The sequence below is a fragment of the Bradyrhizobium sp. LTSPM299 genome (assembly GCF_000938235.1).
Taxonomy (GTDB): domain Bacteria; phylum Pseudomonadota; class Alphaproteobacteria; order Rhizobiales; family Xanthobacteraceae; genus Bradyrhizobium.
In genome coordinates this window covers 505058-561076 of sequence record NZ_JYMU01000049.1, presented here as the reverse complement: position 1 = coordinate 561076, position 56019 = coordinate 505058, and the positions used below count along the sequence as shown (strand labels likewise).

At 63.9% G+C, this 56019-nt stretch carries 57 protein-coding genes, 1 tRNA gene and 1 riboswitch (2 of these 59 only partly in view); of the genes, 30 read left to right on the top strand and 28 right to left on the bottom strand.

All coding sequences use genetic code 11. The annotated features are described in order from the left end of the window. Window positions 1-1137: the 5' portion of an LVIVD repeat-containing protein gene (locus tag UP10_RS25900; RefSeq protein ID WP_044589995.1), read on the bottom strand. Its footprint begins 306 nt before the window's first position; 1137 of the gene's 1443 nt are visible here — the first part of the coding sequence; its start codon is at window positions 1135-1137; the stop codon falls past the left edge of the window. A gap of 120 nt (window positions 1138-1257) precedes the next feature. Here UP10_RS25900 and UP10_RS25895 point away from each other — a divergent pair, with 120 nt between their 5' ends. The 4 genes from UP10_RS25895 to UP10_RS25880 all read left to right on the top strand — a co-directional run bounded on the left by UP10_RS25895 (window position 1258) and on the right by UP10_RS25880 (window position 4264). Next, complete coding sequence (locus tag UP10_RS25895; protein WP_044589994.1) at window positions 1258-1572, top strand: ArsR/SmtB family transcription factor; 315 nt, start codon at window positions 1258-1260, stop codon at window positions 1570-1572. Further along, window positions 1565-2032, top strand: a complete 468-nt coding sequence (locus UP10_RS25890; RefSeq protein WP_044589993.1) for an SRPBCC family protein — start codon at window positions 1565-1567, stop codon at window positions 2030-2032. The genes UP10_RS25895 and UP10_RS25890 overlap by 8 nt, the downstream gene beginning before the upstream one ends. 48 nt (window positions 2033-2080) lie before the next feature. Continuing rightward, on the top strand, window positions 2081-2593 hold the full coding sequence (locus UP10_RS25885) for an SRPBCC family protein (protein WP_044590132.1): 513 nt from the start codon (window positions 2081-2083) through the stop codon (window positions 2591-2593). Between the two features lie 141 nt (window positions 2594-2734). After that, window positions 2735-4264: a hypothetical protein gene (locus UP10_RS25880; RefSeq protein WP_044589992.1), complete on the top strand. Its 1530-nt coding sequence runs from the start codon at window positions 2735-2737 to the stop codon at window positions 4262-4264. 25 nt (window positions 4265-4289) lie between these two features. Here UP10_RS25880 and UP10_RS25875 read toward each other — a convergent pair whose 3' ends face one another. Continuing rightward, window positions 4290-5900 (bottom strand): acyl-CoA synthetase, encoded by a 1611-nt coding sequence (locus UP10_RS25875; protein ID WP_044589991.1) that lies wholly within the window; start codon window positions 5898-5900, stop codon window positions 4290-4292. Between the two features lie 168 nt (window positions 5901-6068). Here UP10_RS25875 and UP10_RS25870 point away from each other — a divergent pair, with 168 nt between their 5' ends. Next, window positions 6069-7010 (top strand): MBL fold metallo-hydrolase, encoded by a 942-nt coding sequence (locus UP10_RS25870; RefSeq protein ID WP_156180244.1) that lies wholly within the window; start codon window positions 6069-6071, stop codon window positions 7008-7010. Window positions 7011-7039: 29 nt separating this feature from the next. On the opposite strand, the gene UP10_RS42185 is transcribed toward UP10_RS25870, so the two are convergent. From UP10_RS42185 to UP10_RS25855, 3 genes are read right to left on the bottom strand one after another with little or no spacing between them, the layout of a single operon-like run. Next, entirely contained in the window at window positions 7040-7507 is a 468-nt protein-coding gene (locus UP10_RS42185) for a DUF1801 domain-containing protein (protein ID WP_050043803.1), read from the bottom strand. Between the two features lie 16 nt (window positions 7508-7523). Further along, window positions 7524-7979, bottom strand: coding sequence for a GatB/YqeY domain-containing protein (locus UP10_RS25860; RefSeq protein WP_044589989.1), 456 nt, complete (start codon window positions 7977-7979; stop codon window positions 7524-7526). Between the two features lie 59 nt (window positions 7980-8038). Beyond that, the gene (locus UP10_RS25855; RefSeq protein ID WP_044589988.1) at window positions 8039-8740 is read right to left on the bottom strand and encodes an alpha/beta fold hydrolase; all 702 of its coding nucleotides are present in this window, start codon (window positions 8738-8740) and stop codon (window positions 8039-8041) included. A 161-nt stretch (window positions 8741-8901) separates the two neighbouring features. On the opposite strand from UP10_RS25855, the gene carA reads away from it, so the two are divergent. The 4 genes from carA (at window position 8902) to UP10_RS25835 (ending at window position 12650) form a co-directional block, all read left to right on the top strand. Further along, window positions 8902-10095: a glutamine-hydrolyzing carbamoyl-phosphate synthase small subunit gene (gene carA / locus UP10_RS25850; RefSeq protein ID WP_044589987.1), complete on the top strand. Its 1194-nt coding sequence runs from the start codon at window positions 8902-8904 to the stop codon at window positions 10093-10095. Between the two features lie 139 nt (window positions 10096-10234). Further along, window positions 10235-10732, top strand: a complete 498-nt coding sequence (locus UP10_RS25845; protein ID WP_044589986.1) for a PaaI family thioesterase — start codon at window positions 10235-10237, stop codon at window positions 10730-10732. 233 nt (window positions 10733-10965) lie between these two features. Next, a complete protein-coding gene (locus UP10_RS25840; RefSeq protein WP_050043802.1) occupies window positions 10966-12060 on the top strand; it encodes a mandelate racemase/muconate lactonizing enzyme family protein in 1095 nt (364 codons plus the stop codon). A 65-nt stretch (window positions 12061-12125) separates the two neighbouring features. Then, window positions 12126-12650, top strand: a complete 525-nt coding sequence (locus tag UP10_RS25835; protein ID WP_044589985.1) for a cupin domain-containing protein — start codon at window positions 12126-12128, stop codon at window positions 12648-12650. A 147-nt stretch (window positions 12651-12797) separates the two neighbouring features. Here the strand turns inward: UP10_RS25835 and UP10_RS25830 are convergent, their stop codons facing one another. Next, window positions 12798-13337 carry a Dps family protein gene (locus UP10_RS25830; RefSeq protein WP_044589984.1) on the bottom strand — a complete coding sequence of 180 codons (540 nt, stop codon included), beginning with the start codon at window positions 13335-13337 and terminating at the stop codon, window positions 12798-12800. 125 nt (window positions 13338-13462) lie between these two features. Here UP10_RS25830 and UP10_RS25825 point away from each other — a divergent pair, with 125 nt between their 5' ends. Both UP10_RS25825 and UP10_RS44545 read left to right on the top strand, forming a co-directional pair. Further along, window positions 13463-14152: a class I SAM-dependent methyltransferase gene (locus UP10_RS25825; protein WP_044589983.1), complete on the top strand. Its 690-nt coding sequence runs from the start codon at window positions 13463-13465 to the stop codon at window positions 14150-14152. Window positions 14153-14229: 77 nt separating this feature from the next. Further along, a tRNA-Ala gene (locus UP10_RS44545) sits at window positions 14230-14305 on the top strand. Between the two features lie 119 nt (window positions 14306-14424). On the opposite strand, the gene UP10_RS25820 is transcribed toward UP10_RS44545, so the two are convergent. Beyond that, the gene (locus tag UP10_RS25820) at window positions 14425-14796 is read right to left on the bottom strand and encodes an ArsR/SmtB family transcription factor (protein ID WP_044589982.1); all 372 of its coding nucleotides are present in this window, start codon (window positions 14794-14796) and stop codon (window positions 14425-14427) included. A gap of 114 nt (window positions 14797-14910) precedes the next feature. Here UP10_RS25820 and UP10_RS25815 point away from each other — a divergent pair, with 114 nt between their 5' ends. The 4 genes from UP10_RS25815 (at window position 14911) to UP10_RS25800 (ending at window position 21118) form a co-directional block, all read left to right on the top strand. Continuing rightward, window positions 14911-16083 (top strand): MFS transporter, encoded by a 1173-nt coding sequence (locus tag UP10_RS25815; protein ID WP_044589981.1) that lies wholly within the window; start codon window positions 14911-14913, stop codon window positions 16081-16083. 160 nt (window positions 16084-16243) lie between these two features. Next, entirely contained in the window at window positions 16244-19708 is a 3465-nt protein-coding gene (gene carB / locus UP10_RS25810) for a carbamoyl-phosphate synthase large subunit (RefSeq protein ID WP_044589980.1), read from the top strand. A gap of 203 nt (window positions 19709-19911) precedes the next feature. After that, complete coding sequence (greA, locus tag UP10_RS25805; RefSeq protein ID WP_156180253.1) at window positions 19912-20385, top strand: transcription elongation factor GreA; 474 nt, start codon at window positions 19912-19914, stop codon at window positions 20383-20385. Window positions 20386-20704: 319 nt separating this feature from the next. After that, window positions 20705-21118 (top strand): DoxX family protein, encoded by a 414-nt coding sequence (locus UP10_RS25800; RefSeq protein ID WP_044589978.1) that lies wholly within the window; start codon window positions 20705-20707, stop codon window positions 21116-21118. Window positions 21119-21226: 108 nt separating this feature from the next. Here UP10_RS25800 and UP10_RS25795 read toward each other — a convergent pair whose 3' ends face one another. Further along, window positions 21227-21706: an Lrp/AsnC family transcriptional regulator gene (locus UP10_RS25795; RefSeq protein ID WP_044589977.1), complete on the bottom strand. Its 480-nt coding sequence runs from the start codon at window positions 21704-21706 to the stop codon at window positions 21227-21229. Window positions 21707-21985: 279 nt separating this feature from the next. Here UP10_RS25795 and trxB point away from each other — a divergent pair, with 279 nt between their 5' ends. The 3 genes from trxB to dapA all read left to right on the top strand — a co-directional run bounded on the left by trxB (window position 21986) and on the right by dapA (window position 25347). Further along, window positions 21986-22951 (top strand): thioredoxin-disulfide reductase, encoded by a 966-nt coding sequence (trxB, locus tag UP10_RS25790; protein ID WP_044589976.1) that lies wholly within the window; start codon window positions 21986-21988, stop codon window positions 22949-22951. Window positions 22952-22953: 2 nt separating this feature from the next. After that, window positions 22954-23877 (top strand): LysR family transcriptional regulator, encoded by a 924-nt coding sequence (locus UP10_RS25785; protein ID WP_044538968.1) that lies wholly within the window; start codon window positions 22954-22956, stop codon window positions 23875-23877. Window positions 23878-24429: 552 nt separating this feature from the next. Further along, on the top strand, window positions 24430-25347 hold the full coding sequence (gene dapA / locus UP10_RS25775) for a 4-hydroxy-tetrahydrodipicolinate synthase (protein ID WP_044589974.1): 918 nt from the start codon (window positions 24430-24432) through the stop codon (window positions 25345-25347). Window positions 25348-25533: 186 nt separating this feature from the next. Here dapA and UP10_RS25770 read toward each other — a convergent pair whose 3' ends face one another. Further along, entirely contained in the window at window positions 25534-27924 is a 2391-nt protein-coding gene (locus UP10_RS25770; RefSeq protein ID WP_044589973.1) for a heavy metal translocating P-type ATPase, read from the bottom strand. A gap of 66 nt (window positions 27925-27990) precedes the next feature. Here UP10_RS25770 and UP10_RS25765 point away from each other — a divergent pair, with 66 nt between their 5' ends. Next, entirely contained in the window at window positions 27991-28266 is a 276-nt protein-coding gene (locus tag UP10_RS25765; RefSeq protein WP_044590129.1) for a metal-sensitive transcriptional regulator, read from the top strand. A gap of 145 nt (window positions 28267-28411) precedes the next feature. Here UP10_RS25765 and ychF read toward each other — a convergent pair whose 3' ends face one another. The 4 genes from ychF to UP10_RS25745 form a co-directional block, all read right to left on the bottom strand. Continuing rightward, entirely contained in the window at window positions 28412-29509 is a 1098-nt protein-coding gene (ychF, locus tag UP10_RS25760; protein ID WP_044589972.1) for a redox-regulated ATPase YchF, read from the bottom strand. Between the two features lie 36 nt (window positions 29510-29545). After that, window positions 29546-30151: an aminoacyl-tRNA hydrolase gene (pth, locus tag UP10_RS25755; protein ID WP_044589971.1), complete on the bottom strand. Its 606-nt coding sequence runs from the start codon at window positions 30149-30151 to the stop codon at window positions 29546-29548. 55 nt (window positions 30152-30206) lie between these two features. Continuing rightward, complete coding sequence (locus UP10_RS25750) at window positions 30207-30962, bottom strand: 50S ribosomal protein L25/general stress protein Ctc (protein ID WP_044589970.1); 756 nt, start codon at window positions 30960-30962, stop codon at window positions 30207-30209. Window positions 30963-31241: 279 nt separating this feature from the next. Continuing rightward, a complete protein-coding gene (locus tag UP10_RS25745; RefSeq protein WP_044589969.1) occupies window positions 31242-31502 on the bottom strand; it encodes an accessory factor UbiK family protein in 261 nt (86 codons plus the stop codon). A gap of 178 nt (window positions 31503-31680) precedes the next feature. On the opposite strand from UP10_RS25745, the gene UP10_RS25740 reads away from it, so the two are divergent. From UP10_RS25740 to UP10_RS25715, 6 genes are all read left to right on the top strand, one after another. Next, complete coding sequence (locus UP10_RS25740) at window positions 31681-32415, top strand: dienelactone hydrolase family protein (protein WP_044590128.1); 735 nt, start codon at window positions 31681-31683, stop codon at window positions 32413-32415. Between the two features lie 15 nt (window positions 32416-32430). Then, the gene (lgt, locus tag UP10_RS25735) at window positions 32431-33273 is read left to right on the top strand and encodes a prolipoprotein diacylglyceryl transferase (RefSeq protein WP_044589968.1); all 843 of its coding nucleotides are present in this window, start codon (window positions 32431-32433) and stop codon (window positions 33271-33273) included. Between the two features lie 70 nt (window positions 33274-33343). Continuing rightward, a complete protein-coding gene (locus UP10_RS25730) occupies window positions 33344-34405 on the top strand; it encodes a class I SAM-dependent methyltransferase (protein WP_044590127.1) in 1062 nt (353 codons plus the stop codon). Beyond that, the gene (gene pgeF, locus UP10_RS25725; protein WP_044589967.1) at window positions 34402-35172 is read left to right on the top strand and encodes a peptidoglycan editing factor PgeF; all 771 of its coding nucleotides are present in this window, start codon (window positions 34402-34404) and stop codon (window positions 35170-35172) included. The genes UP10_RS25730 and pgeF overlap by 4 nt, the downstream gene beginning before the upstream one ends. 140 nt (window positions 35173-35312) lie before the next feature. Continuing rightward, entirely contained in the window at window positions 35313-35918 is a 606-nt protein-coding gene (locus tag UP10_RS25720) for a hypothetical protein (RefSeq protein ID WP_044589966.1), read from the top strand. A gap of 168 nt (window positions 35919-36086) precedes the next feature. After that, on the top strand, window positions 36087-37040 hold the full coding sequence (locus UP10_RS25715; RefSeq protein ID WP_044539190.1) for a ribose-phosphate pyrophosphokinase: 954 nt from the start codon (window positions 36087-36089) through the stop codon (window positions 37038-37040). A 96-nt stretch (window positions 37041-37136) separates the two neighbouring features. Here UP10_RS25715 and UP10_RS25710 read toward each other — a convergent pair whose 3' ends face one another. The 10 genes from UP10_RS25710 to UP10_RS25665 all read right to left on the bottom strand — a co-directional run bounded on the left by UP10_RS25710 (window position 37137) and on the right by UP10_RS25665 (window position 47246). Then, on the bottom strand, window positions 37137-37943 hold the full coding sequence (locus UP10_RS25710) for an SDR family NAD(P)-dependent oxidoreductase (protein ID WP_044589965.1): 807 nt from the start codon (window positions 37941-37943) through the stop codon (window positions 37137-37139). A 77-nt stretch (window positions 37944-38020) separates the two neighbouring features. After that, window positions 38021-38482, bottom strand: a complete 462-nt coding sequence (locus UP10_RS25705) for an SRPBCC family protein (protein ID WP_044589964.1) — start codon at window positions 38480-38482, stop codon at window positions 38021-38023. A gap of 4 nt (window positions 38483-38486) precedes the next feature. Beyond that, complete coding sequence (locus UP10_RS25700) at window positions 38487-39326, bottom strand: XdhC family protein (protein WP_044589963.1); 840 nt, start codon at window positions 39324-39326, stop codon at window positions 38487-38489. Window position 39327: 1 nt separating this feature from the next. Continuing rightward, window positions 39328-40539, bottom strand: a complete 1212-nt coding sequence (locus tag UP10_RS25695; RefSeq protein WP_044589962.1) for a vWA domain-containing protein — start codon at window positions 40537-40539, stop codon at window positions 39328-39330. Beyond that, window positions 40536-41408 carry an AAA family ATPase gene (locus UP10_RS25690; protein ID WP_044589961.1) on the bottom strand — a complete coding sequence of 291 codons (873 nt, stop codon included), beginning with the start codon at window positions 41406-41408 and terminating at the stop codon, window positions 40536-40538. The genes UP10_RS25695 and UP10_RS25690 overlap by 4 nt, the downstream gene beginning before the upstream one ends. After that, entirely contained in the window at window positions 41405-43831 is a 2427-nt protein-coding gene (locus UP10_RS25685) for an aerobic carbon-monoxide dehydrogenase large subunit (RefSeq protein WP_044589960.1), read from the bottom strand. Before UP10_RS25685 ends, UP10_RS25690 begins: the two co-directional genes overlap by 4 nt. Next, complete coding sequence (locus UP10_RS25680; protein WP_044589959.1) at window positions 43828-44328, bottom strand: (2Fe-2S)-binding protein; 501 nt, start codon at window positions 44326-44328, stop codon at window positions 43828-43830. The genes UP10_RS25685 and UP10_RS25680 overlap by 4 nt, the downstream gene beginning before the upstream one ends. A gap of 12 nt (window positions 44329-44340) precedes the next feature. Continuing rightward, complete coding sequence (locus UP10_RS25675; RefSeq protein ID WP_044590126.1) at window positions 44341-45204, bottom strand: FAD binding domain-containing protein; 864 nt, start codon at window positions 45202-45204, stop codon at window positions 44341-44343. 180 nt (window positions 45205-45384) lie between these two features. Further along, window positions 45385-46581, bottom strand: a complete 1197-nt coding sequence (locus UP10_RS25670; protein ID WP_044589958.1) for an MHYT domain-containing protein — start codon at window positions 46579-46581, stop codon at window positions 45385-45387. 101 nt (window positions 46582-46682) lie between these two features. Beyond that, window positions 46683-47246, bottom strand: coding sequence for a 6,7-dimethyl-8-ribityllumazine synthase (locus tag UP10_RS25665; RefSeq protein WP_044589957.1), 564 nt, complete (start codon window positions 47244-47246; stop codon window positions 46683-46685). Window positions 47247-47321: 75 nt separating this feature from the next. Continuing rightward, window positions 47322-47472: riboswitch (FMN riboswitch) on the bottom strand. 429 nt (window positions 47473-47901) lie between these two features. Between UP10_RS25665 and UP10_RS25660 the strand changes: the two genes are divergently transcribed. Both UP10_RS25660 and proC read left to right on the top strand, forming a co-directional pair. Beyond that, window positions 47902-48402, top strand: a complete 501-nt coding sequence (locus UP10_RS25660; RefSeq protein ID WP_044589956.1) for a type III secretion system chaperone family protein — start codon at window positions 47902-47904, stop codon at window positions 48400-48402. Window positions 48403-48557: 155 nt separating this feature from the next. Next, window positions 48558-49388 (top strand): pyrroline-5-carboxylate reductase, encoded by an 831-nt coding sequence (gene proC / locus UP10_RS25655; RefSeq protein ID WP_044590125.1) that lies wholly within the window; start codon window positions 48558-48560, stop codon window positions 49386-49388. 24 nt (window positions 49389-49412) lie between these two features. On the opposite strand, the gene UP10_RS25650 is transcribed toward proC, so the two are convergent. The 4 genes from UP10_RS25650 to UP10_RS25635 all read right to left on the bottom strand — a co-directional run bounded on the left by UP10_RS25650 (window position 49413) and on the right by UP10_RS25635 (window position 52889). Next, entirely contained in the window at window positions 49413-49808 is a 396-nt protein-coding gene (locus UP10_RS25650; RefSeq protein WP_044589955.1) for a thioesterase family protein, read from the bottom strand. 112 nt (window positions 49809-49920) lie between these two features. Further along, window positions 49921-50124: a tautomerase family protein gene (locus tag UP10_RS25645; protein WP_044538952.1), complete on the bottom strand. Its 204-nt coding sequence runs from the start codon at window positions 50122-50124 to the stop codon at window positions 49921-49923. Window positions 50125-50285: 161 nt separating this feature from the next. Then, window positions 50286-51794, bottom strand: a complete 1509-nt coding sequence (gene hisS, locus UP10_RS25640; protein ID WP_044589954.1) for a histidine--tRNA ligase — start codon at window positions 51792-51794, stop codon at window positions 50286-50288. A gap of 204 nt (window positions 51795-51998) precedes the next feature. Beyond that, window positions 51999-52889, bottom strand: coding sequence for a branched-chain amino acid aminotransferase (locus tag UP10_RS25635; RefSeq protein ID WP_044589953.1), 891 nt, complete (start codon window positions 52887-52889; stop codon window positions 51999-52001). A 306-nt stretch (window positions 52890-53195) separates the two neighbouring features. On the opposite strand from UP10_RS25635, the gene UP10_RS25630 reads away from it, so the two are divergent. The 3 genes from UP10_RS25630 (at window position 53196) to UP10_RS25620 (ending at window position 55966) form a co-directional block, all read left to right on the top strand. Next, on the top strand, window positions 53196-53744 hold the full coding sequence (locus UP10_RS25630; RefSeq protein ID WP_156180241.1) for a MarR family winged helix-turn-helix transcriptional regulator: 549 nt from the start codon (window positions 53196-53198) through the stop codon (window positions 53742-53744). Between the two features lie 20 nt (window positions 53745-53764). After that, on the top strand, window positions 53765-54469 hold the full coding sequence (locus tag UP10_RS25625; protein WP_044590123.1) for a response regulator: 705 nt from the start codon (window positions 53765-53767) through the stop codon (window positions 54467-54469). A 111-nt stretch (window positions 54470-54580) separates the two neighbouring features. Next, a complete protein-coding gene (locus UP10_RS25620; RefSeq protein WP_044539188.1) occupies window positions 54581-55966 on the top strand; it encodes an ATP-binding protein in 1386 nt (461 codons plus the stop codon). Between the two features lie 20 nt (window positions 55967-55986). Here UP10_RS25620 and UP10_RS25615 read toward each other — a convergent pair whose 3' ends face one another. Further along, a protein-coding gene (locus tag UP10_RS25615; protein ID WP_044589952.1) for a DUF3617 domain-containing protein crosses the window boundary here: on the bottom strand, window positions 55987-56019 show its 3' portion. It continues 498 nt past the right edge of the window; only the last 33 of its 531 coding nucleotides appear in the window; the start codon falls outside the window, past its right edge — the gene reads right to left on this strand; its stop codon occupies window positions 55987-55989.

The following is a 56019-nucleotide window of genomic DNA, read 5'->3' as shown; positions in this document are numbered from 1 at the left end:
CTCGTTCGAGGAATGCGAACCGAACCGGCCGCCACGCTCGCAGAACGAGCCGGAAGCCTCCGGCACGGTGTAGCTCGAAATCATCATCGGCCGCGCCTCGCTGGTGACGTCGGCGAACCACACCATCTGTCGCGCCTCGCCGCATTCGTTCTGGATCGCCTCATCGACGATCATCACGATGTCACGCGTACGGCCGTCCTTGTCGTGCGCGAACTCCGCAATCGGCATGCCCGGCATCGGAAACGTCGTGTGCGCGCCGTTCATCGCCGACAGCGGCATCCGCGCGATCTCCGGCAGCTTCAGATTCTCCGGCGTCGGCTCCTTCGGCCCGTTCAAGAGCTTGTCGCGATCGACGATTTGCAAAAAGCCGCCCTTGTTGGTGCCGTAGCCGAAATAGACCCGGTTGCCCTTCACTCCGGTCGAGATCGGCCCGTGCAGTTCGGTCGGCACCGCGCCGGTCGCGCCCGGCTCCTGCCCGGGCAGGCCGAAATCTCGGATCTTCACCGGATGCGCTGGATCGGAGAGATCGTAGATCTGCGTCATGCGCCGGGTGCGCCAGTCCGGCGCGCCCGACACCAGGAAGGCGATGCCGGTTTCGCATTCCCAAAAGCTCTTGTGGGTATCCTTGAGGCCGCCAAGCCGGGTCACCAACACGGGATTGGCGGGATCGGCGACGTTCCAGATCTCATGCGCCTCGCTGCCGAAGGTGCGCAGCATGTAGACCGCGTTGCGATCGCCCTTCGGCAGATCCTTGCCGTCGCAGATCCGCACCATCTGCGCGCCGCCGGATTCATATTTGCCTTCCTGTCCGGGAATGTGCCGCAGATATTTCGGATGCACGGGATCGGTGACGTCGACGATCGAGGTGCCGTTTGGCTCGGCCTTGCCGGTCATCGGATTGACGGGATCGGCAATGTCGTCGGTGCCGCCGTGATGGCCGATATAGGCGATCCAACGATCACCCTGGTGGTGAATGGTCGGCTGATAGGCGCTGCGCGCCTGCAGGTCGTTAGTTCCGACCAGCTTCATGTTGGACGCTTCCGGCGGATCGCCAATCTTCTGCTGCTGGGCGCTTGCGGTGGACGCAAGCAGGACAAACACAATCGTGCAGCAAACCGCCGAAACGCGACCACCCATGAGCACCACCCCAAGTTCCTCGCCAATCTGCGTTGGCTGCGCGGGAGCTTAGCATGGCGACATCAGTGCCAAAACACACGCTCTTGACATGCAACCATTTGGTTGCCTATCATCCGAACCATGGATGCGGTCTTCAAAGCGCTGGCGGATGCCTCACGGCGGACGCTGCTCGACCGGCTTCACGACCACAACGGACAGACGCTCGGCGAACTCTGCAACGGCCTCGACATGACGCGTCAGGCTGTGACCAAGCACCTTGTCATTCTCGAAGAGGCCAACCTCGTCACCACGATCAGGCACGGCCGCGAGAAGCTGCACTACCTCAACCCGGTTCCGATCCATCAGATCGGCGAGCGGTGGATCAGGAAGTTCGAGCGCGGGAAACTCGCCGCGCTCAGCGAATTGAAACGGCAATTGGAGAAGCGTGATGAGTAAGCCGGAATTCGTCTATGTCACTTATATCGAGACCTCGCCTGAAAAGCTGTGGGATGCGCTGACCGACAGCGCGTTCACCAAGCAATACTGGTTCGATACCGAGGTCCGATCCGATTGGAAGGTCGGCTCGCCGTTCGCGCTTGTGATGGGCGGCAAGACCACCGACACCGGCAATATCCTCGAGGCGGACCGGCCGCGGCGGCTGTCCTACACGTTCAAGCACGAGCTGTTCGACGGGATGCGCGACGAGCCGGCGACGAAGGTCGTCTTCATCCTGCAGCCGTTCGGCAATCTCGTGAAGCTGACCGTGACGCATGAAGGCTTCGATGTGGGCAGCAAGCTGCTCGACGGCATCTCCAGGGGATGGCCCGCGATCCTGTCCGGGCTCAAGAGCCTGCTCGAAACCGGCAAGGTGTCGCCGATTCCTCCGGAGGCGCTGGGGATCCAAGGGTTCGAATGACAAAGGCTTCGAGTGACCATGAAGATCTATCGAAGGGTGCGTGCGAACATGAATATCGAGACGTTCAGGCCGGCGATCGTCTACACGATCTACATCGCCTCGACGCCTGAGAAGGTGTGGCAAGCGCTGACCGATGCCGAGTTCAGCCGGCAATACTTTTCCGGCCATGCGGTTGAGGTCGACCTGAAGGTCGGCGGCGCTTACATCGTGCGCCGGCCCGACGGCGGGCTGCACATCTCCGGCGAGGTGATCGAATGCGATCCCTTGAGGCGGCTCACCGTCACCTTCAACGTCAACTGGCCGGCGCTGGTCGAAAAGCTCGGGCCGACGCTCGTGACTTACGAGATCGAGCCGGCCGGCAATGGCGTGAAACTGACACTGTTGCAGTCGCATGACCGTCCGATCAGCGACGACATCCTGTCCGGCGGCCGCACCGGCTGGCCGGCGATCCTCTCCAGCCTGAAGAGCCTCTTGGAAACCGGCCAAGCCATGGTGATCCCGATGCAGCCCCCGGCGCGCATGCTGGCCGCGCTGAAGGAACTGGGGATCGCGACGCCGTAGCCGGGACGGAATGCCGGAGTTGCTTCAGTTAATCCGCCCTTAAACGATGAGATCGATACCGGCCAAAATCGATAAGGAGTTTACCACCTTCGGATGCTAGGAGAAAGGCGCTCGCGCGTAGCGCATTGGCAAGGTGGTTCGATGTTCAAATGGAAAGGCACGCTCAATCGAGCCGCCTATGCCTTGCGATCGATCATCGCGATCGCATTTCTGATCGGGACGATCCTTTTCTTCCCGTTTGTGACGAAAGCGATCGTAACGGCGTCGCATTGCGCGCTCGATACTTGCGGTGCGGTCGGGCTTATCGTTCCTACGGTCACCCGGCCCCTCCTCTTTATCGCCGCTATTGCAATGGTGCTGAGTGCCTGCGTCCGCAGGGCACGCGACGCTGGATTACATCCGTGGCTGGGGGCGTTTCCGCCGCTCATGCTCGCAGGCGATCAGGGTTTCCTTCAGTATGCTGGAGCGGGTTGGGCATATCCGTTCTCGACGGGTATCATGTCGCTCCATCCACCCGTCTATGCCTTGTTTGCCACATCCGTGATCGCGCTGCTCGGATTCCCCTCACGCGATTCGCTCCGCGACGGCGATAACCGCCTCCTCGACAAAGCGCTGCTGGTGCTGGCGACAATCTTGTCGATGGCTGCCCTGCTTCGCACGGGCGTGCTCCCGCTCGCTGCGCTCATCAAATTTCCCTTCCTCATGCTCCCAACGATCTGGTTCGAACAATACGCGCGCTTCGTCATGCCGCTGTTTCTGGTTATGGCAACGTACCGCATCTGGCGGTCGCATGGCGCCGCGCCGATGACCGCCGCAAGCACTGCGGTCCCTTCACCGGCGGCGCCCAGCCTCTGGCGGCCACGGCGTGCGGCACTGGTGGGAGCGGTGATCGCCCTCGCCGTCCTGCTGTGGTCGCTGCAAACCAGCGTCCAGATGAGCTTTTTGATGGTACTGATCAGCCTCGCGGCGTGGCTGTTGCCAGCCTTTGTTCCCACCTTCCTTCTTTACACGGCGCTCGTTACAACCGTCATGCGCCTTATCGCCCGGCGAGACGCGATCGCAGCCGCGGCCCTGGTGGCCGCACTTATTCCGTTCGGTCTTTGGGCAATGTCGCTCTCGACGGTTCTCCGAGCCAAGGCGGAGGAAAGAGCCGTCGTGGCCGCCATTCCCAAGGTCGCGTTGCCTGCAAATATCAGTGGTGTCGTCATCGAAGGCGAGGACTGGTCGTTGATGAATTGCGCACGGGGACGCGTGCTATCCGACGCCTTTGATTTTGGCGACGTCCTGACTCATGGGCAGAGCAAGAGCCCGTATCTGCGGTTCACGCGAGCTACCGCCAATTCACCGGTCGGGACGGGCAGACCCGCCGACAACGCCCCGAGCGAATATATTCTCATTCGCTTCCCGCGCCGGCCTACATTCTTTCAGGACAGAGTCGCCTTGGACATTACGTCACCTCCCGTGGAGATTTACGCGGTCGATCCCGACGGTACACGGCTTGTCGCGGCGACCTATACCGCGCTCAACCGGCCGCCGGCGTTTCCGCCGATGCTGACTGCCTACGGCTGGTATTCTGGTGACAACTCGACGACGAGTGAAATTATGTGCCGTAGCGTCGGCCAGTTCCTGCAGCGAGAGCTGCTCGACAAATTGCCGTCTGTCCGGAGTTGAGAAACGAACGAAGACGAAGGGTGCCTTACCCCAGCGCCCGCAGTTCCCGCCGCAGCACCTTGCCCGTCGCCGTCATCGGCAGGCTATCCGTGAACTGCACAAAGCGCGGATATTCATGGGCGGCGAGTTGCACCTTGACGAATTCCTGGATCTCGCGCGCCAGCGCGTCATCAGGTGCGTAGCCGGGGCGCAGCACGATCCAGGCTTTGATCGATTCGGTCCTGATAGGATCGGGAATGCCGACAACGGCTGACATCGCGACCGCCGGATGCTTCATCAGCGTGTGTTCGATCTCGGACGGGCCGACGCGATAGCCGGCCGTCGTGATGACGTCGTCCTCGCGGCTGACGTACCAGAAATAGCCGTCCGCATCCTGCACGCCGAGATCGCCGGTCAGCAGGAATTCGCCGGCGTATTTTTTTGCGGTCGCCTCCGGATTGCGCCAGTATTCAAGCATGGTGCAGGGACACGGCTGGCGCACGCCGATGATGCCGCGCTGTCCCCGCGGCAGTTCCTCGCCTTTGTCGTTGACGATACGAACGTCGAAGCCCGGCGTGGCGCGGCCCATCGAGCCGGGCCGGATCGGAAACAAGTTTGAATTGCTGCCGATCACGAGATTGCATTCGGTCTGGCCGAACACCTCATGGGCGTCGATGCCGAAGGTGTCACGCACCCACCCCAGCAACTCGCCGCCGAGCGACTCGCCGCCGGTGAAGATGCTGCGCAGCTTGACGCCCGGGTTGGTGACATCAGCCTGCCGCATCAGCTTCAGCGCGGTCGGCGGCAGGAACACGTTGCGGATGGAAAGGTCCGCCATCATCTGCATCGCCGCCTGCGGCTCGAATTTGCGCGCGCGGTGACCGACCAGCGGGATGCCGTGATACCAGAACGCGAACAGGCCGTTGATCAGGCCGCCGATCCAGGCCCAGTCCGCCGGCGTCCACATCAAATCGCCGGGACGCGGCAGGAAATTGTGGCACATCTCGACATTGGGCAGATGGCCGAGCACGACGCGGTGCGCATGCAGCGCGCCCTTGGGATTTCCTGTGGTGCCCGAAGTGTAGATGATCAGGCCGGGATCGTCGGCCGATGTGTCGACGGTGACGAAGTCCGGCGAGGCCGATTTGATCGCACCCCAGAACGACTTTGTACCCGCCGGCGTACGTTCGCCGACGATGTAGACGGCCTTCGGCGCAGGCAAGCGATCGCGGATTTTCGCGATCTTATCCCAGCCGGCCTCATCGGTGATGATGGCCTTGGCTTCCGAGTTCGACAGGCGGAATTCGAGCGCATCCTCGCCGAACAGCGCGAACAGCGGGATCGAGATCAGCGCCGAGCGGAACGCGGCGAGATGCGCGACCGGCAGTTCGAGCGACTGGGACAGAAACACCGCGACGCGGTCGCCGCGGACCAGCCCGTCGGCCTCAAGCACGTTGGCGAAGCGGCGCGAGGCGTCCGCGACCTCGTCGAACGTGGTGCGCGTGGCGCCGCCGTCCTCGTCGACATAAACCAGCGCCAAGCGGCCGGTGCCGTCGGCGTAACGGTCGCAGCAGGCGGTTGCGATATTGAAGTGCTCGGGGACATCCCAGCGGAAGTTGCGGGTGAGTTCGTCGTAGGTTGCAGCTTCAGTCAGCATGGTTGCCAGCGCGGTTGGACATCAGGAATTCGACCTTACCCGAACCAAAGATTTTTCGAGAGGCGCTTTGCGATCACCTCACGTTCAGCTATCCCAAGGCACGTCATACGACACAAGTCCCTGCACGATTGCAGGGAGACAAGACAAGCCATGATGGGGGATGATTTCATGCCGCAAATGACGCGCCGCAACATCCTTCGCGCCGGGGCAATGCTGGCTGTGGCCGCTCCGTTACCGGTGTGGGCCGCCGATGAGGCCGCAAAGCCGAAATCGCGCCTGATTTTGCTGGGCACCGCCGGCGGGCCGACGCCGAAGCCCCATCGCGCGGCGCCCGCGCAGGTCATCGTCGTCAACAACACGTCCTATGTGATCGACTGCGGTAACGGCGTCGCCCGCCAGATGATCCTGGCAAAGCTCAAGCTGGCGTCGATCCGCAGCGTGTTCCTGACCCATCACCATTCCGATCACAACGCCGACTACGGCAATCTGTTGCTGCTGGCTTGGGCGACCGATCTCGCCAAGCGCGTCGATAGCTACGGGCCGCCGCCACTGGCGGAGATGACCAAGCAATTTCTCGCCCTGAATGACTACGACATCCGCACCCGCATGGCCGATGAGGGGCGCCCGCCGCTGAAAGATTTGATCGTTCCGCATGAGATCAGCGCCGATGGCCTCGTCATGCAGGACGACAACGTCAAGGTCACGGCGGCGCCGGTCGAGCATCCACCGGTCGCGCCCGCGTTCGCCTATCGCTTTGATTGCCCCGACCGCTCGATCGTGATCTCGGGCGACACCAGGCCATCGCCAAACCTCGTCAAGCTGGCGCAGGGCGCCGACGTTCTGGTCCACGAAGTCATGCACCTGCCCTCACTCGAGCAATTGATCGCGACCGAGCCGAACGCCACAACGTTGCGCGAACATCTGCTGGCGAGCCACACCACGACCGAGCAGGTCGGCCGCATCGCCACCGAGGCAGGGGTCAAGACGCTGGTGCTGTCGCACTTCGTCCCCGGCGGCTATCCCTTCCTCAAGGACGAAGTCTGGTTCGACGCGGTGCGGCCGTTCTTTTCAGGAAATCTCGTCGTCGGCCACGATCTGCTGGAGCTGTAGATCAGCGCGTACTCCTTGGCGGATCGAGTTCAGTCACCCTGCATGTAGCGGACCGGATTTTCCTTGTCCGCCTTGAAGATGTCAGCAGCCTCGGTAAACAACGCCGTCACGGCCGGGGCTTTCAGGTCGTCGAACGCGACGAAACTGAAATTGTTGCCGCCCGATCGCAACTCACCGAGCTTGCCGGCATAGCACGAGACGAGCGGCTTGCCGCCTCGGGTGACAGCGACATAGACGCTGATGTAGTTCTTCTGCAGCGCCACCCCGATCACCGGCCACGGCGTCGACTTGCCGGACTTGATCGCGTAGCGAAACTGACCGTAGCCAATCATGGTCATGCGCATGCCGGCCTCGCCCGCCGGCGTCCCGGCATGGAAATGCCGCTTGAGGCCGGGGGCGGCCTTGCGCATCAGGGTGTGCAGCTGTTCGAGCTCCGCTGAGCGAGCGGGATCGAAGGCGAGATAGGCTTCCAGACTGTCCGCGGTGACACGAAACACCGAAAGGCCTCCGCCGCTATCCTGCGAGTGCCGCCTTGACCAGGCCGCTGGCCTTGCCGAAATCCATTTGCCCGGCGTATTTCGCGCGCAGCACGCCGATGACCTTGCCCATGTCCTTCATGCCGGCAGCGCCAGTTTCGGTGACGGCAGAAGCGATCGCGGCTTTCACCTCGTCGTCGGACATCTGCTTCGGTAGGTAGGCGGAGATCACGGCGATCTCTTCGCGCTCCTGCGCGGCGAGCTCAGCGCGGCCGCCCTTGTCGTACAGCTCGACCGATTCCTGGCGCTGCTTGATCATCTTCTGCAGCACGCCGAGCAAATCGGCATCGGAGAGTGGCGGCTTACCCTGCCCGCGCGCGTCGATATCGGCGTTCTTGATGGTCGAATTGACCATGCGCAGCGTGGAGAGCTTGCGCTCCTGCTTTGCCCTCATCGCATCCTTGACCGCATTGTTGATGTCGTCGCGCAGCATTGTGATGTCCTTAAACCGAGTAATCCCCTCATGTAGGATGTTCGCAATAGCAGAACAACCTAGTTTCGGAGCCAGTCGACCAGCGCATCCGCGCAGGCTTCGGGCTGCTCGGGCTGCGGCAAATGTCCGCAATTCGGCAGGATCACAAGCTTTGCGGCGGGGATGCCGCTGGCCATCTCCGACGACAGCGCGTTCGGAATGGTGTTGTCCTCATCGCCCGTCAGCACCAGCGTCGGACATCGGATCCAGGCCAGCGTCGGCCGCGAGTCCGGCCGGCTCATCACCGCCGTCTGCTGGCGGATAAAGGCCTCCGCGCCGACATCCGCGCCCATGTCGTAAACCAGCTGGCGCAAGCTTGCATCCGCCTGTCGCGAGGGATGCACGAAGCCGGGAAAGAGCTCGTCGAGCACACCGCGATAATCGCCACCCCTGGCGCGCTCGATCATGCCGCGGCGGCGCGTGCTGGCCTCCGGCGTATCCGGGCGCGCCTGGGTGTTGATCAGCGCCAGTTTTGCGACCCGCTCCGGCGACTGGCGCATGATCTCGAAGGCGATGTAGCCGCCCATCGAGTGCCCGGCGAGCGCGAAGCGGGGCGGCGCCTCGGCGAGGATCCGGCGGGCGATTGCGCCCATATTGTCGTCGCGGATGTGGTTGGCGACCGTAACCGGTCCGAACGGCCACAGCGCCGGGATCACGGGGGCAAAAATCCGGGGCGACGAGACGAGGCCCGGGACGAGCAGGATCGGCATCGAATTGTCCATGCGAAGGCTCCGAACCGGGTCATTTTCGGCAAGCAAACGGCCGCCGAGGGGAACTTTAGATTAAAAGGCCGTTCGGGCCTGTCAAATCGACCGGCAATGCGGTGTGAATCGACGCCCTTTCGCTTTGACGCCGCAGGGTGCGGCGACTATTTAAAGGGCTCATGACAACCCCCGTAAACGCTCCCGCCTGGCCGGACCACAAACCGACCGCGCTCCTTGTGCTCGCCGATGGCACCGTGCTGGAAGGCTTCGGCCTCGGCGCGGAGGGCCAAGCCGTTGGCGAGGTCTGCTTCAACACCGCAATGACCGGCTATGAGGAGATCCTCACCGATCCCTCCTATGCCGGGCAGATCATCACCTTCACCTTCCCGCATATCGGCAATGTCGGCACCAACGACGAAGATATCGAGACGGTGAACCTGGCCGCGACGCCGGGCGCGCGCGGCGTGATCCTGCGCACGGCAATCACGGACCCCTCGAATTACCGCGCCACGCGCCACCTGGACCAGTGGCTGAAGACGCGCGGCATCATCGGCCTCTCCGGCATCGACACCCGCGCGCTGACGGCGCTGATCCGCTCCAAGGGCATGCCGAACGCCGTGATCGCACACGCGAAGAACGGCGAGTTCGATTTGCACGGGCTGAAGGAAGAGGCGCGCGAATGGCCGGGCCTCGAGGGCATGGATCTGGTGCCGATGGTCACGTCCGCCCAGCGCTTCACCTGGGACGAGACGCCGTGGGTCTGGCAGCAGGGCTTTGGCCGCCAGAGCGCGCCTGAGTTCAACGTGGTCGCGGTCGATTATGGCATCAAGCGCAACATCCTGCGCCTGCTTGCCGGCGTCGGCTGCAAGGTGACCGTGGTGCCGGCGACGACCTCGGCCGAGGACATCCTGGCGATGAAGCCGGACGGCGTGTTCCTGTCGAACGGCCCCGGCGATCCGGCGGCGACCGGCAAATATGCCGTGCCCGTGATCCAGCAGGTGATCAACTCAGGCACGCCGACCTTCGGCATCTGCCTCGGTCACCAGATGCTGGGGCTGGCCGTCGGCGCCAAGACCATGAAGATGCATCAGGGCCACCACGGCGCCAACCATCCGGTCAAGGACGAGACCACCGGCAAGGTCGAGATCACCTCGATGAACCATGGCTTCGCCGTCGACCAGACCACGCTGCCGAAGGGCGCGACGCAGACCCATATCTCGCTGTTCGACGGCTCCAATTGCGGCATCGCGCTCGAGGGCAGACCGGTATTCTCGGTGCAATACCACCCCGAGGCCTCACCCGGCCCGCGCGACTCGCATTACCTGTTCCAGCGCTTCGCCGATTTGATGCGGCAGAAGAAGAGCGCCGCGTAGGCAGCAGCCGTCATTGCGAGGAGCGCATGCGACGAAGCAATCCACCTTACCCGCGGAGGAATGGATTGCTTCGCGGAGCCTGTCATCGGGCGGCGCTTCGCGCCGACCCGTTGGCTCGCAATGACGGAGATCTTTCCCAATGACCGAGAGCCCCACCCCGCACCTCGAATACGGCGTGACGTCGATCGAGGTGATGGCGTCGATGTCGGGGCTCGATTTCGTGCGCGGAATCTTCGCCCGCGCGCTGCCCGAGCCGCCGATCATGGAGAACGTCGAGCCGTTCGACTGCACGGCTGAGCCGGGCCTCGTGGTGATCCACAGCGTGCCCGGCTTGCGCCACTACAATCCGATCGGCTCGGTACATGGCGGCTACGCCGCGATCCTGTTGGATTCCGCGATGGGGCTCGCGGTGCAGACCATGCTGCCGGCGGGAAGCGGCTACACCACGCTGGAATTCAAGATCTCCTTCATCCGCGGCATGAGCAAGGACACCGGCACCATCCGCACCGAGGGCCGCGTGCTCAACGCCGGTCGCCGCGCCGCGACCGCGGAAGCCCGCATCACCGACGACAAGGGCAAGCTGATCGCGCATGCGACCACGACCTGCCTGGTGTTCGAGATTCCCAAAAACGCGTGAAGGCAAGCAGACAGATCGTAGGGTGGGCAAAGGAGCGCAGCGACGTGCCCACCATCTGCGGTGTGCTCGTGATGGTGGGCACGCTTACGCTTTGCCCACCCTACGCAACACAATCAAGTCTGCGCGCATTGGAGCCATGACGGCGCGCGCTGGATCAAGGCCCGTGTTATGTGATTGACTTTCCCGGTCCGAGATCAGGCCAACGCGGTCCGGCCAGCGAAGGGAAACGCCCGATGACCAGCCCCGACATGACCATCCGCGACATCCGCGTGACGATGCTGCGGCTGCCTTGGGCTGATGATCTCTGGCTGAAAGGCGCAGCCCTGGGGGCGACGCGCGACATTCTCATTTGCGAGGTCGAGACCGCGGGCGGCATCACCGGCATGGGCTATCTGTTCATATTCCGCCCGGGGATGAAGTCGATCGCAGCCTGTCTCGACGAGTGCGTCATCCCGCGCGTCAAGGGCAAGGACGCCACGGCGATCGAGGCGATTTGGCACGATCTGTGGACGGCGACGATGACCTATGGCCGCGGCGGCATCGCCGCGATGGCGATGTCGGCGCTCGACATCGCACTGTGGGATGCGGTCGGCAAGCGCGCCGGCCTGCCGCTGCACCGGCTGTGGGGACATTATCGCTCGCAAATCCCGATCTATGGCTCCGGCTGTTTCCGCGGCGCCGGCGGCGATGGGATGATCGAGAAGGCCCTGCATTTCGTGAAGCAGGGCTACAAGGCGATCAAGATGCAGGTCGCGCATGTCCGCACGCCCGCGCAAGACCTCGACAATGTGCGCCGCATGCGCGAGGCGCTCGGGCCCGACATCGACATCATGATCGACGTCAATATGGGCTGGAGCGCCGATGTCGCGATCGAGATGGGACGCAAGTTCGAGAAGTACGATATCTACTGGCTGGAGGAGCCGGTGCCGGCCGATGATTTCGCCGGCTATCAGCGCATCGCCGCCGCGCTGGACATGCGAATCGTCGGCGGCGAGACCCATTTCACGCGGTACGATCTGCGGCCGTTCTTCCTCAATCCCTGCCTGCCGATCCTGCAGCCCGACCCGATGCGCGGCGGCATGACGGATCTGCGCAAGATCGCGGCGCTTGCCGACACCTTCGGTATCACTATCGCGCCGCATCTGTTTCCCGAGCTGAACGTTCATCTGCTGGCTTCGATCCCGAACGGCATCTGGTGCGAGAACATGGCATTGATCGACGATCTCTGGGTCGATCCGCCCGAGATCAGTAACGGCATGATCACGGCGCCGGAGCGGCCGGGACACGGGCTCAGGTTCAAGGAAGAAGTGCTGAAGTTCCGGATTTAGCGGGACGGAACGCTGGTGGGTGCGGCTGGTTTGATCCACACTTCGTCTTTCATGAGGAGACTCTCATGTCCGTCGTCAGCGAAAAAATTGAGCCGGTGCCGATCGTCTTCGAAGATGACGGCCTCGTGCCGAACAACCCGATGCCGTTCCTGGTTTACAAGGGCGCGGTTGCGCTCGATCGTGGCCATCCCGAAGCGACGATTGAAGGATTGTTCGGCGCCAACGGTTGGGGCGCGATGTGGCGAAACGGCGTCTACGATTTCCTGCATTATCATACGAGCGTTCACGAAGTGCTCGGCATTGCGCGGGGACACGCCCGTGTGCGCTTCGGCGGCGATCGCGGCCGTGAGCTCGAGATTTCAGCCGGCGACGTCGCGATCCTACCCGCCGGCACGGGCCATCAATGCCTCTCGGCCAGCCCCGACTTCTCCGTGGTCGGCGCCTATCCGCCGGGACCGCCGATGGATCTGCAGCGGCCGACCCTGGAAAGTCATGCCAAGGCGCTGAAGACGATTCCGTTGGTGGCGATTCCTGCGACCGATCCGGTGATGGGCAAGGATGGGCCGCTGGTGCGGCTGTGGAGGCGGTAGCTCTTCCCTTCTCCCCTTTGTGGGAGAAGGTGGCGCGGATGCAATCCGCGACGGATGAGGGGTCTGTATCCGCGGAGAGAACCCCTCACCCGGCTTCGATGCTACCGCATCGAATCCACCCTCTCCCACAAGGGGAGAGGGTGACATCTAGGCCGCGTTGCTGCCTTCCTGGCGGCTTGCTTCGAACAGGAACCAGGTGCGGCGCTCGGTCTCGTCGATGAAGGTCTCGAGCAGGCCGGCAGTGCCGGAATCCTCGTGATCGTCGGCGAGCTTGTGCGCCTTGCGCATCGCGGCTGCCATCTGCTTGTTGTCTTCCATCAACTCGCGCAGCATCTCGCCGGGCGGCACATAGTCCTCGTTATTGTCCTGGATGGTCTGATGCTTGGCGATCTGGCCGATCGACTTCAGCGTCGCGCCGCCGAGCTTGCGCACCCGCTCGGCGAGCTGGTCGGTGGTGGCGAAGATCGCGTCCGACTGCTGGTCCAGCATCAGATGGTAGTCGTGGAAATGCCGGCCGCTGACGTGCCAGTGGAAATTCTTGGTCTTCAGGTAGAGCGCGAAGGCATCCGCCAGAAGCGTGTTGAGCGAGGCCGAGATCTTGTTCACCGCAGCCTGCGGCAGGTCGCTCGGCGTGTCGAGATCGGCAGAGATTTTATCAGTCTTGTCGTCAGTCTTGGCTTTGCTCACGATGGACCTTCCTGTTAGGAACCGGACATTCGGCGCATTGAACATTCGCCGCCGGACCGCTAACGCATCAGCCCCCTGCCTGTTCCTGTATCAGGAACCCTGCTTCTTGCCGGAATTGCCCCGAGATGGATGACTGGATCGACTATTACGATTCCACGCATACGATTTATGCGAGCAAGCTGCACCGCGACCTGCATTTTGAGGTCATCGCGCGCGACATCATCGGCTACATCGCCTCGCCCGACGCCGTGGTGCTGGACTATGCCTGCGGCGAGGCGCTCTCAGCAGTGAAGGTCGCGGAGGCCTGCGCAAAGCTCTATCTGGCCGAGCCCGCGCCCGGCGTGCGCGGCCGGCTGGTCGCGCGCTTTGCCCCCAACACAAAAATCCGCGTGCGCTCGCTCGACGATCTCAGGACAATGGCCGAGAACTCAGTCGATCTCGTCGTGATGAACTCGGTCGCGCAATACATGACATCGGCGGAACTGGACTCCGCCTTCGACGTGATCCACCGCCTGCTGAGGCCCACGGGCCGCTTCGTGCTCGGCGACATCCTGCGCCCCGAGGTCGGGATGATCAGCGACGTGCTGGCGCTGCTGCGCTTCGCCGCGACCCACGGCTTCCTGCGCGACGCGCTGATCGGGCTGGTCTCGACCGCGCTGTCCGACTACCGGCACTTGCGCAACAAGGTCGGCCTGCAGCGCTATGGCGAGGACGAGATGATCGCAAAGCTCGGCGCCGCCGGCTTTAGCGCCACGCGCGCCCCGCACAACATCGGGCACAATCCGTGGCGAATGACGTTCGTGGCGCAGCACTGATTAGGCGCGCAACGAAGCGTTAAGGTTAATAAGAGGTAAACGTAGCTGGCGCGGAAATAATCAGCAATGATCCACTCGGCCCGGTGGCGGAAGCGTCGACGCGGGAGCAGTGCATTGCTCTTTATCCTGGTTCAAATCCAGGCCGGGCCTCCAGCCTTCGCTGCTATCGCAGCTTCGGCTCGGCAAGCCGCATCGTAGCGAAGGCTGCCGCGGCGTAGCCCGAAGGGCGAAGCCGGGCTAAGGCAAGCCTCCCCGTTCAATCCCTCGCCGCGTCAATCCGCGTCCGCTATTTCGCATTCCGGCAGGAGCTGCAATCGTCCGGCATCGCGCGCGGCGGATTTGATCACCGCATCGATCAGACCGGGAAAGCGCGCGTCCATGTCTTCGCGGCGCAGCTTCATCAGCCGGTTGGTGCCGACGATGCGCGTTTGCATCAACCCGGAGTCGCGCAGCTTGGCGAAGTGATAAGCCAGATTCGACTTGCCGCCGAGCTCATTGAAATCGCCGCAGCACAACTCGGTCCCGTCACGTTCGTGTTGGGCCAAATGGTAGACGATCGCCAGCCGGATCGGATCGCTCAGGCAATCCAGCACGACCGGCAATTCCATCTGGTCGCGGGTCGGATGTCGCAGGGGTCTCGCCATGGTTCACCCTTACCGATTCGAGGTACTCGGCACAATGTTCAATATTTGTTGAACTAATTGACAAAGGTCGGAACAAAGTCAATTGTTCAACAAACATTGAACAAAGGGGTGATCATGAGCGTGCTCTGGCTGGCCGTGGCGGCATTTGCGATTGGAACAGAGGCCTTTGTCATTGCAGGGCTTTTGCCTGTCATCGCAGCCGATCTGCAGGTCTCCGCGGCGGCCGCCGGCCAATTGGTGACGGTCTACGCCCTCACCTATGCGGTCGGTTCGCCGATCCTCGCCGTCGCCTTCAACAATCTCGACCGTCGGACATTGCTGGCGCTTGCGCTCACCGTCTTCATCGCCGCCAATCTGCTGGCCGCGATGGCGACGACGTTCGTGCTGCTGCTGGCGTCGCGCATGCTGATGGCCGTTGGCGCCGGGCTGTGCATGCCCACTGCGCTGGCGGTGTCCGTCGCGGTCGCGACCCCCGAGCGACGTGGTCGCGCGATTGCGCTTGTGACCTCCGGACTGACGGTCGCAACCGTCCTCGGCGTCCCGTTCGGGACCCTCGTCGGCAATCATCTCGGCTGGCGCGCCACATTCGTCATGGTCGCCGGCCTCGGCGCGGTGGCGCTGCTCGGCCTGCTGTTCGGCCTGCCCCGTGGGCTGCCGCGCACGACCGCGACGATCCGCCAGCGGATCGCCGTCGCCCGGCGCGGTGCCGTGCTGCAGGCACTTGCCATCACAATTCTCTGGGCCGTTGGCGGGTTCACCATGTTCACCTATCTCTCGGTGCCCTTGCGCGAGCTTGGTTTCGGTCCCACCGAGATCAGCCTGGCATTGCTGGTTTTCGGTTCGGCGGCCGCGATCGGCAATTTGCTCGGCGGCTCGCTCGCCGATCGCATCGGACCGATTCCGACCGCGACCCTCGGGCTGATCGGAATGATCCTGGCCCTGACCCTGCAATCGGCCGCACTGAAGTTCGCGCCGCCGGAACTGGCTCGGCCGATCGTCCTCGCCCTGCTCTTCTGCCAGGGTCTTTCAGGCTGGGCCTTCTACACCGCACAGATCGCGAGCATCGTGCGGATCGAGCCTGATGTCGCGACGATCGCGCTGTCGTTAAATGCCTCTGCGATGTATCTCGGCTTCGCGATCGGCGGGATCACAGGCGCCGTGGTGCTGTCGTTCCTGGGCCCCAGCGACCTTGGCTGGGCGGGCGGCCTCAGCGTCGCCGCCGCGCTCGCGGTGCTCCTGGTTCGCGGACGGCAGACGCAGCTAAAACCACTCAAAATTGCCGGTTGATTGGGCCTTTTTGGGGGTTACGCGGGTGCGGAAACTGGTCTAAAGACCACCCGCGCGCGAGGGATCGCGCTTCCGGCGCTACAAGCTGTAGCGCAGGGCACGAGGGACGCGCGGGACGCGCGCCCTTTTTTTGTGCCCAAATTCCAGTCCGCGAGAGCTGATGCCCAAAAGAACCGACATCTCCACCATCCTGATCATCGGCGCCGGTCCCATCGTGATCGGCCAGGCCTGCGAGTTCGACTATTCGGGCACCCAGGCGGTGAAGACGCTGAGGGAAGAGGGCTATCGGATCGTCCTGGTCAATTCCAACCCGGCGACGATCATGACCGACCCGGAGCTGGCGGACGCGACCTATATCGAGCCGATTACGCCTGAAATCGTCGCCAAGATCATCGAGAAGGAACGCCACGTCATTCCGGGCGGCTTCGCGCTGCTGCCGACCATGGGCGGCCAGACCGCGCTGAACTGCGCGCTGAGCCTGCGCCGCCAGGGCACGCTCGAAAAGTTCGATGTCGAGATGATCGGCGCCACCGCCGACGCCATCGACAAGGCCGAAGATCGGCAGCTGTTCCGCGAGGCCATGACCAAGATCGGGCTGGAGACGCCAAAGTCGCGGCTCGCCAACGCGTCGGCCCTGAAGAAATCCTTTCGCGACAAGTACCACGCCGAGCGCGAGAAGGCGTCCGGCGCGGCGCTGGAGGAACTGGAGCGGCAGTGGACGCTGGGCGAGAGCGATCGCCGCAAGCGCTACCAGGAGTATGCACTGGGCCAGGCGTTGATGGCGCTGTCGGAGATCGGGCTGCCCGCGATCATCCGCCCCTCCTTCACGATGGGCGGCACCGGCGGCGGCATCGCCTACAACAAGGAAGAATTCCTCGACATCATCGAACGCGGCCTCGACGCGTCGCCGACCAACGAAGTGTTGATCGAAGAATCCGTGCTCGGCTGGAAAGAGTACGAGATGGAGGTGGTGCGCGACAAGAAGGACAATTGCATCATCGTCTGCTCGATCGAGAATCTCGATCCGATGGGCGTGCACACCGGCGATTCCATCACGGTGGCGCCGGCGCTGACGCTGACCGATAAAGAGTACCAGATCATGCGCGATGCCTCGCTGGCAGTGCTGCGCGAGATCGGTGTCGAAACCGGCGGCTCCAACGTGCAGTTCGGCGTCAATCCGGACGATGGTCGGATGGTCGTCATCGAGATGAATCCCCGCGTGTCGCGCTCCTCCGCGCTGGCCTCGAAGGCCACCGGCTTCCCGATCGCCAAGGTCGCCGCGAAGCTTGCGGTCGGCTACACGCTGGACGAGATCGCCAACGACATCACCGGCGGCGCCACACCGGCCTCGTTCGAGCCGACCATCGATTACGTCGTCACCAAGATACCCCGTTTTGCGTTCGAGAAATTCCCCGGCGCCTCCCACACGCTGACGACATCGATGAAGTCAGTCGGCGAGGTGATGGCGATCGGCCGCACCTTCCAGGAAAGCCTGCAGAAGGCGCTGCGCGGGCTGGAGACCGGCCTCACCGGCCTTGACGAGATCGAGATCGATGGCCTCGGCCGCGGCGACGACAAGAACGCGATCCGCGCCGCGCTCGGCACGCCGACGCCGAACCGCCTGCTGCAGGTCGCGCAGGCCATGCGGCTCGGCTGGTCGAACGAGGAGATCTTCAACTCCTGCAAGATCGATCCCTGGTTCCTCGCTGAGCTGCGCGTCATCGTCGAGATGGAGGACAAGGTCCGCAACAACGGCCTGCCGCCGAACGCGTTCGCGATGCGGACGCTGAAGGCGATGGGCTTTTCCGACGCGCGCCTCGCCGTGCTCGCACAGACCACCGAGGCCGACGTCACCGCGAAGCGGCACGCGCTGGATGTGCGTCCGGTGTTCAAGCGCATCGACACCTGCGCCGCGGAATTCGCCTCACCCACCGCCTACATGTACTCGACCTATGAGCGGCCGTTCGCAGGCGAACTCGCCGACGAGAGCCAGCCGTCGGACCGCAAGAAGGTGATCATCCTCGGCGGCGGACCGAACCGCATCGGCCAGGGCATCGAGTTCGACTATTGCTGCTGCCATGCTTGCTTCGCGCTGGCCGACGCCGGCTACGAGACCATCATGGTCAACTGCAATCCGGAGACGGTGTCGACCGATTACGACACCGCCGACCGCCTCTACTTCGAGCCGCTCACAGGTGAGGACGTGCTGGAGATCATCTCCACCGAGCGCAAGAACGGCACGCTGCATGGCGTGATCGTGCAGTTCGGCGGCCAGACCCCGCTGAAGCTGGCGCGCTTGCTGGAGGCCGCCGAAGTGCCGATCCTCGGTACCTCGCCCGACGCCATCGACCTCGCCGAAGACCGCGACCGCTTCAAGCGCGTCCTCGACAAGCTCCGCCTCAAGCAGCCGAAGAACGGCATCGCCTATTCGGTCGAGCAGGCGCGCCTGGTGGCGGCCGATCTCGATTTGCCGCTGGTGGTACGCCCGTCCTATGTGCTCGGCGGTCGCGCGATGCAGATCATCCGCGAGGAGAACCAGCTCAACGACTATCTGCTCGGGACGCTGCCCGAGCTGGTGCCCGCCGACGTCAGGGCGCGTTATCCCAACGACAAGACCGGGCAGATCAACACCGTGCTCGGCAAGAACCCGCTGCTGTTCGACCGCTATCTGTCCGACGCCACTGAAATCGACGTCGACTGCCTCTGCGACGGCAAGGACACCTTCATCGTCGGCATCATGGAGCACATCGAGGAAGCCGGCATCCATTCCGGCGACTCGGCCTGCTCGCTGCCGCCGCACTCGCTCGATGCCAAGATGATCGAGGAGCTGGAGCGGCAGACCCGCGAGCTCGCGCTCGGCCTCGACGTGGTCGGCCTGATGAACGTGCAATACGCCATCAAGGACGGCGAGATCTACGTGCTCGAAGTCAATCCGCGCGCGTCGCGCACGGTGCCGTTCGTCGCCAAGGTGGTCGGCACGCCGGTCGCCAAGATCGCGGCGCGGATCATGGCCGGCGAGAAGCTCGCCGATTTCAAGCTGAAGAAGAAAAAGCTCAACCATGTCGGCGTCAAGGAATCGGTATTCCCGTTCGCACGCTTCCCCGGCGTCGACACCGTGCTCGGACCGGAGATGCGTTCGACCGGCGAAGTGATGGGCATCGACCGCTCGTTCGAAGTCGCATTCGCGAAGAGCCAGCTCGGCGGCGGCACGCGCGTGCCGCGCCAGGGCACGGTGTTCGTCTCGGTGCGTGAGAGCGACAAGGACCGCATCGCCGATGCCGTGCGGCTGTTGCACGGGCTCGGCTTCAAGGTGATGGCAACGTCAGGGACCCAGCGTTTCCTGACCGATCACGGCGTGCCGACCGAGAAGGTGAACAAGGTCCTGGAGGGCCGTCCGCACATCGTCGACGCCATCACCAATGGCGACGTCCAACTGGTCTTCAATACCACCGAGGGCCCGCAGGCGCTGGCCGACAGCCGTTCGCTGCGGCGGGCTGCCCTCTTGCATAAAGTGCCATATTACACCACTCTTTCAGGCGCGGTGGCGGCCGCGCAGGGGATCCGCGCCTACCGGGACGGGGACCTTGAGGTCCGCACGCTTCAGAGTTACTTTTCCGAGAGCTGACCGCCGCCCGGGCCGAACGTCCGAAACGGTCAGCAATTAGCCTGACGGCTGGAACTCACCGCGCGATTGGATGTTGTCACGGCCCTTAGCGGGGCCGAAAATCACTGGGCTTCCGGGCTCCTTGTTCAGGCCCTGATCCTGCGTTTAGCTGAACTCGATATCTCGCGCGCCCTGGATTCGCGTGCGGGTGAAGGACGAAGATGATGGAAAAGGTTCCGATGACCGCGGGTGGATATTCCGCACTGACGGTCGAGCTGAAGAAGCGACAGTCGGAGGATCGTCCGCGCATCATCGAACATATCGCGGAGGCGCGCTCGCATGGCGACCTCTCGGAGAACGCCGAGTATCACGCCGCCAAGGAAGAGCAGTCGCACAATGAAGGCCGCATCGCCGAGCTGGAGGACAAGCTCGCGCGCGCAGACATCATCGACATCTCGAAGCTCTCAGGCGACACCATCAAGTTCGGTGCCACCGTAACGCTGGTCGACGAGGACACCGAAAAGAAGGCGGTGTGGCAACTCGTCGGCGAGGTCGAGGCCGACGCCAAGAAGGGCCGCATCTCCATCACCTCACCGCTGGCGCGGGCGCTGATCGGCAAGAAGCAGGGCGCCACGGTTGAAGTGATGGCGCCAGGCGGCGCCAAGGCCTACGAAATCACCAAGGTCGAGTGGCGATAGATTTATTCTACGATTAGCTGCGAAGAAGCCGCGTCTTGCACGCGGCTTTTTTGCTGCGCCAATTCTTGTTGCGCCGAGACAACACGGTATCGCCTCACGCGCTCGCTGACGGGATTGTGAATTGGCCGCGGAGCACCGCCTATCCTAGTGAGGCAGGGTGATATGATTATGCACCATAACTAAGTTACCCGAAGGAAACCGCATGCCGCGCCGCATCGAATGATCCATCGGGAGCGGTGTTGACATCATATGGCGGAGACACACACCGTGTATCCGTTCAATTCCACGTTCCAACATGTCAAACAGGGGGACAATGACAATGGACCAGACGCTTTCCAGGTTTCAGCCGATAGCGCTCAGCCTGCTTCGATTCTTCGCCGGGCTGCTGCTGTTTCAGTACGGCGTCGCCAAGATCTTCAAGTTTCCTGTCCTTCCGTACTTCGCAAACATCCCGCCATTGATCACGACCGCGGGCGCGATTGAGCTGATCCTCGGCGCACTCTTGATGATCGGCCTGTTCTCGCGGCTGGTCGCGTTCATCCTATCGGGTGAAATGGCGTTCGCCTACTTCATGGGTCACATGCTCAAGGCAACGATAGAAAAGGGGGACCCGCCCGTGTTCCTGCCGCTGAACAACGGCGGCACCGCGGCGATCCTGTTCTGCTTCACCTGCCTCTATCTCGCAACCTCGGGCCCGGGCCCGATCAGCGTCGACGAGATGCGGAAGAAGTAACCAACATCGTCATTGCGAGCGAAGCGAAGCAATACATTTCCCCACACGCGGAAGCATGGATTGCTTCGTCGCTTCGCTTCTCGCAATGACAGCGACGCGATTGTCGCCTCAGCCCGCCACCCTGAGATCCAGCGGCACGGCGGCCTCGTATTTCGAATTGTGCAGCACCAGCGATGTCCGGACGTTGCGGACATGGGGCGCGGCGGTCAGGTGGGTGACGAAATCCTGGAACGTCGCCATGTCGGGCGCAACGCATTTCAGGATGAAGTCGACCTCGCCCGACAGCATCCAGCATTCCCGCACCAAGGGCTCGGCGCGCACGAAATTCTCGAACGCGCGCAGATCGGCGTCGGCCTGGCTCGACAAATGGACGGCGGCGAACACCGTCACGTCGAAGCCGAGACGGCGTGGATCGAGCATGCCGCGGTATCCCTGGATGTAGCCTTCCTCCTCCAGCGTCCTGACCCGGCGCAGGCAGGGCGGCGGCGAGATCCCGACGCGTTTGGCCAGTTCCACGTTGGTGATTCGGCCGTCGGCCTGGATCTCGGCGAGAATTTTAAGGTCTATTTCGTCAAGGTTCTTCGACACGCGACTACGGTTCCCTGAAAGCTTGGACATTTGCCAGGTCTGCTCGCAACTGTCTTAGCGCAGGCTGCGCACTTTGCGCAATTTTATTGCGCGTGCAGCGCACGATTTCGCGAATTTGATTTCAGTTCCGGGGAAAAATCGCTGGTTTGGATTGCAATTCTTGCATAGCTACCCAGATATCATAGACTGGATTTGGCACTTTTAGCGCCGCTGCGACCCCTTTCCGGGCGCTTTCCGCTCAAGTCCTGACCAAAATCCCCAGCACAGAGGGATCTGCCAATGCCCGCGCCTATCCATGCCAAGGTCGTCATCATCGGGTCCGGTCCTGCCGGTTACACCGCGGCGATCTACGCAGCGCGCGCGATGCTCGAGCCGGTGCTGATCCAGGGCATCCAGCCGGGCGGGCAGCTCACCATCACCACCGACGTTGAAAACTATCCCGGCTTCGCCGATGTGATCCAGGGCCCCTGGCTGATGGAGCAGATGGAGAAGCAGGCGGCTCATGTCGGCACCAGGATCGTCAACGATCTCGTCAGCAAGCTCGAACTCGGCCAGCGGCCGTTTCGCCTGACCTGCGATAGCGGCGACGTCTACCTGGCCGAAACCGTCATCCTCGCGACCGGCGCGCAGGCGCGCTGGCTTGGAATACCGTCGGAAGAGAAATTCCAGGGGGGTGGCGTGTCCGCCTGCGCGACCTGCGACGGCTTCTTCTATCGCAACAAGGAAGTCGTGGTGGTCGGCGGCGGCAATACCGCGGTCGAGGAGGCCCTGTTCCTGACTAACCACGCCTCGCAAGTCACCATCGTCCATCGCCGCGATCATTTCCGCGCCGAGCGCATCCTGCAGGACCGCCTGTTCAAGCACCCCAAGATCAAGGTCATCTGGGACAGCGCGATCGACGAGATCTGCGGATCGGAGAACCCGAACAAGGTCACCCATGTGCGGCTGAAAAACGTCAAGACCGGCAGACTGACCGACGTGCGGACGGACGGCGTCTTCATCGCGATCGGGCATGCGCCGGCGACCGAGCTGGTCAAAGGCCAGATCAAACTCAAACCGTCAGGCTATGTCGAGGTGGCGCCGAATTCGACTGCGACCTCGATCCCCGGCCTGTTCGCTGCTGGCGACGTAGCCGACGAAACCTACCGGCAGGCGGTGACCGCCGCCGGCCTCGGCTGCATGTCGGCACTCGAGGCGGAACGCTTCCTGGCTCTTCGCGCGAGCGATCGCGCAGCGGCGGAATAATCATGGCACGCTCTCGCGACGGATTTACGGATATGGATTGGGACAAGCTGAAGGTGTTTCACGCGGCGGCTGAAGCGGGCAGCTTCACCCATGCCGGAGAGCAACTTGGGCTTTCGCAATCGGCGGTCTCCCGCCAGGTCAGTGCGCTGGAGCAGGAGCTCTCGGTCTCGCTGTTTCACCGCCACGCCCGCGGCTTGATCCTCACCGAGCAGGGCGACCTGCTGTTCCGCACCGCGCATGACGTGTTCATGCAGCTGCAGGCGGCGCGCGCAAAACTCACCGACAGCCGCGAGCGGCCGAGCGGCGACCTCAAGATCACGACGCCGCCCGCGCTCGGCATCAACTGGCTGATCCCGCGGCTCGACGAGTTCACCGCGCTCTATCCGGACATCCGTATCTCGCTGATCGTCACCGACGAGGATCTCGATCTGTCGATGCGCGAGGCCGACGTGGCGATCCGCACCCGCAAGCCGACCCAGCCCGATCTGATCCAGCGCAAGCTGTTCTCGATCGGCTTCCACGCCTATTGCTCGCCGGAATACATCAAGCGCTTCGGCACGCCGCGGACGCTGGACGATCTCGACTCGCACCGCATCATCATGCTCGGCGACGCGCAGGTGCCGCCGCATCTGCAGAACCGCAGCTGGCTGATCGATGCCGGCCGCAACGGTTCCGGTCCGCGCGAAGCCTACTTCAAGGTCAACAACATCCTGGGCCTGGTGCGCGCCTGCCAACAGGGGCTCGGCATCGCCGCGCTGCCGGACTATCTGGTCGAAGAGAACAACCGCCTCGTGCAGCTGTTCGGCGAGTCCGACTCGATCGCGCTCGACACCTACTTCGTCTATCCGGAGGAGTTGAAGACGGTGGCGCGGGTGCAGGTGTTCCGCGACTTCGTGGTCAGCAAGGCGCAGCGCTGGCCGTCCTGATTAAGCGGCCCTTATATGATTCAATTATAGGTGGTCGGCCCTGTCCAAAGACCCGACAAGAGGCCCCCCAAATCCCCGCATGTCAGACATGCGGCTCGGACGGTTGCCGCATGGCTCCGATGGGGATCATAGTGTTCACACGCTGAGCGGTCGCGTCGCGCATATGTCCCCCTCCTCCAGCGGCGCGGAAGTTCAGTAATCCCTCTTGGAAGGTGATTGTGTCGGCCTCACGTGGCCAATACCTCAAGCCGGGCTCTCTCGAGCCCGGCTTTTTTTTCATGCGCGCGTCACGTCGGTACATTGCGCGCCACGTCCGTGCGCTGGGCGTCACGATCAGTGCGCACATTGACAATGAGAACGCAGCGCAGCATCATCGCGACATGATCACGACTTCGTGCACCGTTCTGTCGTCGAAAAAAGCTCCCCTCCCGGGGACACGAGATCGCGCGCGATAAGATCATTTCGCATTTTAACCGATCCCGAAACCCCGCCGCCTGGACGGGGTTTTTTATTGGTCCCGTCTCCGGCTTTGCCTTCTTAAGGAGATGGAACATGACCGATCTACAACAGCAATTGCAGGGCCTGTGGCTGCCCTTGATCACGCCATTTCGCAACGGCGAACTCGACGTCGACTCGCTGCGCCGTCTCGTGGAGCATTATGCCAGCGGCCCGGTCGACGGCTTTATCCTTGGTGCAACCTCCGGTGAAGGCATGTCGCTCGGCTTCAGCGAACTGGAACGGCTGACGACCGTGGTGCGCGCCGAGTTGAGTGCCAGCTCCCGCCATCTGCCGATCTGCCTCGGGCTATCAGGCGCCAGCACCGCGCGGATGAAGGATGCGCTCGATGATACCGCCGATTGGCCGATCGACGGCTATCTGATCGCAACCCCTTACTACACCCGCCCCTCGCAGCGCGGGCTGCTGCAGCATTTCAACGCGCTCGCCGATCACGCTGCCTGGCCGATCGTGCTCTACAACATCCCCTACCGCACGGCGGTGAACCTGACCAACGAGACGCTGCTCGCCTTGGCCTGCCACCCGAACATCGTCGGCATCAAAGATTGCGGCGCCGACCGCGCGCAATCCATCGACTTCGTCAACCGGCGGCCGGCCGGCTTCCGCGTGCTGACCGGCGAGGACACACAAACCTTCGACGCCTTGTCCGATGGCGCCGACGGCGCAATCCTGCTGTCGGCGCATCTTCACACCGAAACCTTCGCCTCGATCCGGACGCTGCTGCGGCAGGGCAACCGCGATGCCGCGCTGGCCGCGTGGCACAGCGTCACCAACCTGACCAAGCTGTTGTTCGCCGAACCGAGCCCGGCGCCGGCCAAGCACTGGCTGTGGCGGCAGGGACTGATCGACAGTCCCGAGGTGCGGCTGCCGATGGTCGAGGTGAGCGAAGACCTCGCTGCATGTCTCGATGCCGAGATCGAACGTCGGACGCCGCGGGTGTTGCAGAGCGCATAGCGGTCTCTCTTCTCCCTCTCCCTCTCCCCGTTCTTCCGGGGCCACGACGAGCAAAAGCTCGCGCTGAGAGGGTTGGGGTGAGGGGCTGCTTCCGCAATGTCGGTGAGAAACGAACTCGCGGAGATTCCCCATCACCCGGCGCTGCGCGCCGACCTCTCCCCGCAAGCGGGGCGAGGTAAGAGGAGCTCAATCCAACTTCGTGCGTGCGAGGCGCAGCGCATTGCCGATCACGCTGACCGAGGACAGCGCCATCGCCGCGGCGCCGACCATCGGCGACAGCAGGATGCCGAACAGCGGATACAGCACGCCGGCCGCAACAGGCACACCGGCGGCGTTGTAGACGAAGGCGAAGGTCAGGTTCTGGCGGATATTACGCATGACAGCGACCGACAGCCGTCGTGCCCGAACCAGGCCCATCAGGTCCCCGGTCAGGAGCGTGATGCCGGCGCTCTCGATTGCAACGTCGGTGCCGCCGCCCATCGCGATGCCGACGTCGGCGGCGGCCAGCGCCGGCGCGTCATTGACGCCGTCGCCGGCCATCGCGACCGTGCGGCCCTCGCCGCGCAGCCGCTGCACGACCTCGCTCTTGCGCTCCGGCAGGACGCCGGCCTCGACCTCGTCGATCCCGAGCGTGCGCGCCACTGCGCGTGCCGTCGTCTCATTGTCGCCGGTCAGCATCACGATGCGCAGGCCCTCGGCACGCAGCGCCTGCAGCGCTTGCACCGCCGACGGCTTGACCGGATCGGCGATCGCGACCACGCCGGCGACACGGCCATCGACCGCGATATAGATCGCGGTGGCGCCGTCCTGGCGTGCGGACTCTGCGGCCTGATCCAGCGCTGAGGTCGCGATCTTGAGTTCGCTCATCAGCACGGCATTGCCGAGCGCGACCTGTTTGCCCTCGACCGCCCCGGTCGCGCCCTTGCCGGAGGGCGAGGCGAAGTTGCCGACCGTGGCGAGTGCCAGCTTGCGGTCCTTCGCGGCCGCGAGTATCGCCTGCGCCAGCGGATGCTCGCTGCCCTGTTCGACACTGGCAGCAAGACGCAGCAAGCCATTCTCATCGAACCCATCGGCCGGAATGATCCGCGTCACCTTCGGCTTGCCCTCGGTCAGCGTGCCGGTCTTGTCGATCACAAGCGTATCGATCGCCTCCATCCGCTCCAGCGCCTGCGCGTCGCGGATCAGGATGCCGGAATGCGCACCGCGGCCGACGCCAACCATGATCGACATCGGCGTTGCCAGGCCGAGTGCGCAGGGGCAGGCGATGATCAGCACCGTGACAGCGGCGACCAGCGCGAAGGTGAAGCGCGGTTCGGGACCGAAGCTTGCCCAGGCCACGAAAGCGAGCGCGGCAGCCGCTATCACCGCCGGCACGAACCAACCGGCAACGCGATCAGCAAGCCGCTGGATCGGCGCGCGCGAGCGCTGCGCTTTCGCGACCATGTCGACGATCCGCGCCAGCATGGTATCGCGGCCGATCTTCTCGGCGCGCATCACGAGACCACCGCTCCGGTTGACGGTGCCGCCGATCACCCGGTCGCCCTCTTCCTTCGACACCGGCATCGACTCGCCGGTGACCATTGATTCATCGACCACCGCGCGGCCCTCGACGACGAGGCCGTCGACCGGGATCTTCTCGCCGGGGCGCACGCGCAAGCGATCGTCGACCTTGATCGCGTCGATCGCGATGTCCTCATCGCCCTGATCGGTGATGCGTCGCGCGGTCTTGGGGGCCAGGCCCAGCAGCGCGCGGATCGCGCCCGAGGTCTGCGCCCGGGCGCGCAACTCGAGCACCTGGCCGAGCAGCACCAGCACGGTGATCACGGCCGCCGCCTCGAAATAGACCGCGACCGCGCCATGCATGTCGCGGAAGGCCGGTGGAAACAGCTGCGGCGCCAGCGTCCCGACGACGCTGTAAACGTAGGCGACGCCGGTGCCCATCGCGATCAGCGTGAACATGTTGAGATTACGGGTGAGGATTGATTGCCAGCCGCGCACGAAGAACGGCGCGCCAGCCCACAGCACCACCGGCGTCGTCAGCACGAACGAGATCCAGTTCGACCAATTCGGCGGCACCAGATGCATCAGGCCGAGATGGCTGCCCATCTCGAGCACAAACACCGGCAAGGTCAGCACCAGCGCGATCCAGAAACGTTTGGTCATGTCGATCATTTCAGGATCAGGCCCGTCATCGAGCGAGACCTGCTCGGGCTCAAGCGCCATGCCGCAGATCGGGCAACTGCCGGGACCGACCTGGCGCACCTCGGGATGCATCGGACAGGTGTAGATTGTATCAGCGGGCGCCGGCGGCTCAGGCTCGCGGGGCTTCAGGAATTTCTCCGGCTCGGCCTCGAACCGCCCGCGGCAGCGGCCGCTACAGAAGAAATAATCCTCTCCCTGATAGCTGAAGCGGTAATTGGCGGTCGCCGGATTGACCTTCATGCCGCAGACCGGATCGATCGCCAGCGCGACCTCGGCCGGCTTGTCGCCATGGTTGTGCTTGCCGCCGCAACAGGAATGCGCTGCCGCGCCATGATGGTGATGATCCGCGTGCGAATGGTCGTGATCGTGTGCCACGAAAACTCTTCCCGACCGGTATCCCGGCCTCTTGATTATCATACCCTAGGGGGGTATATGACGCTTATGCGCGAAGAGATCAAGACGTCCTGTTTAAAACGGCTCAAACGGATCGAGGGTCAGATCCGCGGCCTCGCCGGCATGGTCGAGGACGACCGCTACTGCATCGATGTGGTGACGCAGATCGCCGCAGCCCGCGCGGCGCTGCGCCGCGTTGAGGAGGAGGTCTTGCGCGACCATGTCGCGCATTGCGTGGAGCATGCGATCTCGTCCGGCGACAAGGCCGACCAGCGGCGCAAGATCACCGAGCTGATGGATGTGATCGGCCGCGCGGACCGGTGAGGTGGGCAGGCGCCGCCGCACATGTCGTCCCGGCGAAGGCCGGGACCAATAACCACGAATGTTGGTTGTAAGGAAATGCAGTGGCCCCAGCCGTCGCCAAACGCGCAGCTGGGGTAATGGGTCCCGGCCTTCGCCGGGACGACAATTACGTATTGAACCTGAAATGCATGACGTCGCCGTCGACGACGACGTACTCCTTGCCTTCGAGCCGCAGCTTGCCGGCATCGCGCGCGCCGGCTTCGCCATTGCCCGCGACATAATCGTCATAGGCGATGGTCTCGGCGCGGATAAAGCCCTTCTCGAAATCGGTATGGATCACGCCGGCCGCGGCCGGGGCTTTGGTGCCGCGATCGATGGTCCAGGCGCGCGCTTCTTTCGGGCCGACGGTGAAATAGGTGATGAGGTCGAGCAGCTGGTAGCCGGCGCGGATCAGGCGATCGAGTCCGGCTTCCTGCAGCTCCAGCGTTTCGAGGAAGTCGACACGCTCCTCGCGCGACAACGTCGCGATCTCGGATTCGATCTTGGCCGAGATCACGACCGCGACCGCGCCTTCTTCCCTGGCGCGTTCGAACACCGCCTTGGAGAAATTGTTGCCGTCCTTGGCGGAGCCTTCCTCGACGTTGCAGACGTAGAGCACCGGCTTCGACGTCAAAAGGCCGAGCATGCGGAATGCGCGCTCCTCCTCCGGCTTGCGCTCCAGCCCGCGGGCCGGCTTGCCCTCGCGCAGCAGCACCAACGCGCGGTTGACCAGCTCAAGCTGCTCCTTGGCGTCCTTGTCGTTGCCCTTGGCCTTCTTCGTGAGGTTGTCGACGCGCTTCTCCAGGCTGTCGAGATCCGACAGCATCAGCTCGGTCTCGATGGTCTCGATATCGGCGAGCGGCGCGATCTTGCCCTCGACATGGGTGATGTCGGAATCCTCGAAGCAGCGCACCACATGGGCGACCGCATCGACCTCGCGGATGGTGGCGAGGAACTGGTTGCCGAGGCCTTCGCCTTTGGAGGCACCGCGGACCAGGCCTGCGATGTCGACGAAGGTCAGCCGGGTCGGGATGATCTGCGCGGATTTCGCGATCGCCGACAGCTTGTCCAGCCGCGGATCAGGCACCGCGACCTCACCGACATTCGGTTCGATGGTGCAGAACGGATAGTTCGCCGCTTGAGCAGCCGCCGTCTCGGTCAGCGCATTGAACAGCGTCGACTTGCCGACGTTAGGCAGCCCGACGATCCCGCATTTGAATCCCATTGTCCGTCCCGAAATCTGTTGGAGAAGCCCCGCGGGTCACGCCGCGCCGTTCTCATCCTTGTCGAAAAATCCCTTGGCCTGCATCACCAGATGCACCTTGTTGGCGAACGACGCATCGTGGCCGGTCGCCAGCAGACCGGCATTGTCGGCGACAGCTGCACACAAGGCCTCCACCCACGCCCGATCGCTTTTGGCGAAGTCCGACAGCACGTGGCTGTGCACCAGCGCCTTGACGCCGGGATGACCGATCCCGAGCCGCACCCGGCGATACTCGTTGCCGATATGCGCCGAGATCGAGCGCAGCCCGTTATGGCCGGCGATGCCACCACCGACCTTCAGGCGCACCTTGGCCGGCGGCAATTCGAGCTCGTCCTGGAACACGGTGACGTCGGAGGCGGCGAGCTTGAAAAAGCTTGCCGCTTCCTGCACCGCGCGCCCGGACTCGTTCATGTAGGTGGCCGGCTTCAACAGCACGACCTTCTGATGGTCAAGCACGCCTTCCGCGGTCTCACCCTGAAAGCGACGGCGCCATGGTGCGAAACCATGACGCCGTGCAATCTCATCGACCGCCAGGAACCCGATATTGTGCCGGTTGCTGGCGTATTTCGCGCCGGGATTACCGAGACCGACGAAGAGGCGCATGACGCAGCATCCCGTATCGGCGCGCCATCAGTTGATGGCGCGCCGACCTGATCGGTTACTTCTTCTTGTCGCCACCGGCAGGTGCCTTGGCACCTGCGGCCGGAGCCTTCGCAGCCGGAGCCTTGGCACCGGCGGCCGGAGCCGCAGCACCCGCGGCCGGAGCGGCAGCAGGAGCAGCTGCACCCGCAGCAGGCGTCGCCGCGCCACCAGCAGCAGCCGCAGCCGCGGCCTTCAGCTCTTCGGCGTAACCGGACGGCGGCACGATGGTGACCAAGGTCGCGTCCTCGCGGGTCAGCGACTTCACGCCCGCAGGCAGCTTGATCTCGGAGAGATGCAGCGAGTGGCTGATCTCGAGCGTGCTGACATCGGCCTCGATGTATGGCGGGATGTTGTCGACCGAGCACTCCAGTTCGAGCGCGTGGGTGACGATGTTGACGGTGCCGCCGCGCTTGATGCCGGGCGCGGCTTCCGCGTTCACGACGTGCAGCGGTACGCTGACGCGGATGGTGGCGCCTTCGCCGAGCCGCATGAAGTCGACATGGATCGGGAAGTCCTTCACCGGATCGAGGTGGAAGTCGCGCGGAATCACCCGATGCTTCTTGCCCTCGAGATCGATGTCGTAAATCGTGGTCAGGAACCGGCCCGCTAGGATGCGCTGGCGCAATTCGCGGTCGTCGACCGAGATGGTGACGGGGGGCTGGTTGTTTCCGTAGATCACTCCGGGAACTCTCCCGGCGCGACGCTCTGCCCGGGCGGCCCCCTTGCCGCTCTGCGGACGCGCGGTCGCCTTCAATTCCTTGACGGTCGCCATAGCGTTAAGTCCTTGTATTTAAAAAGTTAAAGGCCGCAGCGCGGCCCATGCACAAGTCCACAGCAAGCCTCCAGGGGTGCGGGGGCCGCGGACGTGGCGGGCTTTTAGCCTCAAAGGGACGAAATGACAAGGAAATGAAGGGACTTTTCTTGCTCGCCGGCCCGAAAGACCACGGATAACGTAGCCCGGATGGAGCGAAGCGTAATCCGGGGCCGCTCTAACCGCGGATCAACCTCTCCCGGATTTCGCTTCGCTCCATCCGGGCTACGAGGCTCCAGTTCATACCGTCGCGCCGCCGAGCTTGGCTTCGAGGGCAGCAATGCGGGCCTTCAGCGCCTCGTTCTCCTCGCGGGCCAGGCGGGCCATGTCCTTGACCGCCTCGAATTCCTCGCGCTTGACCAAATCAAGGTCGCGCAGAATGCGTTCGGCCTGGTTGCGCATGACCGTGTCGACCTCACGCTTGACGCCCTGGGCGGCGCCCGCGGCATCGTTCATCAAACGGCCGATCTCGTCGAAAAACCGATTGCTGGTCTGGGTCATCTCGCAAACTCTCCGCGTTCACTTAACTCGCGCACAGACAATGGCGATCCCTGCGATGCGGTTCAAGCCCGCAATGAATGGCTGGCCCCCTGTAGCTTGCCTTGTCATGCTCCGGTTTCCTTGCAATCGTATTGAATCGACAACAGAAATCGCAAATCACAACGCGAACGGAAACGCCATGATCGAGCACACGGTCGATATCGAGACCAAGGACGGCAAGACCACCACCTTCATCACCCATCCCGAACGCGGCGGACCGTTTCCGGTCGTGATCTTCTACATGGACGCGCCGGCGATCCGCGAGGAGCTGCGCGACATGGCGCGCCGGCTCGGCACCTCGGGCTATTACGTGATGCTGCCCAACATGTATTACCGCGCTGGCGCGATGGAGCTCGGCCCGATCAACCCCGATCCGGAATCGCCGGAGCGCAAGCGCATGTTCGCGCTGATGCACTCGCTCAACATTCCGCTTGTCATGGAAGATACCAAGGCCCTGCTCGCCTATGCCGAGACGCAAAAGGCCGCAAACACTGACATCGTCGGCACCGTTGGCTATTGCATGAGCGGCCGCTATGCGGTGAACGCCGCGACGCATTTCCCCGACCGGGTCAAGGCTGCCGCCTCGATCTACGGCACGCATCTGGCGACCGACCAGCCCGACAGCCCGCATCTCGCCACACAGAAGACCAAGGCTGAACTCTATTTCGCCTGCGCCGAGACCGATATCTACGCGCCGCAGGAGATCATCGAGCAGGTGAAGGTCGGCATGAAGGGATCGAACAACGAGGTCGAGATCTATCCCGGCACGCATCACGGCTTTGCGTTCCCCAAGCGCCCGGTCTATGACCGCGACGCCGCCGAACGCCATTGGGAGCGGCTGCTTGCCCTCTATCGCCGCAACCTCGTGAGCTGAGCCTCAAGACGCACGATGCCGTTCCTGCTGATCGACTTTCCGGTGTTCAACCCCGTCGCGGTCGCGCTCGGGCCAATCGTGATCCGTTGGTATGCGTTGGCCTATATCGGCGGCATCGTGCTGGGGTGGATTTACGCCCGCTCGCTGATCAAGAAGCAACGGCTGTGGGGCGGGCCGGCGCCGATCACGCTGCCGCAGCTCGACGATTTCATCCTCTGGGTCACGCTCGGCATCATCGTCGGCGGCCGCACCGGCTATGTGCTGTTCTACAACCTGCCCTTCTTCATCGCGCACCCGGCGGAAATCCTCGAGCTGTGGAAGGGCGGCATGTCGTTCCACGGCGGCTTTATGGGCTGCGTCGTCGCGGTGATGTGGTTCGCGCGGAAGAACGACATCTCGATCCTGTCGCTGGGCGACATCACCACCGCGGTCGGGCCGATCGGGCTGTTCCTCGGGCGGCTCGCCAATTTCATCAACAGCGAATTATGGGGCCGCCACGCCGAGGCGAGCCTGCCCTGGGCCATGATCTTCCCCAATGGCGGGCCGCTGCCGCGCCATCCGAGCCAGCTTTACGAGGCTGGCCTGGAAGGCATTTTGCTATTTACGGTGCTGGCCGTGATGATCCGGATGGGCGCGCTGAAGCGGCCCGGCCTGATCCTCGGCAGTTTCATCACGATCTACGGTTTTGCCCGAATCGCCGGCGAGTTTTTCAGAGAGCCCGACCCGCAGCTCGGATTCCTGTGGGGTGGGCTAACCATGGGTATGTTGCTGTCAGTGCCAATGATTATTGTGGGCGCTATCATCATCGTGACCTCCATTCGCCGCAAGGCAAAGGGGCCGGTGCCCGATTCAATTTAAAGGGACGCCTGTGAGCGAACATTCCCCGCTGCTGGACGAGATCAGGAAGCTGATCAGATCGTCCGGACCGATGCCGGTCTGGCGCTACATGGAATTGTGCCTGATGCATCCGCAGCACGGCTATTACTTGTCGCGCGATCCGCTGGGGCGCGAGGGCGACTTCACCACGTCGCCGGAAGTCAGCCAGATGTTCGGCGAGCTGCTCGGCCTGTGGAGCGCATCGATCTGGAAGGCGATCGGCTCGCCGTCGACGCTACGGGTGGTCGAACTGGGCCCCGGCCGCGGCACCATGATGTCGGATGCGCTGCGCGCGCTCCGGGTGCTGCCGCCGCTCTATCAATCGCTCAGCATCCACCTCGTCGAGGTCAACCCGGTGCTGCGGGAGAAACAGCGCGCGACGCTCTCCGGCGTGCGCAACATCACGTGGCACGAGACCATCGACGACGTCCCCGAGGGACCTACCGTCATCCTCGCCAACGAATATTTCGACGTGCTGCCGATCCACCAGATGGTCCGGCGCGAAACCGGCTGGCACGAACGCACGGTCGGGATCGATGCCAATGGCAGCCTGTATTTCGCTGCGGCGCCGGAACCGATGCCGCGCTTCGAGGTGCTGCTGCCGCCATTGGTGCGCGCCGCCCCGCTCGGCGCGGTGTTCGAATGGCGGCCCGACACCGAGATCATGAAGCTCGCCACCCGGGTGCGCGACCAGGACGGCGCCGCGTTGATTATCGACTACGGCCATCTGCGCAGCGACGCCGGCGACACCTTCCAGGCGATCGCCCGCCACAGCTTCACCGATCCGCTGAAGAAGCCGGGAGAGGCCGACGTGACCGCCCATGTCGATTTCCAGGCGCTGACGCGGGCTGCCGAGGATGTCGGCGCGCGCGTCCATGGACCGGTGACGCAGGGCGACTTCCTCAAGCGCCTCGGTGTCGAGGCCCGCGCCGCCGGATTGATGGCGAAAGCCACGCCCGAGGTCTCCGCCGACATCGCCGGCGCCTTGCGGCGCCTGACCGACTCCGGCCGTGGCGGCATGGGGTCGATGTTCAAGGCGATGGCGGTCTCCGATCCACGCATCACCTCGATCGCCGGCCTCAGCGATCCGCCTGACGAGGCCGAAGAGTCATGACATTGGGATCATCGCTGCTGTCGGCCATCCCGGACCTGCGCCACGCTTTCTTCTCGCGCGAGGGCGGCGTTTCGGAGGGCATCTATGGCGCACTGAATGGCGGTCTCGGCTCACGTGATGACCCCGCAAGCGTCGTTGAAAACAGGCGGCGCATCGCCGAACGACTGGGCGTGTCGCCGGCGCATCTCGTCAGCGTTCACCAGATCCACTCGCCCGACGTCGTGGTCGCCACCGGCCCCTGGAACGGCGACGCGCGCCCGAAGGCGGACGCGCTCGTCACCAATGTCGAAGGTCTCGCGATCAGCGTCACCACTGCCGATTGCGGGCCGATCCTGTTCGTCGACCCCAATGCGCGCGTGATCGGCGCGGCGCATGCCGGCTGGAAGGGCGCGCTGACCGGCGTGCTGGAATCGACCATCGACGCGATGGAGACGCTCGGCGCCGACCGCACCGGCATCGTCGCCGCGATCGGCCCGCTGATCCGGCAGGACTCCTACGAAGTCGGCAGCGAGTTCGTCGAGCGCTTCATCGAGGCCGACGCCGGGAACGGGATGTTCTTCATCCCCGGCGAACGCGACGGACATGCGATGTTCGATCTCGCCGGCTTCATCCGGATGCGGCTGGAGAATGCCGGCGTGCTGATGATCGACGATCTCGGCATCGACACCTATTCCGACGAGCGTTTCTTCAGCTACCGCCGTTCCGTGCACCGCAAGGAAAGCGATTACGGCCGGCACGTACATGCCATCGCGCTGATGCGGGAGTAGCGATCCAGCAAAGCTGGTCATCGTCTGCTCGACCAGGCAAGGAATTCGGTCCTGCCCCGGCGCCTGCCGGCCGGATCCGTTAAGACCTGTGCCCTGCCTGCCCTAGACGTTAAGCCGTTTTAACGATATCGCAGGACGCAATGAGGGAAGCGTCAAAAAGCCAGTTTCAAACTGGGACAGTCGTGCGCGTCGCGATCGCTGCGACGTGGCTTTCGATCGCCTGCGCGCTTGGCGGCTGTGCCGGCGGCGGTGGCGCGGCCGATTCCTATGCCATGGCCGCACCGAGCAGCGGCGCGACGGTTGCGTTCGAATCGATCGACGGGCCGCCGCCTCAGGTGTTCGACCGCATGGTCGGCGTGCTCGACAGCGAATCCAAGCTGCGCAGCCTCTCGATCGTGTCGCGCGAAGGCTCTGCCGCCTATCGCGTGCGCAGCTATCTGTCGGCGCAAGTGGTGCGTGGCCGCACCGTGATTTCCTGGGTCTGGGACGTCTACGACAGCAATCAGCAGCGCGCGCTCCGGCTTTCCGGCGAGGAACCCGGCGGCAAGGCCGGCCGCGACGCCTGGGCCGCGGCCGACGACCTGGTCCTGCGCAAGATCGCCCAAGCGGGCCTCAGCGGCCTGTCCAGCATGATCAATGGCGGCCCGGCGGATGGCCCCGCGCGCACCCCGGCACCGGAGCTGCGCGGGCCGGCGGTGGCAAGCGCCCCAGCCGAGACCGTCGCGCTCGGATATTCCGCTAACTAAGCCCCGCGTTATCACGGGGATAGCCCATTTTTGACCGGGAAAACCGGCCCAATGGGTTGCCAGCCAAGCCGGCCGCCTGATATTCCCTCGCCCACCGAAAACCCGCCGGTTCTGTAGGGACTTGTGATGCTGAACGTCTTATCCAGCAAAGAGCGGGAGGAAGCTTCGATGTCGGCCAAGAACGGATCAATCAAGCTCGTCGCCGGCAACTCCAATCCTGTGCTGGCGCAGGATATCGCCAAAGCGCTCGGCATCGAGCTGACCAAGGCCGTGGTCCGGCGCTTCGCCGACATGGAGATCTTCGTCGAGATCCAGGAGAACGTCCGCGGCTCGGACATGTACATCCTGCAGTCGACGTCGTTTCCGGCGAACGACAATCTGATGGAACTGCTGATCATCACCGACGCGCTGCGCCGCTCCTCGGCGCGCCGCATCACGGCAGTGATCCCCTATTTCGGCTATGCCAGGCAGGACCGCCGCTCCGGCTCGCGCACGCCGATCTCGGCCAAGCTCGTCGCCAATCTGATCACCCACGCCGGCGTCGACCGCGTCATGACGCTCGACCTGCATGCCGGTCAGATCCAGGGCTTCTTCGACATCCCGACCGACAACCTCTACGCAGCACCGCTGATGGTGCGCGACATCAAGGACAGGTTCGACCTCTCCAAGACGATGGTCATCTCGCCGGACGTCGGCGGCGTGGCGCGCGCCCGCGGTCTCGCCAAGCGCATCAACACCCCGCTCGCCATCGTCGACAAGCGCCGCGAGCGGCCCGGTGAATCCGAAGTCATGAACGTGATCGGCGACGTCTCGGGCTACAACTGCATCCTGGTCGACGACATCGTCGACTCCGGTGGCACGCTGGTGAACGCGGCCGAGGCGCTGATCAAGCACGGCGCCAAGGAAGTGTCGGCCTACATCACCCACGGCGTGCTGTCCGGCGGCGCCGCCGCGCGCATCGCCTCATCGCGGCTGAAGGAGCTGGTCATCACCGACTCGATCCTGCCGACCGAGGCCGTCAACAAGGCGCCGAACATCCGCACCATCTCGGTCGCCGGCCTGATCGCCGAAGCGATCGGCCGCACTGCGGCGGAAGAGTCGGTCTCGAGTTTGTTCGATTAGTAGTTCACGCCGTCATTCCGGGATGGTCCGAAGGACCAGACCCGGAATCTCGAGATTCCGGGTTCGATGCTTTGCATCGCCCCGGAATGACGGGATTCAAAACCCCGGCCGCGGCACGTGGCTCATCAGCGTCCGCGCATAGCCGCCATCGACGATGAGCTCCTCGCCGTTGACGTAGGACGACCGGTCGCTCGCCAGGAACAGGATCGCATCCGCCATGTCCTGCGGCGCGCCGATCCGGCGCATCGGCACCACGGCAGTGCGACGCTCGGTAACCCCGGGGGTATCGTAGAACGCCTGGCTCATCGGCGTGACCACGAGGCCCGGACTGACGACATTGCTGCGGATGCCGTGCGGTCCCCATTCAGCGGCGAGCTGCTGCGACAGCATCACAACGCCGGCCTTGCTGACGCTGTAGGCGCCGCTTTGTCCCTGCGCATTGCTGGCAGCGATCGAGGCGATATGCACGAGACTGCCGCGGCCCGCGTTGCGCATCTGGCGGCCGAACGCCTGCGCGCAGATGAAATAGCCGGTGAGATTGACCGCGAGCACGGCGTTCCATTCGGCGAGCGAGAGCGTATCGAGCCCGCCTGGACGCAGTACTGCGGCGGTGTTGACGAGAATGCCGCACGGCCCGAGCGCGCTCTCGATCTTCGCCGCCGCTGCAGCGATACTCTCGGCATTGGTGGTGTCGCAGCTCGCGACGAGATGGCCGTCACCGAATTCGCGGAGCTTTTCGCGCGTGCCTTCAAGCCCACGCTCGTCGCGATCGATGGCGGCGACCTTGGCACCGGCCTGCGCGAAACTGAGGGCCGTGGCGCGGCCGATGCCGCCGCCTCCGCCAGTGACGACAGCGACGCAGCCAGATAGGCCGAGCCAGTCGGAGGAACCTTCCTTGGTCATGTGATCACTCTTATCCGGTGACTGATGCCGGATAGCTTAACCGAACGCGACCACAGACCAAGGACGATTTGCGACCGTCAGGCGCTCGCGACGGCGGTATTCCCGACCGCCTCGCCGAAGGAGGCAAAGAACTGCCCGGCCAGCTTGCGCGACGTGGAATCGATCAGCCGCCCACCGAGCTGCGCGAGCTTGCCGCCGATCTGCGCGTCGACCGCATAGGTGAGGATCGTGACATCGGCACTTTCGGCAGCGAGAGTCACCGTCGCGCCGCCCTTGGCAAAGCCGGCGACGCCGCCGGAGCCCTCACCGGAGATGCGATAGCTATTGGGCGGATCGAGATCGGACAGCGTCACCTTGCCGCCGAAGGTCGCCTTCACCGGGCCGACCTTGAACACCACGGTCGCGGTCATCTCGGTCGGCGACGACATCTCGAGCGACTGGCAGCCGGGAATGCATTGCTTCAGGATCTCGGGATCATTGAGCGCGGCCCAGACCTTTTCCTTCGACGCCGGGATGCGCTGACTGTCATTCATCTGCATACTGTCACTTGGCTCCTTCGGCTGAATTGGCGGCGCGCTGACCGCGGCGCCGTTCGATGGTGATTTCTGCCAGGATCGACATCGCGATCTCCTCCGGCGTGATGGCGCCGAGATCGAGCCCGGCCGGCGCCTTGACGCGATTGATCGCGGCAGGCTCGAGGCCCGCGGCAATCAGCTTGTCGTGCAGCGCTGCCATCTTGCGCTTGCTGCCAACGAAGGCGTGATAGGCCGCATCGATCGCGAGCGCCTGTTTCAGTGCGGCTTCATCGCCCTTGCCCTGGGTAGACACCACGACGAAGCGCCTGGTGTCGCTGAGAGCGCCGGGTTCGAAGCCGTCGACGACGACGTGCGCATCGGGTGCAGCGGTGAGGTCGGAGGCCGGCGCGGCGAGCGTGACGTGATAGCCGAGCTGGCGCGCCTGCGCAGCCAGCGACATGGCGACCGGACTCGCACCGAGGATCACCAGCGACGGATGCGGCAAGACCGGCTCCACGAAAATATCCATCGTGCCCTTGCTCGGGCACATGTTGGAGGCGAACCGTACGCCGTCCCTGCTCTCGCCGGGCTTGACGCCGAGCTCGGCCAGCAGGTCTTCCGGCTGCACCGACACCATGCGCGGCTCGCCGTCGGCGAGCGCCTCGCGCGCGGCCTTCAGCACGGCGCCCCTGGCGCAGCCGCCACCGATCCAGCCGGCAACGATGCTGCCATCGGGCCGGATGATCGCCTTCGCGCCGGCTTTCGCTGCCGTCACCGACACCGTGCGCACCACGGTCGCCAGCACGAAGGCCTGCTCGGCGGCCTTCATCTGCGCGACCAGATCCATCACCTCGACATGCACACCCATCTCAAAGCCTCGCAAGATAGGGTTCGAGCGCGGTCAGGCTCGCAAGCGTATTGGCTGGCGCATAGAGATCGATATGCGGCAGCGCCGCCTTGATCCCCCGCGCCTCCGGCGCATAGCCTTGCCATCCCATCATCGGGTTGAGCCAGACAATGCGGCGGCAGCGGCGGCCGAGCGCGGCCATCTCGCGGCCGAGCAGCGCTGCGTCGCCAGTCTCATAGCCATCTGACACGATCATCACGCAAGTGCGCGAGTGGATCACACGGGCGGCGTGCCAGCGATTGAAAGTCTGCAGGCTCTCGCCGATCCTGGTGCCGCCGCCGGCGCCCTGCGCCATGATCGAGAGCCGGTCGAGCGCGCGACCGGCATCCTTCTCCTTCATCGCATCGGACACGTGGGCCAGACGCGTGTGGAACAGGAACGCCTCGGCCTCACGGAACTCATCGAGCACGCCATGGATGAAGCGCAGGAACACGCCGGTGTACATGCTCATCGAGCCGGAGGCGTCGAGCAGTATCACCAGCCGCAACGGCTTCGGCTTGCGCTGCCGCACCACCAGGCTGATCGGTACACCGCCATGGCTGATATTGCTGTGAATGGTGCGGCGCAGGTCGAGCCGATAGCCGCGCCGCCGCGCCAGATCGCGCCGCGTCAGCCGCGTGCGCATCGCGCGCGCCAATTGCGCCGCAGCCAGATGCGCCTGCACGACCTGCTCGGGATCGGCGATGTTGCGGAAGTCGACCTCAGCGAGGTTTTCGGCGCGCGAGGCGCCTTCCATGCGCCCCTCGCCCGAACGGTCATTGTCGGCACCGTCGACCGACGGCATTTGATCGGTCGCTGCATCGCCACCCTCGCGCGGCTGAGCGGGCTGGCCCGGCAAGTTCTTCAATGACGGATTGTTCGCCGCCTTCGCGGCGCCGGTGGTGATTGAGCGCGACCGCAGCCGCTTGCCGAGCCAGAACGCGTCAAAAATGCCATCGAACTTGTCCCAGTCGGATTTGCGCGCCGAGAACAGATGCTTGAGCGCCGAGCGCAGCAGGCCCGGCCGCGCCGCATAGCCGGCAGCCATCAGCATGGCGGCATCCCGGCCCTCGGCGAGACCGACGGCAAAACCGCTGTCGCGCAACGTCCGCAGGAACGCCGCGAGCTTGCTTGCGACAAGGCGGGAGACCGCGTTGACATCTTCGAAATCGGGGGATGAGCCGCAGCAGCTCATGCGACCTTCCCCAGCAAGCGTCCGCTGACCTCGCGCGTCACGCGCGCCTTGTCTTCCTGCGTCTTGAGCAGGCACATCAGGGTCTCGTGCACGGTCTCGGGCGCATCGTGCAGGTCCTTTACGTCCAGCCCGACCAGTGCGGCCGCCCAATCCAGCGTCTCCGCGACGCCGGGCACCTTGCGCAGTTCCTCCTTGCGGATGCCCTCGACCATGCGCGCGATCTGCAGCGCCAGAGAGGCGCCGGTGCCGTCGATCCGCGTCATGATGATCCGCGCCTCGCGGTCGACATCGGGATAGTCGACATAGTGGTAGAGGCAACGCCGCCGCAGCGCGTCCGACAACTCACGTGTGCCGTTCGAGGTCAGCACGACATGCGGGATCGCGGTCGCCTTGATCGTGCCGAGCTCGGGGATCGACACCTGAAAGTCCGACAACAGTTCGAGCAGGAAAGCTTCGAACTCATCGTCGGCGCGGTCGATCTCGTCGATCAGCAGCACAGGCGGTTTTGCGCGCCGGATCGCGGCGAGCAGCGGCCGCTCCAGCAGGTATTTTTCCGAAAATATCTGATCCTCGGCGGCAGCAGGGTTATCGCCACGATGAGCCTGGATCGACAGCAATTGCCGCTGGTAGTTCCATTCATAGAGCGCCGCCGACTGGTCAAGCCCCTCATAGCATTGCAGACGGATCAGTTCGGTCGCATGCACGGCGGCAAGCGCCTTTGCCACTTCGGTCTTGCCCACGCCCGCCTCGCCTTCCAGCAGCAGCGGACGCCGAAGCAATTGCATCAGCGAGATCGCGGTCGCAAGCTCAGCGTCGGCAAAGTAGCCGGCGTTGCCGAGCGCTTGCGCGATCTCGTCACGGGTCCTCATGCGGCTTCGAACAAGCCGAGGTTCTTCGCCGCCGCCCAGTTCCGCCAGAAATCATGCGGCATCTGGATGTGGGTGGAGCCGAGGAAGGAGAACGCATCGTTGACCGCGTTGGAGAAGGCCGGCACGCCGCCGACATTCGGACTCTCGCCGACGCCCTTGGCGCCGATCGGATGATGCGGCGACGGGGTGACCGTGAAGTCGGTCTCCCAATGCGGGGTCTCGACCGCGGTCGGCATGAAGAAGTCCATGAACGAGCCGGTGACCACGTTGCCCTCGGCGTCGTAACGGATCTCCTGCCCCATCGCGATCGCAAACGCCTCGGTGAGGCCGCCATGCACCTGGCCCTCGATGATCATCGGGTTGATCCGGGTGCCGCAATCGTCGAGCGCATAGAAGCGCTTGACCTTGTAGACGCCGGTATCAACATCGATGGTCATGACGCAGATATAGGCGCCGAACGGATAGGTCATGTTGGGCGGATCGTAGTAGCTCACCGCCTCCAGCCCGGGCTCCATGCCCGGCGGCACCGAATTATACGCCGCCCAGCAGATATCCTTCATCGTCATGACCTTCTCCGGCAGGCCCTTGACGCGGAAGCCGTCGATGTCCCACTCGAGATCGTCCTCGTGGACCTCGAGCTTGTAGGCCGCGATCATCTGAGCCTTGGCCTTGATCTTTCGCGCGGCCATCGCAATCGCGGCGCCGGCCACCGGCGTCGAGCGCGAACCGTAGGTGCCGAGCCCGTAGGGCGCGGTATCGGTGTTGCCTTCCTCGACCATGATGTCGTCGGCGGGGATGCCGATCTCGGTGGCGATGATCTGCGCCCACGTGGTCTCGTGACCCTGGCCAGTGCTTTTCGTGCCGACGCGGGCGATGCCGGCACCGGTCGGATGCAGGCGGATTTCGCAGGAATCGAACATCGCGATTCCCAAAATGTCGCAATTCTTCGACGGGCCGGCGCCGACGATCTCTGTGAAAAACGAGACGCCAAGGCCCATGATCTCGCGGGTCTCGCCGCGTTTGAACGCCGCGCGCTGGGCCACCTGTTGCTTGCGCAGGCCGGCATAGTCGACTGACTCCATCATCTTGTGCATCGCGGTGTGGTAGTCGCCGGAATCGTATTCCCAGCCCAAGGCCGAGTGATACGGGAATTGCTCTTTCTTGATGAAATTCCTGAGCCGCAGTTCCGCCGGGTCGATCCCGAGTTTCTGCGCCAGAATGTCCATCCCACGCTCGATGCAATAGGCCGCTTCCGTCACCCGGAACGAGCAACGATAGGCGACACCGCCCGGCGCCTTGTTGGTGTAGATGCCGTCCACCGAAAGATGCGCGGTCGGGAAGTCGTAGGAGCCGGTGACGATGTTGAAGAAGCCGGCCGGCCATTTCGACGGATCGGCGCATGCGTCGAACGCGCCGTGATCGGCCAGCACATGCACGCGCAGGCCGGTGACCTTGCCATCCTTGGTCGCTGCTATCTCGGTGGTCATATGGTAATCGCGCGCAAACGAGGTCGCGGTCAGGTTCTCGATGCGGTCTTCGACCCATTTTACGGGCTTGCCAGTCACGATCGAGGCCACAGCAGCACAGATGTAGCCGGGATAGGCGCCGACCTTGTTGCCAAAACCGCCGCCGACGTCGGGCGAGATCACATGGATCTTGTGCTCCGGGATTTTTGCAATCAGCGCCACCACGGTGCGGATCACATGCGGGGCCTGGAAGGTGCCCCAGATCGACAGCTCGCCCTTGATCTTGTCGAACGAACAGACGCACTGGCAGGTCTCCAGCGGCGACGGATGGGTGCGGTGGTAGGAGATCATCTCCTTGATGGTCACATCCGCCTTCCTGAACGCGGCGTCGGTGAGGTCCTTGTCGCCGACGGTCCACTCGAAGATGTGGTTATGATGCTTGCGCGGGCCGTGGGCGCCGGTCATTTTGCCGGTGAGGTCCTCGCGCAGCACCGGCGCATCGGCGTCCATCGCCTTGAATGGATCGATCACGACCGGAAGCGCTTCGTATTCGACCACAACCTTGTTGATGCCGTCATCCGCGGCATAGCGGTCGGTGGCGACCACGAAGGCGACCTCCTGGTTCTGGAACAGCACCTTGCCGTCGGCCAGCACCATCTGCACGTCGCCCGCAAGCGTCGGCATCCAGGCAAGATTGACGGTTTTGAGCGTCTCGGCGGTGATCACAGCCAGCACGCCCGGCACCTTCAGCGCCTCTTCCGAATTGATGGATTTGACGCGCGCGTGGGCGTGCGGTGAGCGGACAAAATCGCCATGCAGCATCCCCGGCAGTTTCAAATCGTCGACATAATTACCCTTGCCTTGGGTGAAGCGGGCGTCCTCGACCCGCTTGCGCTTACAACCCATGCCTTCGAGTTTGGCTTCGCGTTGTTCCCGCGTGGGAGTCATGTCGTTCATTCCGCAGCCTCCTTGAATTCAACGCCATTGGTCTTGTCGGCAGCGTACTGGATAGCCTTGACGATGTTCTGGTAGCCGGTGCAGCGGCAGATATTGCCGGAGATGCCCATCCGGATTTCGTCTTCCGAAGGCCTCGGATTTTCGTGGAGCAGCCGCTGCGCGCGCAAAATCATGCCGGGGGTGCAGAAGCCGCATTGCAGGCCGTGCATCATGCGAAAGCCTTCCTGCAGCGCCGAGAGCGAGCCGTCGGCATTGGCGACGCCCTCGATAGTCATGATGTCGGACCCTTGCGCCTGCACTGCGAACATGGTGCAGGATTTTACCGACATGCCGTCGATATCGACGGTGCAGGCGCCACAATGCGTGGTCTCGCAGCCGATGTGGGTGCCGGTCAGCAGCAGATTTTCGCGAATGAAATGCACCAGCAATGTGCGCGGCTCAACGAGGCCTTCGACCTCGGCGCCATTCACCTTCATGGTGACGTGGGTCTTTGCCATTTTGATCCCCTCTCAGCTTGCGCGACTTGCGGCGCGCGTGAGCGCCCGCGTCACCATGATGCCGCCGACATGTTTTCGGTATTCAACGGGCCCCCGCGCGTCCGCGGCCGGCGCCATGATCGCTACTGCCGCCGCGGCGGCTTTCTTTAGCGAGGCATCATCGAGGCTGGTACCAATCACCAGTTTCGCGGCGGCATCGGCGAGCAACGGCGTTTCCGACAGATTGGTCAGGCCGATCGCGCAGGTCGCAACCTTGCCGCCCGCCATCGTTAGCAACACCGCGGCTGCGGCGGTGGCGTAATCGCCGACCTTCCGCTTCAATTTCTCATAGGCGTAGCCATGGCCGGCTGCGGGAGCCGGCACCGACATCGAGGTCAGGAGTTCGCCGGGCTCGAGTGCAGTGAAATAGGCACCCTGGTAAAAGTCGGCCGCCGCGATGACGCGCGCGCCCTTTGGGCCTTCGAGCCGATAGCTGGCGCCAAGCGTCATCATCAGCGCCGGCATGTCATTGCCGGGATCGCCATTGGCGACGTTACCGCCGATCGTGCCGCGATAGCGCACCTGGGGATCGGCGATCAGCAGCGCGGTTTCGTGCAGGATCGGGAGGGACCTCGCGATCTCGTCGGAGGTCAGCAGCTCGTGCTGGGTGGTCATGGCCCCGATCACGATCTTGTCGCCGTCGCGCCGGATGCCTTTCAGCTCGGCGACGCCGTGCAAATCGACCAGATGCTCGGGCGTCGCCAGCCGCAGCTTCATCATCGGAACCAGGCTGTGGCCACCGGCAAGCGGACGGGCCTCATCACCGAGCGTCGAAAGCAGTTTCACGGCGTCGGCCACCGTGGCCGGCCGGTGGTAGCTGAACGGGCCAGGGATCATCGTGTCCTCCATTTCGTCCTGTGAGGCCCTTACGGGGCACGCGGACGTTGGGCAGGACGCTCTCTCCGAAGCGGATTGGCCTGCAACGACAAGGGCACGGGAGCAAAAAATTCGCACCAAATGCGGCGCGAAGCGCACGAAATGCGTCAGTGCTTGCGTCCCAATGGGCAGGGAGCGGGTTCAGGCCGTGCGGCGCGCGAGCCCGAGTCGGGCCTTCACCTCGGCGATCTTGGCCCGACTGACGGGAACCCGGTGCGGCGACGGGCCATCCAACTCGACGACCGCGCCATCGCCCTCCTTGCGGACAAAGGTCACATGCGGAATCGCGACAATGTGGCTGCGATGTACCCGGACGAACAGGCTGGGATCGAGCTGCGCCTCGGCCTCCGAGATCGACCACGGACACATCCGTTCCCGAGTCCCGTCGTGGACCTTGGTGTAGTGGGCGTCGGCCCGGACGCTACGGACCTCGGCGGCGTCGATGAAATGGGTGCCGTCGGCGCCCTCAACCGGCAGCCGGGGAGCCGGCGCGGGGCGCGGCGGCTGACCGATGCCGCCGAGCGGGGTCGGCCGCAGCTTCGGGCTGGTCGAGACCGCGCCACCATCGGCAATCGGGATATCGATAGCCGCCGGCGCCACCTCCGCGGCGGTCACCGGGCCTTTCCGGCGCGGATCGGGCACCAGCGACAGCAAAAAGCCAGCCGCGATGACAAAGCAGAGCAACGCCACAACCAGTGACAACATCTGGGGCGACGCGACCAACCCGTCCATGTGGTGGTGGGCATCCGTCGAGGGCGGAACGACCTGCATCCCTGCCATCGCGGTGTAGTGCATGCCCGAGACCGCAACGCCGAACGCGACCGCGCTCAGCATCAGCGGCACGCCGCCCTGCCGCGCGAGGAACGCGCGCAGGCCACCATAAGCGGCGGCGATGGCGATCGCGACCGACAGCGCTACCATGCCAGGGGCATGGGTCATCGCGAATTCGCCGGACAGCCCGTGCATGCCGACATAATGCATGCTGGCGATGCCGAGTCCGAGCAATACGGCCGACGATGCAACGCGGGGCACCGACGGCTCGCCGATGCTGACAAAGAACAGCGAAATGCCGACCACCAGCGCGCAGATCAGGAATGAGACGATGGTCGGCAGCACCAGATAGACCGTGCCGGCCGGCAGCGGCGCTGCCAGCATGCCGACGAAATGCATGGTCCAGATACCGATGGCGAGAAAGAATGCTGCACCCGCGAGCAGCAGGCGATGTCCAGCGTCCGGCGTGCCGCGGATGCGCGCGGCAAGGCCGAAACCGGTATAACCTCCCAGAATCGCGATCACCACCGAGAGCGCGACGAGATAAGGATCGTGTCCTTCGAACATGATCGTCTCGGCCTCCCCGTCATCACGCAGAGGCCTCCTCCCACCGCCGATACTACAGGTGTGGCGGCAGGATTGACAATCAGACGATTGCCAGACGCGGCTTATACAATCCCCGCGGCGACCTGGCCGCGCAGGCGCTCCAGGCTGTGCAGCGTGTTGGCGCAGGCTTCCGCGACCTCGATGCCCTTGATCGTGAAGTGCCGGCGGAAGAAGTCGTGATGCACTTCGGTCTCGTGGAATTGCTGCGGCGTCAGCACCGCGGAGAACACCGGCACCTCGGTGCGCAACTGCACGTCCATCAGCGCCTTGATCACGGTGTCGGCGACGAATTCGTGGCGGTAGATGCCACCGTCGACAACGAGCCCCGCGGCCACGATCGCAGTGTAGCGGCGCGTCTTCGCCAGGATCTGCGCGTGCAGCGGGATCTCGAACGAGCCCGGCACCTCGAACACGTCGACATTGGTGATATGCCGCGCTTCGATCTCCTTGAGGAACGCGATGCGGCACTCCTCGACCACCTCGCGGTGCCAGGACGCCTGCACGAAGGCGACACGCTGCGGCTTCGCGAAGCGCGGATGTTCGACCGCCGGTGGAGACACCGGCGTATCGGCAACGATTTCTGCTTGGGAGGTCTGGACGTCTTGGTCTTGCAACATCTGATTCATGGCTTTCCTCTTTCAGGACCAGAATCAGGGCATACGGACAACAACAACCCCACGCGAAACCGCGCGGGCTGCCGCAACCGTTCTCTTTCATCCGGACTTTAACCGTCGGCCTCGGAATTGCACCGAATCTGCTGACCCTTCCTCGACTTCACGAAGAAGGCGCTCGCGGGCTTGGGCTTGCACCCTTACCGCCGGTGGGGACTTTCACCCCGCCCTGAGAACATCGGCCCGCCCGGGATGGACGTGCCTGACGGCAAATATGGCCAAAGCGCGACAGGCGGGCAAGGACCTTTGGCATGGGAAATTGTCATGTCCCCATGAGCGATTTGCGAGTCTTGCCGGCCTGAGAGCTGATTCACGGATGCGGCGAAGCCGCGGCAAATAGTTAACAATTCGTTACCGCGCCCGCTCAGATTCCGATTTGTTCTCAAATTAATAAATGTGGCGTGATCAGCTGTGGACGGTGCGCGCTTTGGCTGTGGACGGACTCGGCGTGCGGTTGCGCGGATTCCGCAAATCACATCACTTCAACCGCGTCAGGTCCAGGGCATCCGGAAGCCCGCTTTGGGAACTGCACTCGGCCACGACGCAGTTGTCGCACGTGCCGGCTTCCGTGTGCGTATCAACAGAACATAAGAACAAGGGTCGAGACGGCATGTCCCTGCTCGAAGGCATTATTGATTCCCGGAACAACCCGCTTGCAGTGGTCGAGGATATCGCCGCTCACAACAACTGGGCGTTCGAGCGATCCGGCGAAGATGAAGTGACGATCGTCTCCAAGGGCGACTGGACCGACTATCAGCTCTCCTTCACCTGGATGGGCGAGATCGAGGCGTTGCATCTCGCCTGCGCCTTCGACATGAAGATTCCGCAAGCGCGGCGCGCCGAGGTGCAGCGGCTTGTCGCCGCGATCAACGAGCAATTGTGGGTCGGCCATTTCGACCTGTGGACCCACAGCGGCATGGTCATGCACCGCCAGGCGCTGGTGCTGCCCGGCGGCCTCACCGCCTCCGCCGCGCAATGCGAAAGCATGCTGGTCAGCGCGATCCACGCCTGCGAGCGCTACTATCCCGCATTCCAGTTCGTGGTGTGGGCCGGCAAGTCGGCGGCGGAAGCGATGTCGGCTGCGATGTTCGACACCGAGGGCGAGGCGTAAGCGCTTTCCTTTCCGTCGTCCCGGCGAAGGCCGGGACCCATACTCCGCGGCTGCGGTTGTTAAGCAAACTGCTTGTGGCCCTTCCTGTGCTTCACTAAAACCGCCTGTGGTTATGGGTCCCGGCCTCCGCCGGGACGACGATGGCGGTGGCACCTGTGAACACATCCAGCAGCGCATTAGAGAACACCACCGGCACCATCGCGCTTGCAGGCGCGGGCAAGATGGGCGGCGCGATGCTGACCGGCTGGCTGGCGCAGGGGCTTGTGCCGGAGCGCGTGGTGGTGATCGATCCGCATCTTGCGCCGGAGATTTCCGCACTTGCCGCCAAGGGCGTCCGCCTCAATCCGTCAGCGAAGGAGATCGGCACGGTCGATACGCTTGTCGTCGCGGTGAAGCCGCAGTCGTTTCGCGAGGCCGGCACTGCGCTGAAGGCATTCGTCGGTCCCTCGACGCTGGTGGTCTCGATCATGGCCGGCACGACGATATCAGTGCTGGAAGAAATCTGCGGCGGCAGGGTGGTGCGCGCCATGCCGAACACGCCGGCGGCGATCGGCCGCGGCATCACGGTCGCAGTGCCGGCGACAAGCGTCACATCAGCGCAGCGCGCCACCACAAATGCGCTCTTGCAGGCGACCGGTCAGGTCGAATGGGTCGACGATGAAAGCTTGATGGACGCAGTGACCGCGGTGTCCGGCTCCGGCCCCGCCTATGTGTTCCTGCTCGCCGAAGAGCTCGCCCGTGCCGGCGTCGCGGCCGGCCTGCCCGAAACGCTCGCAACCACACTGGCCCGCGCGACGGTCGCGGGCTCCGGCGAACTGCTGCATCGCTCGGATTTGCCGTCGGCGACCTTGCGCCAGAACGTCACCTCGCCGGGCGGCACCACAGCCGCGGCACTCGAGGTGCTGATGGCAAAGGACGGCATGCAGCCGCTGCTGACCCGCGCGATCGCCGCGGCGACCAAGCGCTCGAAGGAATTGGCGAAGTAGTCAGGATGACGTCGGAGGGTTTGGCTAAGTCGCCCCAAGCCGCTTGTTGAAGCTCTCGACATTGACCAGGCCGCGGGCGTGGCGGCCTTCGCCGAGCTTGCGCGGTCCTTCGAAGGCTTCGACCTCGAAACGGATCACGCGGCGCTCCACCGCGATCACCCTCGCTGTAGTCCGCACCGTGGCGCCGACGAGGGCTGCCGCGAGATGGCGGATGTCGACCTCGGTGCCGACCGTGATCCAGCCCGGCTGCAGCGAACTCCTGATGGCATCGCCCGACGCCATCTCCATGTCCAGGATCATCATCGGCGTCGCGTAGACCATCGGCATGCCCGGCACGAAATGCCCGACCGTGCGCTCCGGCGGCACCACGAGCATGCGCTCGGCGCTCATGCCTGGTGTGATGAAGTCGCGTGCGTCCATGGGATATTTTCAATCATTGCCGTCATTCCGGGATGGTGCGTTAGCACCAGACCCGGAATCTCGAGATTCCGGGTTCAGCCCTGGCGGGCTGCCCCGGAATGACGCTATCGCGTCACTTCTTCGCCGCGGCGGCGCGCTCGACGAAGGTCTTGCCGCCCTTCATCTTGTGATGCAGCGGCGCTTCGTTGATCTGGATCACGACCGCGTCGGCATCGACGCCCAGGTTCTTGACCAGCGCCTGGGTGATGTCGCGCATCATGCCGGCCTTCTGCTCGTCGGTGCGGCCGGCGGCCATGCTCACGGTGATCTCAGGCATCGTTGCTCTCCTCGTTTCCCGTTTCTTTCGTCATGGCCGGCATAGCCGTCCGAAGGACGGCGTCGCTTCCGCTCGCCTATGCCCGGCCATCCACGATCTCTGGCATCCAACAATACGTGGATATCAGGCACAAGGCCGAACATGACGTCACAAGCGAATGGCTATCCCCACTTCACGTCATGCCGCGCCAGCACCTCGCGGACTTTGGCGACGATATCGGCTTCCGCGCAGGAAAACTGTGCAGGGCGCGTCTCACGCCATTCCTGATTGGAGGCGATCGCAGCCGCGGCCTTGGCGCCCTCGATCAGGTCCTTGATCTGCACCTCGCCGCGCGCCTTTTCGTCACTGCCCTGGATGATCACGCAAGGCGAATTACGACGGTCGGCATATTTGAGCTGGTTGCCCATGTTCTTGGGGTTGCCGAGATAGAGCTCGGCCCGGATCTTCGCGTTGCGTAGCTGCGCGACCATCTTCTGGTAGTCGGCGATGCGGTCGCGATCGAACACGGTGACAACGACGGGCCCAAAATCGGGGCGCGTGTCGAGCTTGCCGAGCATTGTGAGCGCGGCCTGCAGGCGCGACACGCCGATCGAAAATCCGGTCGCCGGCACCGGCTCGCCACGGAAGCGCGAGACGAGACCATCATAACGGCCGCCACCGCCAACCGAACCGAACCGAACGAGACGGCCCTTCTCGTCCTTGGTCTCGAGCAGGAGTTCGACCTCGTAGACCGGGCCGGTGTAGTATTCGAGGCCGCGGACAACGGAGGGATCGATACGAATTTGATCCGCGGCGTAGCCGGACGCAGCCACAAGCTGCGCGATATTGGCTAATTCGCTAATGCCCTCCTGGCCAATACCAGAGTCCGACACAAGCATCAGCTTTGCGATGATTTCTTCGTTAGTGCCTGTCTCAGGGCATGTAGAGGCGAGCACACGCGTGATTGAACTTTCTTCCAGTCCGGCTCCTTTGGTGAAGTCGCCGCTTTCATCCTTGCGGCCTCCCCCAAGCAACGCGCGCACGCCATCTTCGCCCAACCGATCGAACTTATCGATGGCTCGCAGAACAGTTAGCCTGCGCCCCGCATTGTCCTCGCCGCCAAGACCAATTGCCTCCAACACACCGTCGAGCACCTTGCGGTTGTTCACCTTCACGACGTATTGGCCGCGCGCAATGCCGAGCGCTTCCATCGTATCCGCCGCCATCATGCAAATCTCGGCATCGGCCGCAGGCGAGCCGGAGCCGACCGTATCCGCATCGAACTGCATGAACTGCCGGAAGCGGCCGGGGCCCGGCTTCTCGTTGCGATAGACATAGCCGTGGCGGTAGCTGCGATACGGGAGCACCAAGCTCTCCGTTCCGTAGTTCTCACCGACATAACGCGCCAGCGGCGCGGTGAGATCGTAGCGCAGCGAAATCCACTGCTCGTCATCGTCCTGGAACGAGAACACGCCCTCGTTGGGACGGTCCTGATCGGGCAGGAACTTGCCGAGCGCGTCGGTGTATTCCATCGCCGGCGTCTCCACCGGCTCGAAGCCGTAGAGCTCGTAGACGGCGCGGATCTTGTCCACCATCTGGCGCGTGGCCGCGATCGCGGCAGGACCGCGATCCTCCAGCCCACGCGGCAGGCGCGCCTTCAATTTCTGCGGTTTTTTCGGTTTGTCGGCCATGGGGCGGGTTGGTACCAGCCGAGGCGCGGTGGGGCAACCTTCCTTCTCCCCTTGTGGGAGAAGGTGGCGCCTCGCGGAGCGAGGCGACGGATGAGGGGTTTGTCTACGCAGGAGAGGTCTGTGTTCGTGGAGAGATACCCCTCACCCGCCCTGCGGGCACCCTCTCCCACAAGGGGAGAGGGGAAGAAATGCGCGTCTGTGCACTCAGGCCGCCGCTTGCTTGCCCTTTGGCTGCACTTCGGCACTGTAATCCGTCATCAGTTGCTCCGAAATCCTGCCGGGCGTGAACTTCCACTTGGCGATTTCGGACACCGGGGTTACTTCGGCGGCGGTGCCGGTGATGAAGCACTCCGAGAAGCCGTCGAGTTCGTCCGGCATGATGCGGCGTTCGATCACCTCGAGGCCGCGGCGTTTGGCCAGGTCCATCACAGTGGCGCGGGTGATGCCGGCGAGGAAGCAGTCCGCGATCGGGGTGTGGAGCTTGCCGTCCTTGACGAAGAAGATGTTGGCGCCGGTGCATTCGGCCACCCGGCCCTGCCAGTCCAGCATCATCGCGTCGGCATAGCCCTCGCGCTCCGCTTTGTGCTTGGCGATCGTGCAGATCATGTAGAGGCCCGCGGCCTTCGCCAGCGCCGGGATGGTGGCCGGGTCCGGCCGCCGATATTCGGCAAGGCTGATGCGGATGCCCTTCAGCTTCTCGGCGGGATCGAAATAGCTCGGCCAGGTCCAGGCGGCGATTGCCAGATGGATGGTGTTGGTTTGCGCCGCCACCCCCATCATCTCCGAGCCGCGCCAGGCCACCGGGCGGACATAGGCGTCCGGCAGGTTGTTCCTGTCGATGACGAGCTGCTTGGCCGCGTCGATCTCGGCGACCGAATAGGGGATCTCGAAGTCGAGGATGTTGGCCGAGCGCTTCAGCCGTTCGGAATGGTCCGTGCTCCTGAAGACCGTGCCGCCGTATGCCCGTTCGCCCTCGAACACGCTGCTTGCGTAGTGCAGGCCATGGGTCAACACATGGACGTTGGCATCCTTCCACGGCACGAGCTTGCCGTCATACCAGATGACGCCGTCGATCTTGTCGAATGAAACTCCCATGGGCTCTCTCCCGGATGGACGCAATGATCTGCGCCCGCGCCTACGCGCTGTTCAGATGAAGGGCCCCAGCTCCGCCCCTGGGGGCGGCCCTACCGCGGCTACCTGTCGCTTCGACGAGCTTTTGCGGAGTGCTGAAGTCCAGTATGTTTGCCGAAATGCCGCTCGACATCGCACGGTGGTCCAATTTGCGGCCCAAACCGCCATCACTGGCTCTTTCAGGCCGTCTCAAACGTTGCCAGCGACGAGACGACTTAATATTTCGTCGTGACTGGCAGTTTTGTAACATTGAACCCAAGATACGTCAATATGACTGACATAAATTTCTCAGGCATGGCTGCCAAGCCCGATTCGCAGGGGAGCGACCATCCGTCCTCTACGGCCGGCCCAAGCGACCAGCGCTGGGATATCATCGAACTGCTGTTCTTCGCCTACCGGGACTTTGTCGGCGACGCCGATCAGGAGCTGGAAACCTTCGGCTTCGGCCGCGCCCACCACCGGGTCATCCACTTCGTCACCCGCTACCCCGGGCTGAAGGTCGCCGACCTGCTCGACGTGCTACGCATCACCAAGCAATCGCTCGGGCGCGTGCTCAAACAGCTGCTCGACGAGGGCTATATCGTCCAGAAGACCGGCAACAATGACCGCCGCCAGCGCCTGCTCTACGCGACACCCAAGGGCGAGGCGCTGGTCGCCAAGCTCGCGGGGTTGCAGACCGACCGCATCAACCGCGCGGTCGCCGGCATCGATGCTGAAGGCGTCGAGACGGTTCGCCAGTTCCTGCGCGCGATGATCGACCGCGACGATCCCGACAAGGTGTTGGAGGCGATCTTCGGCGCAAGAAAGACAAAGGAGTGATCGTGGCCCAGGTTGCAACCATGATGCGCACGCCGGCCCAGCCGGCGGACGACGCACCGCATCTTCTGCTGGTCGACGACGACCGGCGCATCCGCGACCTGCTGTCGCGCTTTCTCTCCGGCGAGGGCTATCGCGTCACGACTGCGATGAGCGCGAGCGACGCCCGAGCCAAGCTCTTGGGGTTGCATTTCGACCTCCTGATCCTCGACGTCATGATGCCCGGCGAGACCGGCTTCGACCTCGCCCGCTTCATCCGCACCTCGTCGTCGGTACCGATCATTATGCTGACCGCGCGGCACGAGGCCGAGGCCCGCATCGAGGGCCTGCAGATCGGCGCCGACGATTACGTCGCCAAGCCGTTCGAACCGCGCGAGCTCGTGCTGCGCATCGGCAATATCCTCAAGCGCACCGCGACGCCACAGGTCGCCGCCGTCGAGCAGATCGCGTTCGGTCCCTACATCTTCCATATTGAGCGCAGCGAGCTGCGCCAGGGCGAGGAGACCGTCCATCTTACCGACCGCGAGCGCGAGATGCTGCGCATCCTCGCGAGCAGCCCCGGCGAGACCGTGCCGCGCACCGCGCTGACCAGCGGCGGCACCGTGAACGAGCGCGCCGTCGACGTCCAGATCAACCGCCTCCGCCGCAAGATCGAGCGCGATCCCGCCAATCCGCTGTTCCTGCAGGCGGTGCGCGGCATCGGCTATCGCCTGGTGGCCTCGCCGTAAAGCATGATCCGGAAAAGTGGAAACCGGTTTTCCGAGAAGATCATGCTCAAACTAAGGAGATGAGATCATGATGCGATTGCTTGCAATCGCGTCATGATCTCAAACACAGCCATGAGCACGCTCGATACCGGCCTGACCCTGATCCGCAACGCGTCGCAGCGCGTGTCGAAGGCCAATGGCTGGATGGGCAACGCGTTCAAGAGCTGGATGCCGACCGGCCTCTATGCCCGCGCGCTGCTGATCATGATTGTGCCAATGGTGATCCTGCAGACCGTGGTCGCGTTCGTCTTCATGGAGCGGCACTGGAACACGGTGACGCGACGTCTCTCGGCCTCGGTGGTCCAGGAGATCGCGGGCCTGATCGACGTCTACAAGGGCTTTCCGCAGGACAAGGATCATGCGCAGCTTCGCCGCATCGCACAGCGGCTGCAGCTCGTGGTCGACTTCCTCCCGGCCGGCGACATGCCGCCGCCGGGGCCGAAGCCGTTTTTCTCGCTGCTCGACCAGACGCTCTCGGTGCAGCTCGGTCGGCAGATCAACCGCCCGTTCTGGATCGACACCGTCGGCAACTCCAACCTGGTCGAGATCCGCGTGCAGCTCGACGATTCGGTGATGCGGATCTTCGCCCAGCGGAGCGCGGCCTACGCCTCCAATTCGGAGATCTTCATCTTCTGGATGGTTGGCACCTCGTCGATCCTCCTGATCGTCGCGGTGCTGTTCCTGCGCAACCAGATCAAGCCGATCCTGAGACTGGCCGATGCCGCCGAAAGCTTCGGCAAGGGCCGCGAGGCACCGAATTTCCGGCCGCGCGGCGCGCGTGAGGTGCGGCGCGCGGCGCAGGCGTTCCTGGAGATGAAGGCTCGCATCGAACGCTCGATCGAGCAGCGTACCGCGATGCTCGCCGGCGTGTCGCACGATTTGCGCACCATCCTGACCCGCTTCAAGCTCGAGCTCGTCCTGCTCGGCGAAGGTCCCGAGATCGACGCGATGCGCAAGGACGTCGACGAGATGTCGATGATGCTCGAGGACTATCTCGCCTTCGCGCGCGGCGATTCCGGCGAGATCGCGCAGCCGACCGACATGGCGCTGGCGCTGGAGGAATTGCGCTACGACGCCGAGCGTCACGGCCATACCACCACCGTGGCATTCCACGGCCTGCCCGTCGTCACGGTGAAGCCGGCCTCGTTCAAGCGTTGCCTTGCCAATCTCGTGTCGAATGCGGCGCGCCACGCCAACACGATCTCGATCACCGGCAACCGCGATCACCGTTATCTCACCGTGACCGTCGACGACGACGGTCCGGGCATTCCGGCCGACATGCGCGAGGAGGTGTTCAAGCCGTTCCTGCGGCTCGACGATGCCCGCAACCAGGACGAGGGCGGCACCGGGCTCGGCCTTGCCATCGCCCGCGACATCGCCCGCTCGCATGGCGGCGACATCATGCTTGGCGAAAGTCCGATGGGCGGCTTGCGGGCCGCGGTGCGGGTGCCGGTGTAGATTGCAGAAAGTAGCCCGGGTTACTTCTGCTTGGGCAGCAGGTCCTTCAGCTT

Coding starts and splice junctions, on each gene's coding strand:
- UP10_RS25890 (WP_044589993.1), top strand. CDS start 1,565: ATGAGTAAGCCGGAATTCGTCTATGTCACTTATATCGAGACCTCGCCT.
- UP10_RS25740 (WP_044590128.1), top strand. CDS start 31,681: ATGATCGAGCACACGGTCGATATCGAGACCAAGGACGGCAAGACCACC.
- UP10_RS25620 (WP_044539188.1), top strand. CDS start 54,581: ATGAGCACGCTCGATACCGGCCTGACCCTGATCCGCAACGCGTCGCAG.
- UP10_RS25680 (WP_044589959.1), bottom strand. CDS start 44,328: ATGGCAAAGACCCACGTCACCATGAAGGTGAATGGCGCCGAGGTCGAA.
- UP10_RS25685 (WP_044589960.1), bottom strand. CDS start 43,831: ATGAACGACATGACTCCCACGCGGGAACAACGCGAAGCCAAACTCGAA.
- UP10_RS25670 (WP_044589958.1), bottom strand. CDS start 46,581: ATGTTCGAAGGACACGATCCTTATCTCGTCGCGCTCTCGGTGGTGATC.
- UP10_RS25695 (WP_044589962.1), bottom strand. CDS start 40,539: ATGAGCTGCTGCGGCTCATCCCCCGATTTCGAAGATGTCAACGCGGTC.
- UP10_RS25700 (WP_044589963.1), bottom strand. CDS start 39,326: ATGGGTGTGCATGTCGAGGTGATGGATCTGGTCGCGCAGATGAAGGCC.
- UP10_RS25870 (WP_156180244.1), top strand. CDS start 6,069: ATGCCGCAAATGACGCGCCGCAACATCCTTCGCGCCGGGGCAATGCTG.
- UP10_RS25635 (WP_044589953.1), bottom strand. CDS start 52,889: ATGGGAGTTTCATTCGACAAGATCGACGGCGTCATCTGGTATGACGGC.
- UP10_RS25715 (WP_044539190.1), top strand. CDS start 36,087: ATGTCGGCCAAGAACGGATCAATCAAGCTCGTCGCCGGCAACTCCAAT.
- UP10_RS25690 (WP_044589961.1), bottom strand. CDS start 41,408: ATGAGGACCCGTGACGAGATCGCGCAAGCGCTCGGCAACGCCGGCTAC.
- UP10_RS25625 (WP_044590123.1), top strand. CDS start 53,765: ATGATGCGCACGCCGGCCCAGCCGGCGGACGACGCACCGCATCTTCTG.
- UP10_RS25720 (WP_044589966.1), top strand. CDS start 35,313: ATGAGGGAAGCGTCAAAAAGCCAGTTTCAAACTGGGACAGTCGTGCGC.
- UP10_RS25660 (WP_044589956.1), top strand. CDS start 47,902: ATGTCCCTGCTCGAAGGCATTATTGATTCCCGGAACAACCCGCTTGCA.
- UP10_RS25835 (WP_044589985.1), top strand. CDS start 12,126: ATGTCCGTCGTCAGCGAAAAAATTGAGCCGGTGCCGATCGTCTTCGAA.
- trxB (WP_044589976.1), top strand. CDS start 21,986: ATGCCCGCGCCTATCCATGCCAAGGTCGTCATCATCGGGTCCGGTCCT.
- UP10_RS25730 (WP_044590127.1), top strand. CDS start 33,344: ATGCCGGTCTGGCGCTACATGGAATTGTGCCTGATGCATCCGCAGCAC.
- UP10_RS25875 (WP_044589991.1), bottom strand. CDS start 5,900: ATGCTGACTGAAGCTGCAACCTACGACGAACTCACCCGCAACTTCCGC.
- pgeF (WP_044589967.1), top strand. CDS start 34,402: ATGACATTGGGATCATCGCTGCTGTCGGCCATCCCGGACCTGCGCCAC.
- UP10_RS25845 (WP_044589986.1), top strand. CDS start 10,235: ATGACCGAGAGCCCCACCCCGCACCTCGAATACGGCGTGACGTCGATC.
- lgt (WP_044589968.1), top strand. CDS start 32,431: ATGCCGTTCCTGCTGATCGACTTTCCGGTGTTCAACCCCGTCGCGGTC.
- carB (WP_044589980.1), top strand. CDS start 16,244: ATGCCCAAAAGAACCGACATCTCCACCATCCTGATCATCGGCGCCGGT.
- ychF (WP_044589972.1), bottom strand. CDS start 29,509: ATGGGATTCAAATGCGGGATCGTCGGGCTGCCTAACGTCGGCAAGTCG.
- UP10_RS25705 (WP_044589964.1), bottom strand. CDS start 38,482: ATGCAGATGAATGACAGTCAGCGCATCCCGGCGTCGAAGGAAAAGGTC.
- UP10_RS25750 (WP_044589970.1), bottom strand. CDS start 30,962: ATGGCGACCGTCAAGGAATTGAAGGCGACCGCGCGTCCGCAGAGCGGC.
- UP10_RS25885 (WP_044590132.1), top strand. CDS start 2,081: ATGAATATCGAGACGTTCAGGCCGGCGATCGTCTACACGATCTACATC.
- UP10_RS25650 (WP_044589955.1), bottom strand. CDS start 49,808: ATGGACGCACGCGACTTCATCACACCAGGCATGAGCGCCGAGCGCATG.
- UP10_RS25630 (WP_156180241.1), top strand. CDS start 53,196: ATGACTGACATAAATTTCTCAGGCATGGCTGCCAAGCCCGATTCGCAG.
- UP10_RS25825 (WP_044589983.1), top strand. CDS start 13,463: ATGGATGACTGGATCGACTATTACGATTCCACGCATACGATTTATGCG.
- UP10_RS25880 (WP_044589992.1), top strand. CDS start 2,735: ATGTTCAAATGGAAAGGCACGCTCAATCGAGCCGCCTATGCCTTGCGA.
- UP10_RS25785 (WP_044538968.1), top strand. CDS start 22,954: ATGGCACGCTCTCGCGACGGATTTACGGATATGGATTGGGACAAGCTG.
- UP10_RS25860 (WP_044589989.1), bottom strand. CDS start 7,979: ATGCTGCGCGACGACATCAACAATGCGGTCAAGGATGCGATGAGGGCA.
- UP10_RS25855 (WP_044589988.1), bottom strand. CDS start 8,740: ATGGACAATTCGATGCCGATCCTGCTCGTCCCGGGCCTCGTCTCGTCG.
- carA (WP_044589987.1), top strand. CDS start 8,902: ATGACAACCCCCGTAAACGCTCCCGCCTGGCCGGACCACAAACCGACC.
- dapA (WP_044589974.1), top strand. CDS start 24,430: ATGACCGATCTACAACAGCAATTGCAGGGCCTGTGGCTGCCCTTGATC.
- UP10_RS25710 (WP_044589965.1), bottom strand. CDS start 37,943: ATGACCAAGGAAGGTTCCTCCGACTGGCTCGGCCTATCTGGCTGCGTC.
- UP10_RS25815 (WP_044589981.1), top strand. CDS start 14,911: ATGAGCGTGCTCTGGCTGGCCGTGGCGGCATTTGCGATTGGAACAGAG.
- UP10_RS25800 (WP_044589978.1), top strand. CDS start 20,705: ATGGACCAGACGCTTTCCAGGTTTCAGCCGATAGCGCTCAGCCTGCTT.
- UP10_RS25765 (WP_044590129.1), top strand. CDS start 27,991: ATGCGCGAAGAGATCAAGACGTCCTGTTTAAAACGGCTCAAACGGATC.
- UP10_RS25895 (WP_044589994.1), top strand. CDS start 1,258: ATGGATGCGGTCTTCAAAGCGCTGGCGGATGCCTCACGGCGGACGCTG.
- UP10_RS25745 (WP_044589969.1), bottom strand. CDS start 31,502: ATGACCCAGACCAGCAATCGGTTTTTCGACGAGATCGGCCGTTTGATG.
- hisS (WP_044589954.1), bottom strand. CDS start 51,794: ATGGCCGACAAACCGAAAAAACCGCAGAAATTGAAGGCGCGCCTGCCG.
- UP10_RS25840 (WP_050043802.1), top strand. CDS start 10,966: ATGACCAGCCCCGACATGACCATCCGCGACATCCGCGTGACGATGCTG.
- UP10_RS25645 (WP_044538952.1), bottom strand. CDS start 50,124: ATGCCTGAGATCACCGTGAGCATGGCCGCCGGCCGCACCGACGAGCAG.
- UP10_RS25665 (WP_044589957.1), bottom strand. CDS start 47,246: ATGAATCAGATGTTGCAAGACCAAGACGTCCAGACCTCCCAAGCAGAA.
- greA (WP_156180253.1), top strand. CDS start 19,912: ATGGAAAAGGTTCCGATGACCGCGGGTGGATATTCCGCACTGACGGTC.
- UP10_RS25820 (WP_044589982.1), bottom strand. CDS start 14,796: ATGGCGAGACCCCTGCGACATCCGACCCGCGACCAGATGGAATTGCCG.
- UP10_RS25675 (WP_044590126.1), bottom strand. CDS start 45,204: ATGATCCCTGGCCCGTTCAGCTACCACCGGCCGGCCACGGTGGCCGAC.
- pth (WP_044589971.1), bottom strand. CDS start 30,151: ATGCGCCTCTTCGTCGGTCTCGGTAATCCCGGCGCGAAATACGCCAGC.